Here is a 56162-nt window from a genome sequence, read left to right on the forward strand (position 1 = left end):
GTTCGCGTCGCCGGTATCGAAGGCCAGGTGCGTCAGGGAATTGTCCTTCGCAGCCCCGACGGCAAGACGCCCGCCGAGCAGCTCGACGATATCCTCAAGGAAATCGACAATCTTCAGATGGAGCAGCAGGCGTCGCTCGCCGTACTGCAGCAATATCTCGCGAAGGAAGACATCCTTATCGTCCGCCCCGCTTCGTTGTCCGCCCAGGATCGCAGCTGGCTCGCCAACGAATTCGACCAGTCGATCTTCCCCGTGCTCACGCCGCTGTCGATAGATCCTGCGCATCCCTTCCCGTTCATCCCCAATCTCGGCTTTTCGATCGGGCTCCAGCTCGTCAGCAAGACGGGCCGCGAGCCGATGACCGCCCTGTTGCGCCTTCCGGTGGCGCTCGACCGCTTTGTCCGACTGCCGGACGTGAAGAACGTCATCCGCTACATCACGCTCGAGGACGTGGTCAGCCAGTTTATCGACCGCCTGTTCCCGGGCTACGAGGTGCAGGGTTCGGGCACGTTCCGCATCATTCGTGACAGCGATATCGAAGTGGAGGAAGAAGCAGAAGACCTTGTTCGATTCTTCGAGACGGCGCTCAAGCGCCGGCGTCGTGGTTCTGTGATCCGCATCGAGACGGACTCCGAGATGCCCGCGTCGTTGCGCCAGTTCGTGGTGCAGGAACTCGGGGTCCCTGAAAACCGTATCGCGGTTCTGCCCGGACTCCTTGCGCTCAACACGCTCTCGGAAATCACCAAGGCGCCCCGCGAAGATCTGCGCTTCGAGCCCTACAATCCGCGCTTTCCGGAACGTGTGCGCGAACATGCGGGCGATTGCCTGGCAGCGATCCGGGAAAAGGACATGGTCGTCCATCACCCCTACGAATCGTTCGATGTCGTGGTGCAGTTCCTGCTGCAGGCAGCGCGCGATCCGGACGTGCTCGCAATCAAGCAGACCCTTTACCGCACATCGAACGACAGCCCGATCGTGCGTGCGTTGATCGACGCCGCGGAAGCCGGAAAGTCCGTGACGGCGCTTGTTGAGCTCAAGGCGCGATTCGATGAAGAGGCGAACATCCGCTGGGCGCGCGACCTGGAGCGTGCCGGCGTTCAGGTCGTCTTCGGTTTCATCGAACTGAAAACGCATGCCAAGATGTCGATGGTCGTGCGCCGTGAAGAGGGCAAGCTCAGGACCTATTGCCACCTCGGCACCGGCAACTACCACCCGGTCACCGCAAAGATCTACACCGACCTGTCGTTTTTCACCTGCAATCCCGTAATCGCCCACGACATGGCGAACATCTTCAATTTCATCACCGGCTATGGCGAGCCGGAAGCGGGTATGAAGCTGGCGGTCTCGCCGCACACGCTGCGCCCGCGCATCCTCAAGCATATCGAGGAAGAGATCGGGCATGCAAAGGCGGGCCGTCCTGCTGCGATCTGGATGAAGATGAATTCGCTTGTCGATCCGGAAATCATCGATTCGCTTTACGAGGCCAGTCGCGCCGGTGTCGAAATCGATCTCGTCGTGCGTGGCATCTGCTGCCTGCGTCCGCAGGTGCCCGGCCTGTCCGACAACATCCGTGTCAAGTCGATCGTCGGCCGCTTCCTTGAGCATTCGCGCATATTCTGCTTCGGCAATGGTCATGGCCTTCCGTCCGAAAATGCACTTGTCTATATCGGCTCGGCGGATATGATGCCGCGCAATCTGGACCGGCGGGTCGAGACGCTTGTGCCTCTCATCAACCGGACTGTGCATGAACAGGTTCTTTCGCAGATCATGCTGGGCAATCTCATCGACAACCAGCAGAGCTACGAGATCCTTCCGGACGGCACGTCGCGTCGCATGGAAGTCGGCAAGGATGCGGAGCCGTTCAATGCGCAGCATTATTTCATGACCAACCCCAGCCTCTCGGGTCGGGGTGAGGCTCTGAAATCCAGTGCACCAAAGCTGATTGCCGGCTGGAAAAGCGGTTGGCGCAAGTAAACTGGAATTGCATGGTAGAATCTGAAGCGCAGGGGCGTTTGCCCGGCATCCGCCCGGTCTCCGTTGTGGATATCGGTTCCAACTCTATTCGCCTTGTCATTTACGAGGGGCTAAGCCGCTCGCCCGCGGTTCTTTTCAACGAAAAGGTGATGTGCGGCCTCGGCAAGGGCATCGATGCGACCGGCCGGATGGCGGAGGAGAACGTCGAGCGGGCTCTAAGGGCGTTGCACCGTTTTCGCGCGCTGTCCGATCAGGCGCGCGCCACCACGATGTACGCGCTGGCGACGGCCGCCGCGCGCGAAGCCTCCAACGGCCCGTCTTTCATCGAAAAGGCCGAGGCCATCCTCGCATGCAAGGTTCGCATCCTCAGCGGCGAAGAGGAGGCCTATTTCTCTGCCATGGGCATCGTCAGCGGCTATCACGATCCCGACGGGATCGTCGGCGACCTCGGCGGCGGATCGCTCGAGCTCGTCGATGTGAATGGCAAGCGCATCGGCAAAGGCATCACCTTGCCGCTCGGCGGCATCCGTCTCTTTGAACACAGCAATGGTTCGCTGGCGAAGGCGCGGACATGGGTGCGCAAGTTCATGAAAGACGCGGCCGTACTGAAGGGCGGCGCGGGACGCACGTTCTATGCCGTTGGCGGTACATGGCGATCCATCGCCAAGCTTCATATGGAAGCGCGCGACTACCCGCTGCATATGATGCAGGGTTACGAGATTTCCTACGACGAGGCGATGTCTCTCCTTCTGGAGGTGATCGAGCCGAAGAACATCAAGCCTGCCGCCTACGCGACGATCTCGAAGAGCCGCCGCAGCCTGCTGCCCTTCGGCGCCGTGACGATGCACGAAGCGCTCTCGATCATGAAGCCGGAGCGAATCTCCTTCTCCGCGCTTGGCGTCCGCGAGGGTTATCTTTTCTCACTGCTTTCCGAAGCCGAGCGTACGCAGGATCCCTTGTTGACGGCCGCCGACGAGATCGCGATCCTGCGTGCCCGCTCGCCGGAACATGCGCGCGAACTTGCGGAATGGACCGGGCGCATGGTGCCGCATTTCGGTGTGGAGGAGACGGAAGAGGAAAGCCGATACCGCCAAGCCGCCTGCCTGCTCGCGGACATCAGTTGGCGGGCCCATCCGGACTATCGCGGCCTGCAGGCACTGAACATCATTGCGCATTCGTCCTTTTCCGGCATTACGCATGCCGGCCGGGCCTATATCGCCCTTGCGAACTATTACCGTTTCGAAGGCCTCAACGATGACGGCGCCACCGAGCCCCTCGCGGGAATCACGACGCCGCGGCTGCTGGAACTCGCCAAGCTGCTGGGCGGGCTCCTGCGCGTCGCCTATCTTTTCTCGGCATCGATGCCGGGCGTAACGCGCCATCTTGGCTTGCGGCGATCGCCGCGCCCGGATGCCGACCTCGAATTCGTCGTCCCGGCGGCCTATTCCGACTTCGAGGGCGAACGGCTGGATGGCCGTCTCCAGCAGCTCAGCAAGCTGACGGGAAAGAAGCTCGCCTTCCATTTCGATCACTGACCAGCCAAGGCAGCAGCCTGTGAAAAGGCGGCTGCGCTTGATCGCGCAGCCGCCTGCATATCATTCGGCTTTCAGGAACTCGCCGACTTCGAGCAGCACGAACTCGTTGTCGTCCGCCTTGTCGATGGCACGGCCGGCGGAGAAGGGCAGGTTGTTGTCGTTGCCGACGATGACATGCGCGTCATCAACGCGGTCGACATTCTCGATGGTGACGAAAGGCATGTCGTAGTAGCCGTCGCCGCCGCCCTGACGCTTCCGGTTTTCCGGATCGGCGATTTTGAGGAGATCGATGTAACCGATCTTGCGCACGGCCTTGCCGGCGTTTTCGTCGGTCATCTCGATCTTGTAGATGCGCTTGAGCTTGGAGCCGACCGCGAAGCAGTCGGGCTTCGGATCCTTCGGGTCTGCGCATGCCTTGTCGACAGTGCCGGCCCCGTTGTCACGCTCGATCACCAGTGCGGTCGTCTCGTCGAGCATGTTGAAGTCGCCGATCGCCTCGCCGCCCCCGGCGAGCGGATAGAGCCAGCTGCGCCCGGTCCAGGCCTTGCTCGCAACATCGAGTTCTATGATTCTGAGCGCCGGCCTGCCTTCTGCCTGCTTGACCGATTCATTGTCGGTCCAGATCGGCCCTTCGAGCAGGCCGTAAAGCTTGCTGCCGTCCTTGGACATCGCCAAGCCCTCATAGCCGCCGGAGCGCTTCAGGTTGAAGGCAGGCATTTTCTTGGAGGGGTCCGCCTGCAGCGTCAGTGTGGGATTGTCAGGAGACATGACCGACTTGCCATCGACAACGGCCGGGACGACATCGGTCAGTTTGCCGGCCGTGTCGAATTTCAGGATGTAGGGACCGAACTCTTCACCGACCCAGAAGCCGTCGGGGACCGGCTGGATCGATTCCACATCGAAATCGGCGCCGGTCAGATAGCGGTTGGCCGAGCCTTCCATGACGATCGGGAAGGGAGACTTGCGGTCGGGGTCGGACAGGAAGACGGTTTGCAGCGCTTCGACCTTGCCGGCGTCCCAGTCGATCTTCACTTGGTGAAGCATCAGCATGGCGTCGGTCGAGTTCAGCTTGTTGCCGAAACCATTATCGGAAAGGCTCCAGAAGGTACCGTCCGGCATCGTCTTTATGCCGGAAAAGCCCTGCATCGGCTGACCGTTGAAAGGCAGCGACAATCCGGTCGGGCGAACGCCGTCCTTGCCGGGCACGCTGCCGAGCTCCACGGCACGCTTGCGGTCGGCGGTGGTGAATTTCCCCGAGGTCTTGAGATAATCCGCCGCGCCAGCCGGCGCTGCAATGATCGTGTTGGCCGGAAGGACGGCATGCGCCTTCAGCGTCGCCGGAAAGGCTTTCTCCTCGGCGTGCGCCGTCGTTGCCATCACGAGAATCAGCGCCGCGGAGGCGAAAAGTACTTTCGTCATGAAGTTCACCATGGGTTGGAGGTCTGGGACCGGTCCCCGATAGGCGCCTTTGATGACGGCTGGTTGATGCTTGTCTGACAGCCCCATGAAGCTTTGATGACATTGGCATCCTGCTCGAACGTTCAAGACCGGCAGCCGCTTCGGGCATTAGCATTGTCGAAAAGAATCTAGAGATGAGTGGTCACAATGTTCGAGACGAAATTTGCAATCATCCTGCGGGAGGACCTCGCCCTGTGGCAGAAGCTGAACGTCACAGCCTTTCTCGCGACGGGCATTGTCGGGCAGAAGCCGGAAGTTATCGGCGAGGCATATCGCGATGCTGCCGGCAATGTCTACAACGCGCTCAGCATCCAACCGATCATCGTGCTGTCGGCAGACGGGGTCACGCTTGGCAATATTCAGCGACGCGCGTTGGAAAGGGAGGTTCGCACGTCGCTCTATGTCGACGAAATGTTCTCGACCGGGCACGACGCGGCCAACCGGGAAGTCTTTTCGAGATCAGCGCCCGATAACGCCAAGGTGGCGGGCATCGCGATCCACGCAGAGAAGAAGCTCGTCGACAAGGTCACGAAGGGGGCAAAGCTACACGGTTAGCTTCGGCGGAATACTTCACCCCGCCGTGGGTTAGGCCGCCAACGCGAAGAGCGAAAACGCCGAGTTTCTGGCCGCGGCCTTTGATCTCCTGTTCGCCGAGGTTTTCGCTGCGCACGAAGCCCGGCAGCCGCATCCGTCTGAGAAGGTCGGAAGAAATCAGAACCTGGCGATCGAAGGTCCGGCAAAAGCCTTCGAGGCGCGCAGTGGTGTTCACCGTGTCGCCGAAATAGGTGATCTTGTGCTTGTCGACGCCGATCTCGGCGGCAACGATCGTTCCGCCATGCAATGCGGCGCGAAGGCTTGGAACCTCGCCGTATTCCTTGCGCCACCGGTGAGCATCCGCGTCAATCTGGTCAAGAATGTCGAACACGCAACGAATACAGGCCGCGTCGGCAATGGCGCGGTCGAACGGCCAGGTGATCACCGCCGCATCGCCGATATAGTCGTCGATCGATCCGCCAAAGCGCAGTACCGGATCGGCCATGGTGGCAAAGAGCCTTCCCAGATATTCCTGCGTCTTGAGATCGCCGAACCGCTCCGCGAAGGACGTGGAGCCAGCGAGGTCGACGAAAAGGAACACGCGCTCTTCCTGAATCGGCTTGCGGTAGCGTCCGGTGAGCAGGTTCAGGAAGACGTCGCGGCCAAGCAGTTCCCGCACCCGCAAGACGAAGATGATCGGACCGGAGATTGCCAGTGCGACGAGGAGCACGTTCAGCGATGGGATCATATCCCCCGGATGGCCCGCCAGTCGCAGCAGCAAGCCTGCGGCCGCAAAGCCAACGTTGACGAGCGCGAAATAGACGGCAATGGAAGAGAGAAGAAAGCCCGGCGTCGCAAGGCCGTGGACCTTCCTGTAGAGGCGCCGGAAAATGATGCGCCGTTCGAAGGCGAGGATCGGCATGCAACTGAATAGCGCATAGGTTGCGCCGATCAGGCCGCCGTCGCCGTAAACGACCCAGGCATAGGCCACACCGCTGCTGGCGACGACAAGGAGCAGCAGGATCAACTCGAGCGTGGAGAACCGCCAGCGCATTTACGGAGGCCTCGGAATCGGAAAATACACAGGACAATCGCGGATCGGACGCCGCTCCGCAATGCATTGAGACACCTGATCTTGGGATCAGCCTGGCGTTTTGTCTTCGCCGGTGCCGGATTGAAGCGGAAAGCCTGCCCAGAGGCAGCATCCGTTTGCAGAGTCATTTCCACCCCTCATCCGCTGCCGCGACTTCTCCGCGTTTTGACGGGAGAAGGGGAATGTCGCGCTGCCCAAGTCCCCTCTCTCTGACGGCAGGAGAGGGCTAGGGTGAGGGGGCAACAACTGCGACGGGCGATCGGGCTCGCTCTCAGCCGCCGATTTCCATCGCTTCGATCTTCTTGTCGACGAAGCGGAGGGCCACCTCGCCATTGATGAGCTTCAGCGCCGTTTCGCCGAAGAGCTCGCGCCGCCAGCCCTTCAGCGCCGCGACGTCGGCCTTTTCGCCTTCGGCTGCGATCCGGTCGAGGTCCTCGCTGTTAGCGATGATCTTGGCGGCGACGCCTTCCCTTTCGGCGATGAGCTTCAACAGTACCTTCAGCATCTCGCCCGCTGCCGCAGCGCCCTCGGGCGCATGGTTCTGGCGCGGCAGCCGCGGCAGTTCCGCTTTCGGAATCGCAAGTGCCTCGTTCACGGCCTCGACGACGGCCGTGCCTGCGCTGGAGCGTTCCCATCCCTTGGGGACGGTTCTGAGCCGTCCCAGCGCCTCGGCGTCCTTGGGCTGCTGCTGCGCGATCTCATAGATCGCATCGTCCTTGAGTATCCGTCCTCGCGGGACGTTGCGCGTGCGTGCCTCGCGTTCTCGCCAGGCCGCCACCTTCTGCAGCACCGCCAGTTCGATCGGCTTCTTGACGCGCATCTTCAGCCGCTGCCACGCATTGTCCGGGTGGAGGTCATAGGTTTCCCGGCTCTCCAGGATCGCCATCTCCTCGGCCAGCCACGACGAGCGGCCCTCGCGCGCGAGCTCTGCTGTCAGATATTGGTAGATATCCCTCAGATGCGTGACGTCGGCGAGTGCGTAGTCGACCTGCTTGTCCGTGAGGGGTCGGCGGCTCCAATCGGTAAAGCGCGACGACTTGTCGATCTGCTCGTTCTTGATGCGGTTGACCAACTGGTCGTAGGAGACGCTGTCGCCGAAGCCGCAGACCATTGCCGCCACCTGGGTGTCGAAGAGCGGATGTGGAATAAGGTTGCCGAGATGATGAATGATCTCGATGTCCTGGCGGGCTGCGTGAAAGACCTTGACGACGTCCGAATTGCCCATGAGTTCGAAGAACGGCGAGAGGTCGATTCCAGGCGCCATCGGGTCCACGATGACGGCGAGGTCTGGGCTCGCCATCTGGATAAGGCAGAGCTCCGGCCAGAACGTTGTTTCGCGCAGGAATTCAGTGTCGATCGTAATATAGCTTGACTGGGCCAACTGTTTGCAGGCGGCCTCTAAATCTACTGTCGTTTGAATCATCGGGTTTTTAATCACTGTGGCGGAAATGCGGCTTACCCTCTCGTGTATCGTTTCGCGGCTGCTGTCACAATCGAAATTGTCAGACCACCTTGAAATATCCGGTCATGCCGGTCTTCTGATGTTCGATGATGTGGCAGTGGATCACCCAATCGCCGGGGTTGTCCGCAACCAGCGCCACTTCCGCCTGTTCGTCCGGAAGGAGCAGGATAGTGTCCGTCGGCGGCGGCAGGAAGCTCCGCTTGTTGGAGGCGAGAATGCGGAAGCTCAGGCCGTGCAGATGGATCGGATGCGCGTGCGGCGTGCGATTGGAAATCTGCAGCACGTAGCTCCTGCCGAGCTTCAGTTCCTCGATCGGTGCGATCGGATCCGGCGTGTCTCCCGGCCACGGAACCTTGTTGATTGCCCAGAAGGTATAGCCGAGCGAGCCGCAGATCGAGGCTGTCGCCTTGTGTTCGGCCGTCGCCGTCAGGTCGATCGGTATCCGTTTCGCCGTCGAAAGGTCGGCTTCCGCGATCGGATTGGCGGGCAGGGGAGCGATGTCGCGCAGGTCGCGCTTCAGCGAGGTTCCGGCCGCCCGGAACATTGCGATGGTCCAGGGCTGCGACCCGCGGAAATTGCCAAGCGTTGCTCCTTGGCCCTCGCCCTCCGGCATTCGGACGGCGAGATCGACGCGCTGCCCTGGTCCGATATCGATGCGATCGAGCGGGAAGGGATCTTCGACCGGATTGCCGTCTAGGGCGATTACCTTCGCCCCCGCGCCTTCGAGCGCCAGCGTGTAGATGCGCGTGACGTCGGTGGCGGCAATCCTCACCCGGACGAGACCGCCGGCGGGCGCCTCGACGACCGGTTCGCGGTGCCAGTTCGTCGTCCTCACCGTGCCATAGGTGCCACCCCGCGCCGCATCGCGGGGCTTGAACGGATCGATGAACTTGCCGCCCGCGCCGAGCCGCCAGTCACGGAGATTAAGGACAATTTCGGCGTCGAAGGCAGGGTCCTCGGGGTTCTCGACCACGACAACGCCCGCTAGCCCCCGTCCAATCTGTGTGAGCGTGTTGCAATGCGGGTGGTACCAGAACGTGCCCGCATCGGGCGGCGTGAAGACATAGTCGAAAGTGTCACCGGGATAGACGTAGGGCTGGGTTATCTCCGGCACGCCGTCCATCGCATTGGCGATCCTCAAGCCGTGCCAATGGACCGTGGTCGGTTCGTCGAGATGGTTCACCAGTCTCGCCGCGTAGGCTTCTCCCTTGCGCATTCTTAAGACTGGAGGCATGCCTCCGTGGGAGGTATCATCGAGGCCATAGGTCATGATTTTCGGCGTCACGCCATCGGCTGAGATCCTCACATCAGCGAATTGCGCCCTCAGGATTTGCGGATCGGGTGAGGCGACGGCGCGTGCGGCAACGCCGGCACCCAAGGCGAAAGCGCCTCCGAGCGCGGCCGAGCCCTGGAGAAACGTTCGGCGGCTGAACATCGGTATCATGACGTCCCGTGGTGCGGATAAGCGATCGGAGCGTTTCTAAACCTGATTTTCATAATCAGCAATTCGTCCAAAAGGTCATCTTGCCGCAGCTGTCGCTACGGCGCGTCCTCTCGCTGCTGACCGCCGGCAAGCTTGTTGAAGAAGGACGACGTGCGCAGGAGATTGCGAAACGGCAGCGCGCGCTCTTCTGCCGGGACCGGCCCGCGTGCCGTCATGCGCCGGAGCGTGTAGAGCATAAAAAGGGCGAGGATTGCGGCGGTATAGGTGAAGAGCGCCTGCGGTCCGAAGAGGTCGAGCATGAAGGAGGCGAAGAGTGGGCCGATGATCGCGCCGAGCGACCAGAAGAAGAGCATGCCTGCGGAGACCAGCGCATGCTGTCCCTCCGCCGCATGGTCGTTGGCATGCGCCGAACAGAGCGAGTAGAGCGGCATCGCGAAAGCGCCAAAGGCGAAGATGCCGGCAAAATTCAGCCACTCGTCGCTGCCCGCGCCGAAGGCGAGAAAAAGTCCGGCCAGAAGCGAGCCAAGCGTGGCGATCAGGATGATCAGGCGCCGGTCGACCTGGTCTGAATAGTGCCCGAGCGGATATTGCAGCACCACGCCGCCGATGATGCCCGCGCTCATGAAGGTCGCGATCGCGGTGACGGAGAGGCCGATGCCCTGGGCATAGATCGGCCCCAGCGAGCGGAAGGCCGCGTTCGTAAGGCCGACGACGATACAGCCGACCGTCGCGAGCGGCGAGATGTTCCACAGCGCCCTGACATCGAATCGGATCGCTTCGGGGGGCACGGGACTTGACCGGTCGGCAAAGGATATCGGCACGAGCGAGAGTGTCAGCGCCATCGAGATGATTGCGAAAAGCTCGAACCCGCCGATACCAACACCCGGAATCACATACTGTGCGGCGGTGACGGAGCCGAGGTCGACGAGCCGGTAAACGGAAAGCGTGCGTGCCCGGTTGGCGTTGGTGACGCTGGCGTTCAGCCAACTTTCAACGGTCGCAAAAAGGCTCGCGAAACAGATCCCGGCAAGAAGCCGCATCAGGAACCAGAACCACGGATCGATGAGCAGCACCATCGAGATCGCCGTCGCGGACGCGATTGCGGCCATCGCCGAGAACGTGCGGATATGGCCGATTGCTCGAAGGATGCGGCTGACATAGATGCAGCCGATGGCAAAGCCGATATTGTAGCCGGCGCCGACAAGGCCGATCAGCGAGGTCGAGAATCCCTCATGGAGCGCGCGCAGCGAAATGAAAGTCCCCTGCAAACCGTTACCGCCGATGAGAATGCCTGCGGTGACGAGAAGCGGGATGAGCGGGCGGATCTGGGACATTGGGGGCTGGAAGCATCCGGATGGCGGCCGCGACTTAAAGGGAAATACCGGCTTGCTCCTTGTTTAGCGGCGGTTTGCAGCCAGGGACAGTAGCAATTTGTGGCCTTTTGCCTTCTTTTTGCGCCACATGGCTCGCAAAGCTCACTACAACAGGGGAGCGGCCGTTCATGACTGTTGTCGCCGCAACACACGTCGCGGCCTTGACAAAACCGGCGCATCATGCGCTTTTCCGCCCGATTTTGACCATGCCGCGCGCCGTAAGCGAGCCTGCGTGGTTTTCTGCAATTCCAGGATTAGACGATGCACCGTTACCGCAGCCACACCTGTGCCGCTCTCCGCAAGTCGGATGTCGACTCCACCGTTCGCCTCTCCGGCTGGGTTCACCGCGTCCGCGATCATGGCGGCGTGCTGTTCATCGACCTGCGCGATCACTATGGCATGACCCAGGTCGTCGCCGACCCGGATTCTCCGGCCTTCAAGACGGCCGAAACCGTGCGTGGCGAATGGGTTATTCGCATCGACGGAACGGTGAAGGCCCGCACCGACGAAACCGTCAACAAGAACATGCCTACTGGCGAAATCGAGCTCTATGCCCGCGAGATCGAGGTTCTGTCTGCGGCCAAGGAACTGCCGCTGCCGGTCTTCGGCGAGCCGGATTATCCGGAAGATGTGCGCCTGAAATATCGCTTCCTGGACCTCCGCCGCGAGACGCTGCATCGCAACATCGTCAAGCGCACCGAGATCATTTCGGCCATGCGCCGGGGCATGAGCGAGATCGGCTTCACCGAGTATACGACGCCGATCCTGACGGCGTCGTCGCCGGAAGGCGCGCGTGACTTCCTGGTGCCGAGCCGCATTCATCCGGGGAACTTTTACGCGCTGCCGCAGGCGCCGCAGCAGTATAAGCAGCTTCTGATGGTCGCAGGCTTCGACCGTTATTTCCAGATCGCTCCCTGCTTCCGCGACGAGGATCCGCGCGCCGACCGGCTGCCGGGCGAGTTCTACCAGCTCGACATCGAAATGAGCTTCGTCGAGCAGGAAGACGTATGGGACACGATGGAGCCGATGATCCGAGCCATCTTCACGGATTTCGCCGGCGGTAAGCCTGTGACCGAAAAGTTCCCGCGCATTCCCTATGACACGGCGATCCGCAAGTATGGTTCCGACAAGCCGGACCTCAGGAACCCGATCGAGATGCAGAGCGTGACCGAGCACTTCGCCGGTTCGGGCTTCAAGGTTTTCGCCAACATGATCGCGTCCAACCCGCGGGTCGAGGTCTGGGCGATCCCCGCCAAGACCGGTGGTTCGAGGGCGTTCTGCGACCGCATGAACGCCTGGGCCCAGAGCCAGGGCCAGCCGGGCCTCGGATATATCTTCTGGCGCAAGGAGGGCGAAAGGCTCGAAGGCGCCGGTCCGCTTGCCAAGAACGTCGGCGAGGAACGCACCGAGGCGATCCGGACGCAGCTTGGTCTCGAGGACGGTGATGCCTGCTTCTTCGTCGCCGGCGAGCCCGCCAAGTTCTACAAGTTTGCCGGCGAAGCCCGGACGAAGGCCGGCGAGGAACTGAATCTCGTCGACCGCGACCGCTTCGAGCTGTGTTGGATTGTCGACTTCCCGTTCTACGAATGGTTGGAAGAAGAGAAGAAGATCGATTTCGCTCACAACCCCTTCTCGATGCCGCAGGGTGGTCTGGAGGCATTGAACGGCGACGATCCGCTCTCCATCAAGGCCTACCAGTACGACATGGTCTGCAACGGCTTCGAGATTGCGTCCGGATCGATCCGTAACCAATTGCCAGAACTGATGGTCAAGGCCTTCGAGTTGACGGGCAAATCCCAGCAGGAAGTCGAGGAGCAGTTCGGCGGTCTCTACCGTGCCTTCCAGTACGGTGCTCCGCCACACGGCGGTATGGCGTTCGGCATCGACCGCATCGTCATGCTCCTGGTCGGCGCCAAGAACCTGCGCGAGATCTCGCTCTTCCCGATGAACCAGCAGGCCGTCGACCTCCTGATGGGTGCGCCGTCGCCGGCGACAGCCGCGCAACTGCGTGAACTGGCGATCCGTCCGATCCCGCAGAAGAAAGATTGAGGTTTTCAAGGGATGAAAATAACCCGGCGGTCTCTATCGCCGGTTTTTTATGGTGGAGCAAACATCCATTGATGCTTGCACCAGCTTCCTGCAGTCAGCTGCACGGTCCCGTTGCCGCCTTGACAGGATTTCCTTCAAGGCGTTTCCTTTCTCCGCTGCCCTGTCGCAGCGTATTGGATGGAGGGGACGATGGCGAAGAACGTCAAGGACCTGCTCGCGGAAGCAAATAGCGCGGTCCAAAAATTATCTCCCACCGAGGCCGCCGAGAAGATGCGCTCTGGTGATGTGCTCATTGTGGACGTCCGCGATCCGACGGAAGTCCAGCAAACCGGCAAGATCAAGGGTGCGGTGAACGTGTCGCGGGGAATGCTGGAATTTCGCGCAGACCCGGAGAGCCAATACCACAACCCCGCCTTCCAAAAGGACAAGACGGTCCTTCTCCATTGTGCATCCGGCGGCCGTTCGGCCCTAGCGGGCAAAACGCTTCAGGACATGGGCTATACGGCCGTATTCAACATCGGCGGCTTCAAGGAACTGGTCGAGGCGGGTATCGACACGGAGCCCGCTTGAGGCGCGTCAACCGATAAACAGCACAGATTGAGGCTCCGTCGGGAGCGCTGCACCTCGGTACTGACGGCGCTGGGACGCGGCTGCGCCCCAGCGCTTCTGAGCGGCGGGGCGGCGTCTCAGAAATCCATGCCCGGGGCGCCGGGCATCGGTGCCGGTGCTTCCTTCTTCGGCTTCTCGGCAATCATCGCTTCCGTCGTCACCAACAGGCCGGCCACGGACGCCGCATCCTGCAGCGCCGCCCGTACGACCTTGGCGGGATCGATGACACCCATCTCGTAGAGGTCTCCGAATTCTCCGGTCTGGGCGTTCCAGCCGTAGGCGAAATCCGGTTTCTCGCGCAGTTTCCCGACGATGATCGACCCTTCGGCACCCGCGTTCTCGGCGATCTGACGCACGGGAGCCTCGATCGCCCGACGAACAATCTCGACGCCGACGCGCTGGTCGTCATTGGCGGTCGATATGTTGTCTAGCGTCTTTACGACACGCAGCAATGCGACGCCGCCGCCCGGAAGGGTGCCTTCCTCGACCGCCGCCCGCGTCGCATGCAGGGCGTCGTCGACGCGGTCCTTCTTTTCCTTGACCTCGACTTCGGTCGAACCGCCGACGCGGATGACCGCGACGCCGCCAGCAAGTTTGGCAAGTCGCTCCTGCAATTTTTCGCGGTCGTAGTCCGACGTGGTTTCCTCGATTTGCGCTTTGATCTGGCTGATGCGCCCGCCGATGTCGGTCTTCTCCCCGGCGCCGTCGACAATCGTTGTCGTCTCCTTTTCGACGATCACGCGTTTCGCCCGCCCGAGCGTATCCATCGTCACGTTCTCGAGCTTGATGCCGAGGTCCTCGGAAACCACGGTGCCGCCCGTAAGGATTGCTATGTCTTCGAGCATGGCCTTGCGGCGGTCGCCGAAGCCAGGCGCCTTGACCGCAACGATCTTCAGACCGCCGCGCAGCTTGTTGACGACGAGCGTCGCCAGTGCCTCACCCTCGACGTCTTCGGCGATGATCAAGAGCGGTTTTCCGGACTGGATCACCGATTCCAGGATCGGAATCATAGCCTGCAGATTGGAGAGCTTCTTTTCGTGGATCAGGATGTAGGCATCCTCGAACTCGACCCGCATCTTCTCCTGGTTGGTAATGAAATAGGGAGAGAGATAGCCCCTGTCGAACTGCATCCCTTCAACGACTTCGAGCTCGATCTCGGCGGTTTTAGCCTCCTCGACGGTGATCACGCCCTCGTTGCCGACCTTCTCCATCGCCTCGGCAAGATAGCGTCCGATCTCGGCATCGCCATTGGCTGAGATCGTGCCGACCTGGGCGATTTCGGCATTCTTGGAGACTTTTCGGGCGTGGGTCTTGAGCTCCTTGACGATCGCCTCGACCGCAAGGTCGATGCCGCGCTTCAGATCCATCGGATTCATTCCGGAGGCGACGGCCTTGGCGCCTTCCTTGACGATCGCCTGGGCAAGCACTGTCGCCGTGGTGGTGCCATCGCCGGCAACGTCGCTCGTGCGCGAAGCCACTTCGCGCAGCATTTGCGCGCCCATGTTCTCGAATTTGTCCTCGAGCTCGATTTCCTTGGCAACCGACACACCATCCTTGGTGATGCGCGGCGCTCCAAAGGATCGATCGATGACCACGTTCCTGCCCTTGGGGCCCAAGGTGACCCGAACGGCATTGGCCATGATGTCGACGCCGCGTAGCATGCGGTCGCGGGCATCGGTGTTGAATTTGACTTCCTTGGCAGCCATGTGCTCCTCCCTCTGTGAGGTGATCGCCGATCGCCTCCGCAACAGGCTACGGGATCACCGTTGTCATCAAATCTTCGACGTCCTTGCCTCTTTTCAGACGCCCAAAATGTCGTTGCAGCGCTTTCAGTTGCTGCATGTTTTTGTGCCTAAATCGGCTCCGATTCAGGGAAACATGCAGCAGGGAGCATGCCGCTCCCTGCAAGGGCCGGTCTGTCGTTTCACTCTTCTTCGTCTTCTTCAGGTGTCAGAATGTCGATCAAGGCTGCGACGCGGCCGGCCGGAAGATGACGGCCTTCGCCGATCAGAGCCTCATCATTGTTGACCCAAGCAATTGCCTCGGCGAGTTCGCTCGCTGTTGCGCCGGTGGCAAGAAGCTCGGCCATTAGCGTTTCGTCGACGGGGCCGAGGATGGCGGTGATATCCGAATGCTTCAGTCCCATAGCGTCCTCCTTCCGCTCATCGGTCGGGAATGCGCAATTGTCGGCAACCATTAGATAGGCGACCGGCTCCGAGCATCAAGCAGTGGATCATATCACTAATCAAACGGGATAGAAAAAGCCCGGAGGTGGACCGCCGGGCTCCATGCGATTTGAGGTTCCCGCTGGCGAACGTCCTGCCGCTCAGTCGTTCGCCGTCACTTTCACCCCTAGGACCGAAGGAATCGTGTTCGGCGCGCCCATGGCCGCTCCCATGATCATCGGGAAGGGAACGGGCTTTTCGGGCTGGGCGCTGATCGTCAGACTCTTCGGTCCGTCGAGATAGGCGTTGACGGCGGCGGAAACCTGATTCTGCAGCTCCGGCACGTTGAGCTGCGCCATCATGATCGGCACCAGGCCCTTGAGCGACTGTGCCAATTGATCGCCGCTGACGCCCTGCTGGCTGCCGGCGTAGTCGAGCGCCTTCTTGGTGATCGAAGCATCGTCGAAACGGATCGAGGCGCTGTTGAACGTGAGCTGCTGCATGAGGCCCATCATTGCGAGTCCCATCGCCTGGTTGGCCTCTTCCTTGTTCGGGTTGGCCTCCATGGCTTTTGTCGCTTCCTGCAGCGACCTCATGAACTGCAGCGTATACCCGGAAAAGTCCATGGCAATGTTCAGCCGGCCGACATTCTTGAAGTCAAAGGCGTATTCATCGAGGGCGACGTTGCCGCTCTGCAGTTCCCAACTGCCCTTCATGGTGACTTCGCCGTCGAGCGTGGTCAGCCCGAGCTTTTCGATCGCCTCTTTTGCCTTGGCGTCGTCGACGTCCGAGAGATCGGCTTTAAGCCCGGCCAGCGTTGCGTCGAAGTCGAAGCCGGCATCATTTTCCTGCCGCGTCAGATTGGCTTCCGTGCTTTCGGCCGTGAAGACGTCCTTGCCTTTGACATTGACCACGATCGGTCCTGTTCCCGCCGTTTCGTAAAGCAGAATGTCGTTGATCGTGTCGCCGGCCGGATTGCCGGGGATCGACAGACCGCCGATCGACAGGTCCTTGGCGGAGAAGCTTGAGCCCTCGGCGCTGACATCGATATCGGGGAAGGTGACGGTTTCGGAGTAATAGCCTCCATTCTCGTTTTCCTCGACGCCTTCGAAGGTGACATCGCCGATGACGACCGTTTCTCCGGGGTTTGCAGCCGTCTGCAGTTTGACACCGGTCACCGTCACCACGTCGCCGTTCACATCCGCCTTGTCGAAGAGGATCGAGGAGCCGTTGGTAGACAGAGCCGCATCAAGCTTCTTCATCATGTCGGCGCCGTCGAGCGCGAAGGCCGGGCCGGCGAGTGTGAGAAAGGCTGCGCCCGCCATCATCAGGCGGATCTTGCGCGTATGCGTCATCGTCGAGTTCCTTGTTTAAAAATGTTTGATTGCGAAGCTGTTTCTGGGATCGGTTATCGCTAATCTGAGTGATCTCTGCGGCATCCGTCAACTCGCTCGCCCCGGACGGAGGCTGACGACCCCGCGACGGTCGGCCTGCCGCTTGCGGTCAGCCTATGTCTCGAACGCGGACACCCTCACTCGAATCCTCAATTTCAAATCGGCCAAATCAGCACATCCCGAAGCTAATACGAAACAGGGCAAATTTATATTCGTTGGGCTGCTTGGCAGGTGTTCCCAGCGGATCATGCTTTCCGGAAACTTACCGGCATTTGTTCTCGTTTGCACGACTCGCCTCATAGGCGCGTTCTCCACAGCGCAATGCCCTGAAATTCTTGCCGTTGGCGGCTGGTTGCGGTAGCAAGAGGTCATGGGACAAAGCCTTTTGCCGCCGTCGGGCGGGGACGACAACATTCAGCCGGTTGATCTTAAAGCGGCGCTGGAAGAGCGTTATCTCGCCTATGCCCTTTCAACCATCATGCATCGCGCGCTACCGGATGTCCGCGACGGTCTGAAGCCCGTCCACCGCCGGATCATTCACGCGATGAGCGAGATGGGGCTGAGACCCAATTCCTCGTTCAAGAAATGCGCCCGCATCGTCGGAGATGTCATCGGTAAGTTCCATCCGCATGGCGACCAGTCCGTCTATGACGCGCTGGTGCGTCTGGCGCAGGACTTCTCGCAGCGTTACCCGGTCGTCGATGGGCAAGGCAATTTCGGCAACATCGACGGCGACAATGCCGCCGCCTACCGCTACACCGAAGCGAAGATGACGGAGGTTGCGGCCCTTCTTCTCGAAGGCATCGATCAGGACGCCGTCGATTTCCGCCCGACCTACAACGAGGAGGACCAGGAGCCGGTCGTCCTTCCGGGCGCATTTCCCAACCTTCTCGCCAACGGCGCTTCCGGTATCGCCGTCGGCATGGCCACCTCCATTCCGCCGCACAACGCACATGAACTTTGCGACGCGGCGCTCTATCTCATCCGCCATCCGGATGCGACGGTGGAGGACCTGCTGTACGATCCCGCCAATCCCCAGAAGGGGGGCATCGAGGGGCCGGACCTGCCCACAGGCGGCGTGATCGTCGAAAGCCGGGCAAGCATGATCGAATCCTACCGGACGGGCCGCGGCGGTTTCCGCGTCCGCGCGCGCTGGGTTTCGGAGGATCTTGGCCGCGGCGGCTATCAGATCGTCGTTACGGAAATACCCTATCAGGTACAGAAATCGCGCCTGATCGAGAAGATCGCCGAGCTGCTCCTCGCCCGCAAGCTGCCGCTGCTCGAGGATGTTCGCGACGAATCGGCGGAAGACGTGCGCATCGTGCTCGTGCCGAAGAGCCGCTCGGTCGACGCCGGCATCCTGATGGAATCACTGTTCAAGCTGACCGAGCTCGAAAGCCGCATCCCACTCAACATGAACGTGCTCTCCATGGGCCGCGTGCCGCGTGTCATGGCGCTGAACGAGGTCTTGAGCGAGTGGCTGGCCCATCGCCGCGATGTGCTGCAGCGCCGCTCACGCCACCGGCTCGCCACGATCGATCGCCGGCTGGAGATCCTGGGCGGCTATCTCGTTGCTTATCTCAACATCGACGAGGTGATCCGTATCATCCGCGAGGAGGACGAGCCGAAGGCGGTGATGATCGAGCGCTTCACGCTCACTGATCTGCAGGCCGAATCGATCCTCAATATGCGCCTGCGCTCCTTGCGCAAGCTCGAGGAGTTTGAGATCCGCACCGAATTCGATGCGCTGTCGAAGGAAAAGGCGGAGATCGAGGCGCTGCTCGCCTCGGATGAGAAGCAATGGCAGGCCGTTGCCTGGGAAATCGGCGAGGTCAAGAAGAAATTCGCCAAGGCGACCGAACTTGGCAAGCGCCGCAGCACTTTCGCCGATGCGCCGGAGGCCGATGTCGAGGCCATCCAGCAGGCGATGATCGAAAAGGAACCGATCACCGTAGTTATCTCGGAAAAAGGCTGGATCCGCGCCCTCAAGGGACACATCTCCGACACGTCGTCGCTCCAGTTCAAGGAGGGTGACGCGCTGAAAGTGGCGTTCCCGGCGCAGACGACGGACAAGATCCTGGTCTTCACGACCGGCGGCAAGGTCTACACGCTTGGCGGCGACAAGCTGCCGGGCGGGCGCGGCCATGGCGAGCCCCTGCGCATCATGGTCGATATGGAGAATGACCAGGACGTGCTGACGGCCCTCGTTCATGATCCGGCTCGTAAGCTCATCATGTCGTCCGCCGCAGGAAACGGCTTCGTCGTTACCGAAAGCGATATCGTCGCCAATACCCGCAAGGGAAAACAGGTGATGAATGTCGGCATGCCCGACGAGGCGAAGCTCGTTGTTCCCGTCAAGGGCGATCATGTTGCCGTCGTCGGCGAAAACCGCAAGATGCTTGTCTTCCCATTGGAGCAGATCCCCGAAATGGCGCGTGGCAAGGGCGTCCGGCTGCAGCGCTACAAGGACGGCGGCATTTCCGACATCAGGTGCTTTACAATGGCGGACGGCCTGACCTGGGAAGACAGCGCCGGTCGCGTCTTTACCAAAATGAAGGACGAACTGATCGAGTGGCTTGGCGACCGCGCTGCCGCAGGTCGGAACGTGCCGAAGGGCTTCCCGCGAAGCGGCAAGTTCAGCGGCTGATCTACAGCGTGTGCGCCCCCAGGCGTGGAAAGGTCGCTGTAGCAGTTTGAATTGCTGTATGTTTTGCCCTTAAATCGACTTCGATTTTAAGGAAACATGCAGTGGAAGGTATCGCTGGTGCGATTGCCCTCGTGGTTCAATGGTCCTCTCCAGAGGGGTGAATGTCATGGCCTCTGCTCTTGACGAGACCTTGCTGGCTATCGCCGATCCGATGCGTCGCCGCATATTCGAGGTCCTGTTTGCGGGCGCGACACGTGTCGGGGAGATCGCTGCTGCCCTCGGTGTCGACGGGGATGCGCTTTCAAAGCATCTTGCCGTCATGGAATGCGCCGGGCTGATCGTTCGGCAACGGGGGGAAGACGGGGAAATTGTCACCGCCAATCCGGCGCCTCTCGAGATTGCTGCAAAGTGGATCAATACCAACCGCGAACTCTGGACGATGCGCTCGCAGATGCAGGATTCTTCGCACGAACCCGGACCGGTCGAGAGGCCGTAACTGGACGGAAAGCCGTTCCGCACTTTTCCTGCAATTGCTCTGACCGGCGCCTATCCCAGCTCCGGACAAGGCGTCTGCGCCTCCATCGCCTTGTGACGCATCTGCCAGAACGAATGGCCGATCAACGCAAGGATGAGGATGGCTCCTCCAACGAGCGTCTGCGTCGTCGGCGTTTCCGAAAAGACGATCCATACCCAGATCGGGGCGAGGATCGTCTCCAGCAGATAGAACATGCCGACCTCCGGCGCGGAAAGATAGCGCGGGCCCGTCGCCAGACAGAAGAAGGCTAGGGGGATCATTATTAGGCCGTTGAAGAGAATGTAGCCGGGTTCCGCGATCGAGATGCCGCTCGTCGGTAAAAGCGCGAAGGCGGCGATGGCCGGGAAGATCGCGGTCGTCAGCGGCACCAGCGCCATGTCCCGACCGCTCTTGCGGCTGATGGTGATCGCGCTCGCCAGCAGGAAAGCCGAGCACCCGGCCATCGCGTCGCCGAAGAGATGTCCGCTTTCGAGCCCGTCCTGCACGATCACCCCAACCCCGAAAACCATGATCGCCATGGTCAACAGCGTGGCATTCGAGGGCCGTTCCTTCAGGAAGATCCAGGAGAGGATCGCCGCGAACATCGACGTGAAGGCCAGCACGAAGACGACGTTCGCCGTCGATGTGTTGAACACCGCGAGCAGGAAGGTGAAGGAGTTGATGCCGTAGAAAAGACCGGCGATCAGGCCGGCCTTCCCGGGGATCAAGGAAACGCGGCGACCGAGCACGCGATTGAGCACGAACCAGGCGGCAAGGGCGACGAGGAAGGTTGAAAGGCTGCGTACGGCGAGAATCGACCAGACCTCGCCGTTCGCCGAACGGATGAGCGGAATGTCGAATGAAAGGGCGAGGCCGCCGAGGCCGGTGATGGCAAGGCCGCGCCGGTGCCGGGCGGCGTCAGGGGAAGGGGTCAATTCTCAATCCGTTTCGGTGGATGCGTCGTCACCAGAATAGCGCTCCCACCCACGAGCCATAAGGTGCTCCTGCGGCAAAAACTTTGTTTTATACCCCATTTTGCGCGATCCCTTGACCCAGTAGCCCAGATAGACATGGGGCAGGCCCCGTTCCTTCGCCCGGCGAATATGATCGAGTATCATGAAGGTGCCGAGCGAGCGCTCGGAGAGGGCCGGATCGAAGAAGGAGTAGACCATCGACAGCCCGTCGCTCATTCGGTCGGTCAGAGCCGTGGCGATCAACGGTCCCTTGGCCTTTTCGTTGATGCCGTCGCCTTCAGTCCGCAAGCGGTATTCGATGATTTTCGTATGCACATGGGTGTCCTCGACCATCATGGCGTAGTCGAGCACCGACATGTCGGACATGCCGCCCTTCTGGTGTCGACGATCGAGATAGCGGCGAAAGAGGTTGTATTGTTCGCTCGAGGGTTCGGCGGGGTATTCGGTCGAAATAACGTCCCGATTGGCGGCGAGCACGCGCCGCATCGAGCGCGTCGGCGCGAACTCGTTCGCAAGGATGCGCACCGAGATGCAGGCGCGGCAGGTTTCGCAGGCCGGCCGGTAGGCGATGTTCTGGGAGCGTCGGAAGCCACCCTGCGTCAGCAGATCGTTCAGTTCAGGGGCCCGTTCGCCCACCATGTGGGTGAAGACCTTTCGCTCCATCTCGTTCGGCAGATACGGGCAGGGTGCCGGCGCAGTCAGGTAGAATTGTGGAGACGGTGCGGTCTGCGTGTTCATCGAATGTGGGGGCCACTCTTCGTGCAGTTACTCATCACAATAGCATGGCCTAAGAATGGAAAACGTCAACTCACTCGTTTAGGCATTCCTTACGGAATTGACGCTTGCCGCCCGCAGACGCGGAGATGGCCCGCAGGGATTAATACGCGTCGCTGCGAACCGTGACGGTACCGATCAGAAGGTCGTGCAAGAGCCGGCCGCGGTCGGTAAAGAGACCGATGAGGAGGATGAGCGGCGTCAACAGGGCGTTGGCGATCCAGAAGATCACGAGATGGACGATCGCTGTCAGAAAATCCATCGGCCGTCCGTCTGTGCGGGCGATCGCCACGCCCATGATTCTCATGCCTGGCGAGGCTTGATCGCGGCCGCCGACCGTCAGCCCGAAATAGAGCATAGCCACAAGCGCGAAGAGCACGGGATAGAGGAAGAATCCGAGGCCGAGCGTGATAATGCCAAGGAAAAACACGACAACCGCCGCCGGAATCCAGAGCAGTGCGATGATCACATAGTCGATGATGAAGGCAAAGACCCTGCGCGACAGCACGCCCTGATAGGCGCGCCAGTCATTGCTCGGGATTCTCAGTTGTTCGTTGTGCATGCTCATCAGCGTGCCTCACATTGTTGCCGATCAGATATGGGGAATGAATTTCGACAAAACAATGCGTGGCTGAACACGGTCTGCCACTCAGCCTTTTGCCAGGATGCGCGCCACGTCGACGGCGAAATAGCTCAGAATCCCGTCGCAGCCCGCCCGCTTGAAGGCAAGCAGCGTTTCGAGCATGACGCGTTCGCCGTCGATCCAGCCATTGGCCGCAGCCGCCTTCACTTGCGAATACTCCCCGGAAACCTGATAGGCGAAAACCGGCAGCCCGAAGGCCTCCTTTATGCGCCAGCAGATGTCGAGATAGGGAAGGCCGGGCTTGACCATGAGCATATCGGCACCTTCTTCGACGTCGAGCGCGGCGTCGCGGATTGCCTCGGTGCCGTTGGCGGGATCGATGTAGTAGGTCTTCTTGTCGCCCTTGAGCAGGCCGCCGGTGCCGATCGCCTCGCGGTAGGGGCCGTAGAAGGCTGAGGCGAATTTCGTCGCGTAGGACATGATGCCGACATTCTGGTGGCCGGCGGCGTCGAGCGCCTCCCGGATCGCGCCGATGCGCCCGTCCATCATTTCGGACGGCGCAATGATGTCCGAGCCGGCATCGGCCTGGATCACCGCTGCCCTCGCGACTGCCGCAACCGTCTCGTCGTTGACGATCTCGCCGTCGCGCAGGATGCCGTCATGGCCGTGGCTGGTAAAGGGGTCGAGCGCGACGTCGGTGATGACGCCGATGTTTGGCACCGCCCTCTTGATCGCCCGTGTCGCCTCGTTGATCAGGTTGTCGGCGGCCAGGCTGTTGGAGCCGGTCTCGTCGCGGAGCGCCATGTCGATGTTCGGAAATGTGGCGATCGCCGGGATACCGAGGTCGGCTGCTTCTTTCACCGCCTCGACCGCCTTGTCGACGCTCATGCGGTTCACGCCTGGCATTGCGTCGATCGGCTGGACGATGCCGCTTCCGGGCACGATGAAGATCGGCCAGATCAGGTCGTCGACGGTCAAGCGGTTCTCCTGCACTAGCCGCCGCGTCCAGTCCGCTTTGCGGTTGCGGCGCATGCGGCGGTGTCCGGTTATCCTGTCCACAAGATTCGTCTTGTCGTTCATCGCGCCGCTTCCTTCTTCCAAGCTTATCGGACAAGCGGTTTATCATGCGCCTCCATGGGTTGAAAACCGCGTTTCAGAGCACCCCGCTGCGGCATTTCTTCCCGTGCATCGTGGCGTTTCTCGGCTTTCCCGCCGTTCGTGCTGGTGGATTACCGGCACCCAGCCTATGTTGCCGCGCATGCTTCACGATTCTGCTCATGTGCCGAAGCCGTCGCTGACCGAAGTGCTCTTCGGCTGGTTCCTGCGCCTCGTTTCCGCGTCCTGCTTCTGGTTCGCGTTGAACTACTGGGCGATGCTCATCGGCTTCTCCCATGGCGGCGCCGGCCGCTTCGATCTCTTGCCGCCGGAGTGGCGCGCCGCGGCGACAGCGCTCGCCGTCGTCTATCCCGTCGCCGCGATCGGTCTCTGGCTTCTGGTCTCCTGGGGGCCCGTCGTCTGGGTCGTCGCCGCGGCGATCGAGATCGCCGTGTACGAGTTCTACCCCGGCATCTTCGGCGCGCGGCCGCTGCTTTTCGTGCTGCATGGGGCTATCGCCGTGACCTTCGTTCTCTTCCGTGCCGCGCTCTTCTATCAGCGGCTGCGCCAGGCAAGGAAGGTAAGGGTTCATTCACCCTGAGACAGGCTCGCTGGGTGGTAAGTTCATGTTAAGGCTGCGGTTTAAGTAGAATTTTATACGTATTCGATAGGGTCTCACTCAAGGCGGGAAGACAAACAGACACCGCCAAACAAAACAGTGAGGCAGTCAAATGAACACGAAAATGAAGCCCCAGGCAGTTGCGCCCCGAGACCCGCAGGAAGAAACCATCCGTGGTCTCTACATGGAATCCCTTCACCTCGTCGAGCGTCTGCATCGCCGTCTGCTCGATGTCATCAAGGACGAGTTCGACCGTCAGGGTCGCAGCGACGTCAACGCAGTCCAGGCGCTGTTGCTCTTCAACATCGGCAACTCCGAACTGACCGCCGGCGAGCTCCGCTCGCGTGGCTATTATCTCGGCTCGAACGTTTCCTACAACGTCAAGAAGCTGGTGGATCTCGGTCTCATCAACCACCAGCGCTCCCGCGTCGATCGCCGCTCGGTCCGCATCAGCCTGACCGAAGAAGGCCAGGAAATCGCCGAAACCGTCGCCAAGCTCTACGAGCGTCACATCGGCTCGATCCAGAAGGTCGGCGGCATTGGCTCCGACGAATTCACTCAGATGAACAAGCTCCTGCAGCGTCTCGATCGCTTCTGGAACGATCAGATTCTCTATCGCCTCTGATCGGATAGCAAGCTCCAGTTCAAGGGTCGGGCGCAATTCCTGCGTGTCCGACCTTTGCTGCATTCGGTCTTCCTGGTTGCCACCGAAAACACTGCCACCAGACGCGAGCTGGCCGCGGTCGACGATCGTCTGAAAAATCGCGAGACACGAATTGGCCATATTGCTGTGGGAGCGACGCTTTGTTGTTGCAGGTGTGCTCTCGCATTTACGACGGGGATTCGTTTCGCGTTCCGCCTGCCGGCTAGATGCTTCGCTCGTACTGCTGCGTGATTCCTTAATCGGAATCGATTTAAGGACCAAATTATGCAGCAGTTCAAAGTGCTACGGCGATTTTCGCGTCCGATTGGACGCGCGGCGCTGTAATGTGCGGGGTGGCACGGGGGTTAACCTTTGTTAACCACGTTTGTGCTACTGCATGTTTCCTTGGATCCTAGCCGATTTAAGGATGAAAACATGCAGCAGTTCAAAGTGCTACAGCGTCCTTAAAGCGTCTGATGAGACGCTCGGCGCTGTAGGGCTCGGGCAGCGCGCCTATCGGCGCATTGAGATGGTAGGGACTATGTCGAAAAAGAACGGAATTGATGCTTTCTCGCGCCGTGCATTTCTGCGTTCGGCCGCAACGCTCAGTGCTGCCGCATGGGCGGGTGCCGCGAGGGCCCAAGATGCTCTGAACGAGATCATCAATTCACCGCGCCGTGGCTCCTGGGACGACCAGTTCGACGCCAAGGCATCGCGTACGGCGACTGCGGTTCTTTCCAACACGCCGGTCTTCGGGCCCGAAACGATCAGCCATCTCCAGCAGGCGATCTACGACTATCAACAGATCGTAGCCTCCGGCGGTTGGCCGATAGTCACGACCTCGGTGAAGCTGGAGCTGGGTGTCACCGATCCCTCCGTTCAGCAATTGCGCCAGCGCCTGATGGTTTCCGGCGACCTGCCGCAGTCGGCCGGCATTTCCTCTTCCTTCGACTCCTATGTCGACGGTGCGGTGAAGCGCTTCCAGGCGCGTCACGGCCTGCCGGCCGATGGCGTCATCGGCGAATATACGCTGAAGGCGCTGAACGTCGACGCCACGACACGCCTCGGCCAACTTGAAACCAATCTTGTCCGCCTCCAGTCGATGTCCGGCGATCTCGGCCGCCGCTACGTGATGGTTAACATTCCGGCCGCCTACATCGAGGCGGTTGAGAACGGCCGCGTCGTGCTGCGCCATACGGCAATCGTCGGCAAGATCGACCGCCAGTCGCCGATCCTCAATTCGAAGATCTACGAGGTCATCCTCAATCCGTACTGGACCGCACCGCGCTCGATCGTCCAGAAGGACATTATGCCGCTGATGCGCAAGGATCCGACCTATCTCGAGCGCAATGCGATCCGTCTCTTCGACGGCAGCGGCAATGAGGTTTCGCCAGAGACAGTGGACTGGAACGCCGAGAAGGCGCCGAACCTGATGTTCCGGCAGGATCCGGGCAAGATCAACGCGATGTCCTCGACGAAGATCAACTTCCACAACGAGCACGCGGTCTACATGCACGACACGCCGCAGCAGGGCCTGTTCAACAAGCTGATGCGTTTCGAGTCATCGGGCTGCGTGCGCGTCCAGAACGTGCGCGACCTCTCGACCTGGCTGCTGAAGGAAACGCCGGGCTGGTCCCGTCAGCAGATGGAGGCGACGATCAAGTCGGGCGTCAATACGCCGATCACGCTTGCGGAAGAGGTCCCCGTTTACTTCACCTATGTCACCGCCTGGTCGGCAAAGGACCGTGTCGTTCAATTCCGCGACGACATTTATCAGCGCGACGGTGCTGCCGAGCTCGCGCTGCAGACCACGACGGGAATCGAACAGCCGGCAGGCTCCATCGAACAGGACGCCTTGCCGCAATAAGCAAACTCCCGATTTCATAGATCAAGGCCGCGCATCCGAACGGAGTGCGGCCTTTTTCTTGGCATCCGCGCTTGGTTCTTCGGCGCGGCGGATCGTGGAAATGGCGCAAACCGCACAGCGGATATTGCTCTCCGCGTGCGAGGAAGTTAAAGAACGACCACCTTTGAGAGGAGCCTCGAGCCGATGCTTGCACAAACCAATGATGCCTTCTTCACCCGTTCTCTCGCGGAAAGCGATCCGGAGATCTTCGGTGCGATCGAGAAGGAGCTGGGGCGCCAGCGCCACGAGATCGAGCTGATCGCGTCCGAGAACATCGTTTCGCGGGCAGTGCTCGAAGCCCAAGGCTCGATCATGACGAACAAATATGCCGAGGGCTATCCGGGCAAGCGCTACTACGGCGGCTGCCAGTTCGTCGACATCGCCGAAGAACTGGCAATCGAACGTGCAAAGAAGCTCTTCGGCGTCAACTTTGCCAACGTCCAGCCGAACTCCGGCTCGCAGATGAACCAGGCGGTTTTCCTGGCGCTGCTGCAGCCGGGCGACACCTTCATGGGCCTTGACCTCAATTCCGGTGGTCACCTGACCCACGGCTCGCCGGTGAACATGTCCGGCAAGTGGTTCAACGTCATTTCCTACGGGGTGCGGGCGGACGATCACCTGCTTGATATGGATGACGTCGCCGAGAAGGCCCGCAAGCACAAGCCGAAGCTCATCATCGCCGGCGGCACCGCCTATTCGCGCATCTGGGACTGGAAGCGCTTCCGCGAGATCGCCGATGAAGTCGGCGCCTGGCTGATGGTCGACATGGCCCATATCGCCGGCCTCGTTGCCGGTGGCCAGCATCCCTCTCCGTTCCCGCATTGCCATGTAGCGACGACGACGACGCACAAGTCGCTGCGCGGTCCACGCGGCGGCATGGTGCTGACGAACGACGAGGAGATCGCGAAGAAGATCAACTCCGCCGTCTTCCCGGGGCTCCAGGGCGGCCCGTTGATGCACGTGATCGCGGCCAAGGCCGTTGCTCTCGGCGAAGCGCTGCAGCCCTCCTTCAAGGAATATACGGCCCAGATCGTCAAGAATGCCCGCACTCTCGCCGAAACGCTGAAGGCCAACGGCCTCGATATCGTTTCGGGCGGTACGGACAATCACCTGATGCTTGTCGACCTGCGCAAGAAGAACGCCACCGGCAAACGAGCCGAGGCCGCTCTTGGCCGCGCCTATATCACCTGCAACAAGAACGGCATTCCCTTCGATCCAGAAAAGCCTTTCGTCACCTCGGGCGTCCGCCTCGGTGCACCGGCTGGCACGACTCGCGGCTTCAAGGAGGCGGAATTCAAGGAGATCGGCGAATTGATCGTCGAGGTGCTTGACGGCCTCAAGGTCGCCAACTCCGACGAAGGCAACGCTGCCGTCGAAGCGGGCGTCCGCGAGAAGGTGATGAAGCTCACGGATCGGTTCCCGATGTATGGCTACATGTGATCGGACGGCTGCATGCGCTGCCCCTATTGTGGTTCCGAAGACAGCCAGGTGAAGGATTCCCGTCCGGCAGAGGACGGGAATGCCATTCGCCGTCGCCGCATCTGCCCGGATTGTGGCGGCCGCTTCACGACCTTCGAGCGGGTGCAGCTGCGTGAGCTGATGATCATCAAGAAAACCGGTCGGAAGGTGCCTTTCGACCGGGACAAGCTGCTGCGTTCGTTCGAGATCGCGCTGCGTAAGCGTCCGGTCGACCGCGATCGCATCGAGCGGGCGGTGTCGGGCATCGTCCGCCGGCTCGAGAGCTCGGGCGAAACGGAAATCCCTTCGGAAGAAATCGGCCTCCAGGTACTCGAGGCCCTGAAGAGCCTCGACGATGTCGCCTTCGTTCGCTACGCATCGGTCTATCGCGATTTCTCGCACGCCGAAGATTTCGAGAAAGTCATCGCGGAGATCAGCGCCAAGATCGCGCGCGATCCCGGCGAATAGGCTCAAGCGGAGCGAAGCATGACGGCGCCGACGCGCGAGGACGAAAGGTTCATGGCGGCGGGGCTGCGCCTCGCCCGGCACAATCTCGGCCAGACATCGACGAATCCGTCGGTCGCCTGCATCGTCGTCAAGGACGGAACGATCGTAGGGCGCGCCGTAACGGCGCCTGGGGGACGCCCGCATGCCGAGACGCAGGCGCTTGCCGAAGCCGGAGAAAGGGCGAGGGGAGCAACCGCCTATGTCACGCTCGAGCCCTGTTCGCATCACGGCAAGACGCCCCCCTGCGCCGATGCCTTGATCGCCTCCGGTGTTGCCCGCGTCGTCATTTCGATTCTCGACCCGGACGAGCGTGTCGCCGGACGCGGCGTTGTCATGCTGCGCGACGCCGGCATCGCCGTCGACATCGGTACGCTCCATCGCGATGGCGAGCGGGCGCTTGACGCCTATCTGATGCGTCAGCGCAGCAAACGGCCGTATGTTACTCTGAAGCTTGCGGTTTCCCAGGATGGAATGATCGGCCGCGCGGGAGAGGGCCAGGTTCGAATTACCGGGCCGATTTCTCGTGCGCAGGTACAGGTGCTTCGCGCAGAGACGGACGCGATATTGGTCGGCATCGGCACGGCGACAGCCGATGATCCGGAATTGACCGTGCGCTTGCGGGGACTGGAGGACCGGTCTCCGGTTCGCATCGTTCTCGATCGCCGTCTCGATCTGCCGGTCGGCTCGAAACTCGTCCGTTCGGCGCAAGAGGTTCCAGTGATCGCTGTGGCAGACGCAAGGCTCGATTCGGCCGCCAACAGCCGCCGCGCGGCGCTCGAAGCCGCTGGCGTCGAAGTGCTGAACACCGACAATATCCCCGATCTTTTAACGGCGCTTGCCTCGCGTGGCATCTCCTCGCTGCTGGTGGAGGGTGGTGCGCGCACGGCTCGGGCGTTTCTTGAGGCCAACTTTATCGATCGGATCATGCTTTTCACTGGTCCGATCAGCATTGGCAAAGGCGGCATCCGATCCCCATTTGATCGGGAGTCCATTCCGACCGGATTCACGCTTCGACGGACGGCGCGCTACGGCGACGATATTTTCGAGGATTACGAGAGAGACATCTGATGTTCACAGGGATTGTTACCGATATCGGCACCGTTGAAGCGGTCACGCCACTGAAGGAAGGCATCAAGCTCCGCGTTGCCACCAACTATGATCCGAAGACGATCGATTTAGGCGCCTCCATCGCCCATTCGGGCGTATGCCTCACGGTTACCGCGTTGCCAGAGGCAGGCAGCAACGAGCGCTGGTTCGAGGTCGAGGCATGGGAAGAGGCGCTTCGGCTGACGACGATCGCCGGATGGCAAGAGGGCACGCGCATCAATTTGGAGCGCTCCTTAAAGATCGGCGACGAACTCGGTGGTCATCTTGTGTCCGGCCATGTGGACGACAAGGCCGAAATCCTCTCCGTGGAGCCGGAAGGCGATGCGGTGCGCTTCCGGCTCCGCGCGCCGGAACATCTTGCCAGGTTCGTGGCGCCCAAGGGTTCGGTTGCCCTCGACGGAACCTCGCTCACGGTCAACAAGGTGGATGGCGCCGAGTTCGACGTGCTCCTGATCCGCCATTCGCTCGAAGTCACCACCTGGGGCGAGCGGCGCGCGGGCGATCTCGTCAACTTTGAGGTCGATACGATGGCGCGTTATGCCGCGCGGCTCGCAGAGTCTCCCGCGCCCAAGGCGGAATAACGGCAGCAGAAATGGATCCGCCCCCAAGCGGGGGCGGACGCAGTTGTTAGGGTAAGGTTTCAACGCACATAGAGCGTGAGACTACCGTCGGTTGCCTGCGCTGCGCCTGCGATGTTGTTCATCTCGACATCGCGTGCCTTCAGCTTAGCGGCGAGCGCCCTGTTGGCACTGACGGCGGCATGGAGGGCTTGCAATTGCTGCGGCGTTTCCGCGTCGATCCGGGCGCGGATCGCGTTCATACGGTTCAGCGTGTCGACGTCGACGATGCTGAAATTATCGCCCTTGAAGTTTCGTACTGTCTGGTCGATCTCGCTCGGCCAGTTCATTTCAACGCCGGCCGCGTGGGAGATGCCGCCGAAACTCAAGGCGGAGAGGGTGGCGATGACGGAAATTTTCGCAAAGCGATTCATTGTCATGCTCCTTTGGTGCCCGTGGGGCTGCGGCGCGCGTTCGACGAGCCGAGGTGCCCCGGGGATGGCCAGCACCGATCCTTTGCGGGTGAGGCCACCCGCAGCGAAAAGGCACTGAATTGTTTCGACTAGTTGAGGCGGCGCTCCCGTCGCGCGACCGGGCCGTGCGTCGTTTCAACAGTGAAAAATTGGGCCGGAATCTGGTCCTTTCAAAGGCGTAACAGACTGAAAAATAATTAAAATTTGTTCATGTTCCCGGGGCAGCGTAAACGCCCCCTATGCCGCTGACTTCTGGTGCCGTTCGAACAGGATGACATGATTGCCGTGATAGGTGGTGCGCCAGAATTCAGTAAAGCCGTGCTTGGCCGCTACGCGGATTGATGCCTGGTTGCCGATGTCGATGATGCAGGTCTTCTTCAATGCCGGAAATTGTCGGTCGGCCCAGGCAAGGGCGGCGGTCACGGCTTCCGTCGCCAGGCCCCGGCCATGGGTTCTGGGGGAAAGCGCCCAGCCCATTTCCATTGTGCCTTCGAGCGAGGGCGTGATCGTCCGATGCGCGTCGTGGAAGCCGGCTTCGCCGATGAAAGCCCGGGTTTCCTTGTCCTGGATCGCAAAGAAGCCGAAGCCGAAATAGTGCCACATGCCGACCTGGCGCAGGAAGCGCGTCCAGGACTGCTCGCGCGAGTAGGGGACGCCGCCGATGAAGCGCGTAACCTCTTCGTCAGCGAACAGAGCGGTGTAGGCGGAAAAGTCGTCGCGCCGGTAGGGGCGCAGCAGAAGTCGTTCGGTTTCGATGGTGGGAACGCTGTGCATTTCGATCCAGATTGTCCTTGTTGGGGAGTGAAAATCAGGCGCCCGGTTCGCCATCCCAGTAGTCGGTTGCGGATGCGGGGCGACCGATGAACCGGAATGAAGCCTTTGGCGAGCCCGGTCGCCGCGTCTTTGCCAGGAACTTGCCGGAATCGGGATATTCGCAGATCTCCGTGGCGGCCATCGTCGAGATGGAGAGATATTTGAGCGTCGTCGTCCCGGTATTGATCAGATGATGCGCCGTCTCAGGCCCACCGGCGGGCGCGCCGAGCACGTCGCCCGGACCGACTTCGTGTCGTTCGTTGCCGAAGCGGTATGTTCCCTCACCCTCCAGGATGATGAACAGCTCCTCCTCGACATGATGGTTGTGAAACGGGCAGCCGGATTTGCCGGGCGGAACTTCGCCATAGCCGATGCCGAGATCCGTGAGCCCGAGAAGAGCGCCGAAGGAAACGTCGCTCGACTCGAAGAACGAGCCCTGCTGCCAGTGCTCGAGTTCGAGCTTCTTAAGGTTGACGATCGGCTTTTGCGCTTCCGTCATCGCGTTCCTCCCAATCTTCGCGACGCTCCTGGCGTCACCATCACCGTCGGATAAAGCGGGGACAGCTCCGCCTTGCAGAACCGACGCTACTGCACCTAAGGTTTAGGCGCAATGAGAGCTGTTGCAAGCAAATACAGCCTGCGGACCTGTGTTTGTAGCAGGTCCGCACCCGGCTACAACGGCGTCGGGTTCGACAGCCTCCTTGTTGCATCCGGGCAGGGAAGGGCCGACGCGTCCCGCGCCGGAAGGGAGCGTCGGCGCGGCAAATGGCCTCCGGCTGGCGGAATTTGCTTGCCAATCCGCGTCCGGCATGATTTGACCGCCGCCTGCGCCGGTCAGTCCGGCCCCAAGTTTTCAAGACAGGTGATCCATGGCGAAGACCAAGTCCGCCCACATTCTGATTGTGGAAGCGCGCTTCTATGATGATATGGCCGACGCATTGCTTGACGGTGCGAAGCACGCGCTCGATGCAGCCGGCGCGACTTATGATATTGTGACGGTCCCGGGGGCTTTGGAAATTCCCGCAGCGATCGCGATGGCGCTCGACGGCGCCGATGAGGGCGGCACCGAATATGACGGCTTCGTCGCGCTCGGCATGGTTATCCGCGGCGAGACCTACCATTTCGACATCGTCGCGAACGAATCCTCGCGCGCCCTTATGGACCTCGCCGTCAGCGAAAGCCTTGCGCTCGGCAACGGCATTCTGACCGTCGAGAACGATGACCAGGCATGGGCGCGCGCCCGCCGGTCGGAAGGTGACAAGGGTGGCTTCGCCGCGCGCGCGGCGCTGACCATGATCGAACTGAAGAAGAAACTGGGCGTAGAAAAGTGACGAAGACTCCCTCGGATCAGCCGCTGAAGCAGGTCAACCAGCGGGGTGCCGCGCGCCTCGCAGCCGTCCAGGCGCTTTATCAGATGGATATCGGCGGCACCGGTGTGCTGGAGATCGTCGCCGAGTACGAAGCGCATCGGCTGGGGCAGGAACTGGACGGCGAGACCTACCTGAAGGCGGATGCCTCGTGGTTTCGTTCGATCGTTTCGGGCGTCGTGCGCGACCAGCGCATGCTTGACCCGCTGATCGGCGCCGCCCTTCAGGACGACTGGGCACTGTCCAGGCTCGATTCCACGGTGCGCGCGATCCTGCGCGCCGGCACCTTCGAGATGCTCGAGCGCAAGGACGTTCCGGTTCCGGTGATCGTCACCGAGTATGTCGAGATCGCCAAGGCGTTCTTCGAGGACGAGGAGCCCAAGCTCGTCAACGCGGTTCTCGACCGGATCGCCAAGCAGGTCCGCGGACAGCGGAAATAGCAAAAATGGTGGCAGCGACTGCGGACGACATAGGAGCGGTTCTCCGTGAGGCACGTCGCAACGTCTTCTTGCTGACCCTTGCGCAAGCGCTGCTCGGTGTTGTCGGACCGATCAGCTTCGCGGTCGGCGGCGTCGCTGGTCACCAACTTCTTGGCGAAGACAAGTCGCTCGCGACCGCGCCGCTTACCGGCTTCAACGTGGGCTTGGCGCTTGGCGTCGTCCTCGCAGCGACGCTGTCTCGGCTGATCGGCAGACGCTTCGCCTTCATCGCCGGCGCCGCCATCGCCGCGCTCGGCGGGTTGATTGCAGCGGCGGCGCTTTTTCGCGACAGCTTCTGGCTGTTCACGTTCGCTTTGGCCGTTCTCGGCTCCTCCAGCGGCTTCACGCAAAAACTCCGCTTTGCTGCAGCCGATGCGTCACCCACCTTCTACAAGCCCAAAGCGATTTCCTGGATATTGGGTGGGGGCGTCATCTCCGCGGTACTCGGTCCGCAGATCGTCATCTTCGCGGGCGACTACTTCGCGCCCGTATGGTTTGCCGGCGCCTTCGTCGCATTGCTGCCGGTTTGCCTTGCGGCCATTGTTTTTTTTGTGCCCCTTCGCCTGCCGGATCTCAGGGGCGTTTCGGATGCGCACGCCGCCTTGCCGGTTCGGCCGCTTCGCGAGATCGTCGGCAGTCAGCGATTCCTGACCGGTATGATCTGCGGCATTTCCGCCTATACCCTGATGACTTTCATGATGACGGGCGCCCCGGTCGCCATGGTTGTCGGTTGCGGCTTCTCGACCGATCTTGCGACCCTCGGAATACAATGGCATGTGCTGGCGATGTTCGGTCCGAGCTTTGCGACGGGTTGGCTCATCAGCCGCTTCGGCGCCGAGCGTATCGTGGCCTGCGGCTTCCTGCTGCTTCTGGCTTGCGCGGCAGTCGCGCATCTTGGAGTGGCGCTCTGGAACTTCTGGGGCGCGCTGGTCCTTCTCGGATTCGGCTGGAATTTCGGGTTCATCGGCTCGACAGCGATCATTGCGCAGAGCTATCGGCCGCAAGAGGCGGACAAGGTTCAGGGCTTCCACGACATCGTGCTGTTTTCGACCGTCGCCGGCGCGTCCTTCGCCTCCGGCAAAGTGCTTTCCGTCTATGGATGGGACATGCTCAACGCCGTTGTCTGGCCGGTCGCTGGCACCTGCCTGTTCCTCCTTCTCCTGCTGATGCGCACGACTACAGCGTCGCGCGTCTCATCAGACGCGCAAAAGACGCTGTAGGACTTTCAATGGCCGCATGTCTTTATCCTCAAATCGGCGACGATTTAAGGAAAACATGCGTCAGGCGCGTTGCCGCCTGACGTCCTGCTCCGGCGGCTTTGCGAAATCAGCCAACTCCTTCCAGACGCCATCACGCCGGTAATTTCAGGGGCTTGACGATCCCTATCCGCGCCCGCACTCTGGCCGCGCCGTGAGGGGTGCTGCTTGAGGAGGCGGTGCGCGATTCGCGGTTTTGAGGGGCCTGCGGGAGGGAGTGAGCCTGCGGGTGAAACGGAGGATAGTGCGAAATGACCTTGCTTTTAGGTGTTATCGCATGCGGGTTGCTCGCGGTGGCCTATGCCATCTGGGCGACGCAGTCGGTGCTTGCCGCCGACCAGGGGAATGCCCGCATGCAGGAGATCGCAGGCTTTATCAGAGAGGGGGCGCAGGCCTACCTCACACGTCAATATAGGACCATTGCCATCGTCGGTGTCGTTGTCTTCATCGCCGCGTGGTTTCTTCTCTCCGGTGCAGCCGCGATCGGCTTCCTGATCGGTGCGGTGTTGTCGGGCGCGGCCGGGTTCATCGGCATGCATGTTTCTGTCAGGGCCAACGTCCGAACGGCCCAGGCCGCATCGGTCAGCCTTGCCTCCGGTCTCGATATCGCCTTCAAATCGGGCGCGATCACCGGCCTGCTCGTAGCCGGCTTGGCCCTGCTCGGCGTCTCCGTATACTACCTCATCCTGACCGCGGGCTTCGGACATGACGCCGCCTCGCGCGAGGTTATCGATGCGCTCGTGGCGCTCGGCTTCGGGGCGTCGCTGATTTCGATCTTCGCCCGTCTCGGCGGTGGCATCTTCACGAAGGGGGCCGATGTCGGCGGCGACCTCGTCGGCAAAGTGGAGGCCGGCATTCCCGAGGACGATCCGCGCAACCCCGCGACCATTGCGGACAATGTCGGCGACAATGTCGGCGACTGCGCAGGGATGGCGGCGGACCTGTTCGAGACCTACGCCGTTTCAGTCGTCGCGACCATGGTGCTTGCATCGATCTTCTTCGCGGGTACGCCGCTGCTCGCCACCGTGATGGTCTATCCGCTGGCGATCTGCGCCGCCTGTATCATCACCTCGATCATCGGCACCTTCTTCGTCAAGCTCGGCACCAACGGCTCTATCATGGGCGCGCTTTATCGCGGCCTGATCGTCACCGGTGCGCTGTCGATCATCGGCCTTGGCGCCGCGACGTCGCTGACGATCGGCTGGGGTTCGATCGGGGCCGTCGCGGGCAAGGATGTCACCGGCTGGGGCCTGTTCATCTGCGGTATCCTGGGCCTTGTGGTCACGGCGCTGATCGTCGTCATCACGGAATACTATACCGGCACCAACAAGCGGCCGGTGAACTCGATTGCTCAGGCCTCCGTCACCGGCCACGGCACCAACGTGATCCAGGGGCTCGCCGTCTCGCTCGAGTCGACGGCGCTGCCGGCGATCGTCATCGTCGGCGGCATCATCGCCACCTACCAGCTTGCCGGCCTCTTCGGTACCGCCATCGCGGTTACCGCCATGCTCGGCCTCGCCGGCATGATCGTGGCGCTCGACGCCTTCGGCCCGGTCACGGACAATGCCGGCGGTATTGCCGAGATGTCGCATCTGCCGCCGGAAGTGCGCAAATCGACCGACGCACTCGATGCTGTCGGAAACACGACCAAGGCCGTAACCAAGGGCTATGCGATCGGCTCTGCGGGTCTTGGTGCCCTTGTGCTCTTCGCGGCCTATTCGAATGACCTCACCTACTTCGCCGCCAATGGCGACAAGCATCCCTATTTCGCCGATGTGGGCGTGATCTCGTTTGATCTGTCCAACCCTTATGTCGTCGCCGGCCTGATCTTCGGTGGCCTCATCCCCTATCTTTTCGGCGGGATTGCCATGACGGCCGTCGGCCGCGCCGGCGGCGCTGTCGTCGAGGAGGTGCGCCGGCAGTTCAAGGAAAAGCCGGGTATCATGGAAGGCAAGGACAGGCCCGACTATGGTCGCGCCGTCGACATGCTGACCAAGGCGGCGATCCGCGAGATGATTATTCCGTCGCTGCTGCCGGTGCTGGCACCGATCGTCGTCTATTTCGGTGTACTGCTGCTTTCCGGATCGAAGGCCTCGGCCTTCGCGGCACTCGGAGCGTCGCTCCTCGGCGTCATCGTCAACGGCCTTTTCGTAGCCATATCGATGACCTCCGGGGGCGGGGCATGGGACAATGCGAAGAAGAGCTTCGAGGACGGTTTCGTCGATAAGAACGGCACTCGCCACATGAAGGGTTCCGAGGCTCACAAGGCATCGGTCACCGGCGATACGGTTGGCGATCCCTACAAGGATACGGCCGGTCCGGCGGTCAATCCGGCGATCAAGATCACCAATATCGTGGCGCTGCTCTTGCTGGCTGTTCTAGCCTGATCGCGTCTCTTTGAAAACGAAGGCCCGCGAACCTGGTTCGCGGGCCTTTTTGCGTGTTACGGCTGACTAAGATCATTTCCTGGAATTGCTTTAGTTCTTGCCGAAGTCCCTGAAAAGGTTTCGCGCCGCAGCCTGTCCAGCGCCGGGGCCGGACAGGAGTTGGCCAAGGAAGCTCGTTTCCTTGCCGCCGGTCGGCGTGGTGCGCGACAGCATGTCGACGACCTTGCCGTCCTGAAGCGTGTAGTGTGCGAGTTGGCTGACGACGCCTTCCTTGTCGAAATAGACGGCGAGGATCGACTGGTCGATGATCTTCGGCTTCATGAAGGCGACGGGCCGCTTGCGCGTCTGCGAGATGTAATAGAAGACCTCGTTGTCGAAAGTCGCGGTCGTCGACGGCGTGCCCAGAGAGAGCAGCACCTGCTCGCGGCTCGATCCGACTGGAACGAGGTTCAGCGTTTCCTGGTCAACGACGTAGCCCTGATGCAGGACCTCGCCGACATTCGCCGTCGTGCAGGCGGCAAGCGTGGTTGCGCAAAGGGAAGCCACGAGCACGGCACGGCCCAGAACATTCAGGTTTGATATTATATACCGCTTCGTCAAGGACTGTTCCCCTGGAGTAACGATGGCAGATCCGCCATTGCAATTCGTGCCTGCTTCGGTAAACCAGCTTCGGCTATCATGCAATAACGTCGTGGGCGCCGCCCACATTTCGAGAAAGCCAGAGCTGGGCTTTGTGATGATTTTGGGACTGTTCAAGAGAAAAAGCGGCAATATTGCGATTGTGGAGCGTCAGTATGCGTTGCTGACCGCAGCCGCGCGCCAGCCGTTTCTGTACACCGACCTCGCTGTGCCCGACACGGTCATGGGCCGCTTCGAGATGTTGTCGGCTATCCTGATTCTGTATTTTCGGCGGACACGTGCCTCCGCGCGGACGGGTCAGGAGATCGCTCAGGAAATCGTCGATGCCTTTTTCGAAGACGTCGATCACTCGATCCGCGAACTCGGTGTCGGTGATGCGGGTGTCCCGAAGAAGATGAAGAAGCTCGCTGGCATGTTCTATGGCCGGCTCGAGTCCTATGCCGCCGCGCTTGAGCAGGGGGATGGCCGCGCCTTGGCCGACGCGCTTCTGCGCAACTTCCACCCCGATGCCGGGGAAACGCCATCGATGGACGGACTGGCGGCTTACCTTCTGGCGGTCGAAGCGGCTTTGTCCGCTACGCCGGAGGAGGTGGTCGAAACGGGCCAGTTGCGCATACCGCCGGCTGGGGCGTAATAGACCGGTATTGATGCCGCCCGACGCTGGGCGGCTGCATCCGCGGCTTGGGCGTTCCGATGCCCGCGAGGAAGGATCCTGTCATGAGAGACGATAGCAAACCGGCGTTCTCCTACCCGGTGAAGGTAGGGCATATCTCGGCAAATGCGGTCAGCGTCCATCTTTCGGCCAACGAGGCCGAGCGCCGTGCGCTCGCCAACCTCTGGAATGTCGACGAGGTACTTTCGCTCGATGCCGACCTCCAGATCGCGCGCTGGAAGAAGGACGGAGTGAAGATCAAGGGTGACGTCGCTGCTCGCATTGTCCAGTCCTGCGTCGTGACGCTCGAACCCGTCGAGGCGGACATAAACGAGCCGGTCGAGGCGATTTTTGTACCGGAAGGATCGCGGCTTGCGCGCCAGGCACAAAATGATGGTGGCGAGATGGTGCTCAATCCGGACGGTCCGGACATTCCCGAAACCTTTTCCGGTGACACGATCGATGCCGGCGTCGTCGTCAGCGAACATGTCGCCCTCGCAATAGACCCCTATCCGCGCAAGGAAGGCGTCGTCTTCGGCGAGCGTATCGAAAGCTCTGCAGCGGATGACAAGCGACCGAACCCGTTTGCAGCGCTGAGGGACTGGAAAAAGGATTGAAACGGCGAAAGCCGGGTCTACAATTCGGTTGTCACGCAGACGAAAAGCAGTATTTTGGCCCCGACTCCAGCCGATGGGGCCGATGCGCCGAGACGTCGCATGTTGGCTCAAGCGTCAGAAGGAACAGGAATCGCCCCGCGTGAAACGGATACGCAGGGGCGAGGCGCGTTGTGTGGCAGGAAAAAAGGATAAGACACGCGTGGTCAGAATTTCACTTGACGTGATGGGGGGCGACTATGGTCCTGAAGTCGTTATCCCGGGCGCAGCAAGGGCGCTCGAACGTCACCCGGACATTCGATTCGTCTTGTTCGGCCAGGAAGCGCAATGCGTCGAGCTTCTGGCCAAATATCCCAAGCTGAAGGCAGCGAGCACGTTCAACGATTGCGAAATCGCCGTTGGCATGGACGAGAAGCCCAGCCAGGCGCTCCGGCGCGGACGCGGCAAGTCGAGCATGTGGAAGGCGATCGACGCGATCAACGCCGGCGAGGCGGACGTGGTCGTTTCCGCAGGCAATACCGGCGCGCTGATGGCGATGTCCGTCTTCTGTCTCAGAACCATGCAGGGGATCCAGCGCCCTGCGATCGCCGCGATCTGGCCGACGCTCAAGGGGGAAAGCATCGTCCTCGACGTGGGCGCGACGATTGGCGCGGACGCGCAGCAGCTCATGGATTTCGCCTTGATGGGCGGCGCGATGGCGCGTGCGTTGTTCGAAGTCGAACATCCTTCGGTCGGCCTCCTCAACGTCGGCGTTGAAGAAATCAAGGGCCAGGAAGAGGTCAAGGAGGCCGGGCGGCTCATCCGCGAGGCCAATATCGAGGGCATTGATTACTACGGTTTTGTCGAAGGCGACGATATCGGCCGGGGAACCGTCGATGTCGTCGTCACCGAGGGCTTCTCGGGCAACATCGCCCTGAAGGCGGCCGAAGGAACGGCTCGCCAGATTGCCGAATATCTGCGCGCGGCCATGTCGCGCACACTGCTCGCGAAGATTGGTTACGTATTCGCCAAGGGCGCTTTCGACCGGCTGCGTGAAAAGATGGACCCGCGGAAGGTCAACGGCGGCGTGTTTCTCGGCCTCAATGGCGTTGTCATCAAGAGCCATGGTGGCACGGACGCCGAGGGCTTCGCGGCCGCAATCGATGTCGGCTACGACATGGTAAAGAACGGCCTCAAGGCCAAAATTGAGAGCGACCTGGCGAAATATCACGGCGCGCAGCCGTCCGAAGCCTTCCCGCCGGCATGAATGATGAGGTTTGAGTAAATGATCCGTTCCGTCGTTCGCGGCTTCGGGGCAGCGCTGCCGAAGCGAGTGATGACCAACAAGGAAATGGAAACGAAGGTCGACACATCCGACGAATGGATCGTGCAGCGGACCGGGATTCACCAGCGTTATATCGCGGGCGAGGGGGAAACGACGGCATCGCTCGGAGAAAGCGCTGCGCGTGCCGCGCTTGCGAGGGCCGATCTGACGCCCGACGATCTGGACCTGATCATCGTCGCGACGTCGACGCCGGACAACACGTTTCCGGCAACGGCGGTGAACATCCAGAATCGCCTTGGCATGCGGCATGGCGCGGCGTTCGACATGCAGGCGGTCTGTTCCGGCTTCGTCTATGCGGTCGCGACGGCGGATGCCTATATCCGCGGCGGCCTCGCCAAGCGTGCGCTGGTAATCGGGGCCGAGACGTTCTCGCGCATCCTCGACTGGTCCGATCGAACGACCTGCGTGCTCTTCGGCGACGGTGCCGGCGCGATCATCCTCGAAGCGCAGGAAGGCTCAGGCACGAATGCTGACCGCGGCGTGCTGACGGCGCAATTGCGCTCCGACGGCATTCACGGCGACAAGCTCTACGTCGACGGCGGCCCGTCGACAACGGGCACGGTGGGCCATCTCAGGATGGAAGGGCGCGAGGTGTTCAAGCATGCCGTCGGCATGATTACGGATGTGATCGAGGCGGCATTCAAGGCAACCGGGACGACGGCGGACGACGTCGACTGGCTGGTTCCGCACCAGGCAAATCGCCGTATCATTGACGGCTCGGCAAAGAAGCTGGGTATCCCGCTCGACAAGGTTGTGGTGACCGTCGACGTGCATGGCAATACCTCGGCCGCCTCTATTCCGCTCGCGCTTGATACCGCGGCCGCCGACGGGCGGATTAAAAAAGGCGACCTCGTGATGCTCGAGGCGATGGGCGGTGGCTTCACCTGGGGTTCCGTTCTCATCCGGTGGTAAAGAAAATAATGAAGCACCGCAGGCGCTTGACCGCAAAAGGCAAGGGCAATAGTCTTCGAGCGCTGATCGGCATGCCAGACATCGGTGGGGGAAGATGAGCGGAAAAACAGTAACTCGGGCGGACTTGGCTGAGTCGGTCTTTCGCAAGGTGGGCCTGTCTCGCACAGAGTCGGCCGAACTCGTGGAAACAGTCATTGACGAGATATGCAACGCAATCGTGCGTGGCGAGAGCGTGAAACTGTCTTCCTTTGCAACGTTTCAGGTGCGCGACAAGAACGAGCGCATCGGTCGCAATCCGAAAACCGGCGAGGAAGTTCCGATTTCACCGCGCCGGGTGATGACCTTCAAGGCGTCGAACGTGTTGAAGCAGCGCGTGCTGAAGGCGCATTTGACCCGCAAGGCCAAGCAGAAGCCGGCCTCTCCGGCATCCTGACCTCTTGCTCGAAACCACAAATGTGGTTGAAAACCTGTCCATAACCCATTGAAATGGGCGCGACTCGTGCGATCATCGAGCGGTGACCCGTCCATTGCGGCGCTGACATGCCGCGTGATCTGTAAATGGGGATGATATGGACAAAAGCCCGGACGCCTTCCGCACAATCAGCGAGGTCGCAGACGAGCTCGATCTGCCTCAGCATGTCCTGCGGTTCTGGGAGACGCGGTTCCAGCAGATCAAGCCGATGAAGCGCGGCGGCGGACGGCGGTACTATCGCCCGGAGGATGTCGATCTCCTCAAGGGCATTCGCCACCTCCTTTATGATCATGGCTACACGATCAAGGGCGTGCAAAAGCTGCTCAAGGCCAACGGCAACAAGTTCGTCGCGGCGATTGCAAGCGGCGATCTCGCGACCGTCGAGGCACTTGCCGCTTCCAGCAATGAAGAGCCGCAGCCGCCGAAGGTCGGCGTCGCGGACGAAGACCAGATCGTTGGCCGCGCGAAGGCGCCGGCAGGCCGGCGGTTCTTCGCCTTCGGCGGCGGTGGCGACGACGCCGCGGAGATATCGATCGGCAAGACTTCCGTAAGCAAGGAAGACCGCGCGCTTTTGCAGGAAGCGCTTTACGATCTTTTGGAATGCAAGCGGTTGCTCGATCAGGTTCGATAATATTTGACCCGGCGAGGCTCAATGAGCCTGGGGGCCGCCGGCCGCAGGGGTTAGCCTATTTTGGTTCGTGCCGCTTGGAGGCGCCATTAACTTGCTGGTCCGGAACGGACACGAAGGTGGGGAAATGAATATGTTCGAGGATCGCAAGACCCTTTTCCCCGCCCCCAGTCTTTGCTGCCGGCGCGATTTGCATTGTGGCGGAGAGATCCTCAAGATATTCCAGCGCCTCATGGATCGCCAGTAACGTTGACATCCTGCCATCGGCCTCGCCTGCCTGCTGCAGGTCGTGCCTTGTATTCTCCACCATCTCTCTGACGAAGCCTCGCGGGTCATCACTCTGGGAAGCGGCCCACTGGAGGAGACGGCGCATCATGGATTCATTTACACGCAAGGCGGCCACGGTTTGGCCCAGGAGGAGCGTCAGTTTCTGAAGCTTGTCTGCGTCTATTTTCCGGGACATCTGGATATCTTTCCGCCCTTTGGTTTCCTCTTCCGGAGCTTAGCCCAAGGTCGGTGAAATGCTCGGCGGCTCTGCACCGACAGAGGCCGAACGGCCCGGTGCAGGTTTTGTTCCCGGTGTGCTTGGTCGCGTGCTGTGATCCATTTCCAGGCAGTCGTTTCCTTTTTCCTGTCGATACCCAAATTCGGGCTTGCGCTCCAAGCGTTGAGAATATAGGGGTTTCCTCGGTTCGGAGCGTAGCGCAGCCCGGTAGCGCACTTGACTGGGGGTCAAGGGGTCGTGGGTTCGAATCCCGCCGCTCCGACCATTTTACACATTCGGCAAAACGCACTTCATGATCTCTGTTCGCTTGCGTCGCCGCCGAAGAAATCCCCACCACCCGATAAGTTAAATCCGAAGCATTGTGCCATTGGCCACGCGTCGTGGCGCCGCGTGGGAATTCTGGCGCGTCCGGCGGTCAAGTGAACAGGTTTGTGATTTGGACGAGGCCACTGCGGCGGATAGACTACGCGTGCAACAACAAGGAGAAGCCGTATGAAGAGCATCCTCGTATTTGCAGCCGCCTTCGCTTTGTCGGCACCGGTGGCTTACGCAGAGTGCATCGGGCACTCGAAAACCACTGCCTCTGTAGATGAAGAGATGACCACGGCGAGCGTCACCAAGACTGAACAGTCGACGCCGGCCGATGAGATCCTCCTGCAGCAAAAACGGCAGCAGGAAGAACGAGAGGCGGACGAATAGGTCCAACAACGTCGGATGCCGGGCTTGCCCCGGTTATTGGGCATGGCATCCAGCATCCGACGCCTCTCACGAAGAACAGCTCTCAACTCCCGTATCGCACGACGTTTTGCGCAGCGATGGCCTGTCTTGCAGGCAGGTGGTCGCTCACGGTTCGGCGCGCCGCTGAACGGCGGTAAAGTTCCTCCGTCCGGTCAAGCATTACGTCGAGGGTGAAGCGCTCCTTGCGCGCTTCGGCCGCTTTGAGGAGTGAAGGGGAGCTTCCGAGGTTGCGGCGGCGACCATCGTTTTCGCAAGCTGCGAAACGTCGTCGCTATTGGGAATGATGAAACCGTTCTCGCCGTTGTTGATGACGGTTTTCGCGCCGCCGACATCGGAGATGATGATCGGTCTTCCGGCGGCGGCGGCTTCCAGCATGACATAGGACATCGCTTCGTAGCGGCTCGGCATGACCACGAGATCAAAGGCGGCCACAGTCTTAGGGCCGGTAAAGGCCGAGGTCAGGTGAATACGGCCTTGCAACCCGCTTGCCGCTATCGCGCGGCGAAGCTCGTCTTCCATTTCGCCGGACCCGACCATCACGACCGACGCCGACGCGTTCCTGAAGGCATCTACGAGCCGCTCCGGCGCCTTCTGGCTGGAAAGGCGACCGATGAAGCCGAAGACAAAGGCGTCGGCGGGAATCCCGAAGCTCGCGCGAACGGTCTGCGCCATGTCGGGCGCAGGCGCCGAAACCCCGTTGACGATCACGGATATCCGCGCCTCGGGCATGCCAAGCGACAATGCATGCGCGTTCGTCATCGGAAACGACGATGAGGTGATCGGTGAAAAACCATGCAAGGGCCCACTCGATGGCGCCATAGATCAGCCGGCCGCCGCCACCAAGCGCGGGATCCATCGTCCGGAAGGCATGGGGCGTGTAGACGCGCGGAACATGGCGTCCGGGCAGTCGCAGAGGGGTGAGGGCACTCGCCTTGGAGCTGTGGCCGTGCACGATGTCGAACGGTCCGCTGCTGCAGCCGATGCGGCGAATGGCGCGAAAGGCCGAGAGGTCCGACGGCCCCGGCGCGCGCTCCATGTCGACTGCATGAACCGCGGCCAAGCCGATTGCCTTGACCTCACGGACGAAGCCGTCTCACGCTCGCACCGGCGAGTAGATCGCCTCGACATGATGGCCGCGCGCATGCATGCCGCGGCAAAGATCGAGAAAATGGCGGCCGGAGCCGCCGCCGCTTGGCTCCAGCACTTCGAGGAGGCGCAGCGCAAGGGCTGTCGATCCGGCCGCTGCCGGTTCGCTCATGGTCATGCGTGCCTTCCGGCGCGGACCTGCCTTTGAAAGCGATATTCGAGCGCAGCGCATCCCCAGACGATGCCGAGCAGCATGTAGAAATGGCGCCAATGGTCTGTATCGATGACGTTGCCGACGCCGACATGGCCGATCAGCGTGACCCACGCAATCATCAGGTACGGCTGCCAGGGCCGATCGAGCAGAAGGAAGCGGAAGCCCAGCGAAAGCGTCCAGGCGATCAGCGCCACGTAGGCGACGAAGCCGATCCAGCCGTAGGACGTCAGGCATTTCAGCCAGATGTTGTGTTCGTCCTCGGGGAAAATGGTACTGAAGACCAGCGGGCCGATGCCGAGCGGTCTTTCCATCGACATGAGAAAACCGATCCTGTGCCGGTCGAACCTGCCGAGATGCCCGCCGTCATACTCCTGGACAAGCTGGGAGCGGCTCGAGAAGAGCGTCGCGACCTGCTCGGACTGCAGGGCGGCCGCCAATGCGGCGACGATGAACAGGGCGCCGCACAGGGCCATGACGAGGATACGCAGGCGAAAGAGGCCGCTCCGCTCCTTCAGCAGCATGACGAAGACGAAGGCGACCACGCAAAAGAGATTGAGCGCCCAGGCCGCTCGCGAGAACGAGAGGAAGACGCCGAGCGCCAGGACGAGAAGGCCGACGATCTTCGGCGGAGCTCGGCTGATCGGTTGGGTAAGCAGACCGCGGAGGAGATAGAGCACGGGCGCGGCGAGGAATGGTCCGAAAACGTTCGGGTCCTGGAACGCTCCCTTCGCACGGTCATAGAGCGTGAAGTTGGCGCTGCCCGGTATTGCGCCGAAATAACCGAGAATACCGAGAAGCGCTGTAATGACTGCGGCAGCAACCCAGGCATTGAAGATCAGGCCCAGTCTTTGATGCCGATCTTCGATGATCGCCGCGAAGAAGACAGCGGAGAGTGCGAGGAAGCCGGAGACGGCCATATACATCGGCCCGGTGCCGAGGTCCGCCATCACGGTCAGCGACAGGATTCCGCCAATCATGAACACGACAAGGAGCGAGAGCAACGGCGCCACATAGCGGGAAATCTTCAGCCCGAAGAGTGTCCACAGGCCGATGAGGCACGCCATGAAAATCTCGTAGGGTGCCGGCTCCGCGATGACGAAACCGGAGAGAAACACCGCGACCCCCACCAGGCCCGAAGCGAGGAGCGAAATCGCGGCAAGCTGGGGACGAAGGACGATTGGCTGGGTTGCGCTCGCGGAGATCAATATGCGTTTTCCGTATTGAACAAACGGAACGGTGTCAGGAAAAGGATCTTCAGATCGAAGAGCAGTGACCAGTTTTCGATGTAGTGGAGATCGAAAGCAGTGCGGAAGCGGATTTTCTCGTCATTGTCGATCTCGCCGCGCCAACCGTTGATTTGTGCCCAGCCGGTCACCCCCGGTTTGACGCGATGGCGAGCGAAATAACCTTCCACGACATCGGAAAAGGTTCGGTCCCGGGTCTGCGCCAGAACGGCGTGTGGGCGCGGGCCGACCAGAGAGAGCTCGCCCTTCAAGACGTTGAAGATCTGTGGCAGCTCGTCGATTGAAGACTTGCGCAGGAAGCGGCCGACGGGGGTCACGCGCGGGTCTCCCTTGGACACGGCGCTGCGAGCGGTTGGGTCGCTCATATGCGTGTACATCGAGCGGAACTTGTAGACCTCGATCGTCTCGTTGTTGAAGCCGTGCCGGGCCTGCTTGAAGATGATCGAACCGGGTGACGTGACCTTGACTGCGACTGCGGCGGTAAGCATCACCGGCCAGAGCAGAAGGAGTGCCACGACGCTGAAAAAGATATCGAAGCAGCGCTTCGCCACGGAGTCCCAATCGGCGATCGGCTTGTCGAAGATGTCGAGCATCGGAACCTGTCCGACATGGGAATAGCTGCGCGGTCGGAAGCGCAGGTTGTTGGCGTGCGCCGCCAGCCGGATGTCGACCGGCAGAATCCACAGCTTCCTCAACAGTTCGAGTATGCGTTTTTCCGCAGTCAGCGGCAGCGAGATGATCAGCATGTCGATCCTCGCAAGTCGGGCGAACTCGACGAGTTCGTCGACCGTCCCCAGTTTGGGATAGCCGGCGAGCATGTTCGGTGATCGCCGCTCGTCGCGGTCATCGAAGATGCCGCAGATGCGGATATCATTGTCCGGCTGATGTTCGATCGTGCGGATCAGATCCTTCGCCGGCGGACCACCACCGACAATGACGGCGCGACGTTCCATCGTCCCGTTTCGCGACCAGTGCCTGATCGAATAGGCGATGAACGCCCGTTGGGCGACGAGGAAGAGCGCGCCGCCCATGAACCATCCGGCGATCCAGACGCGGGAATACTGATGGCCGGATTTCAGGAAGAAAAGCGCAAGCGCGATGGCGCCAAAGGCGGCAACCCAGGCACCAAGAATGCGCGGGGTCATTCGCAGCCAGGCTCGCAGCGCCGGCACCTGATAGCCATCGGCGATCTGGATGGCCGCAACGGCAAGTGCCGAGCCGCCGGCGAGAATTGCAAGATAGACCGGAAGTTGTTCGAGATCCGGCTGAACATAGTAGGCGTTGATGCCATAGCCGATGGCAAAGAGAACTGAGAAATCGAGCAGCCGGATCAGACCGGTGATCATCGCAGGTGAATAGGTGTCGGCGCGAAACTGGAGCGCGATCTGTCGGGCAAGCGGATTGAGCTCCGTCGCGCCTTTTTCCTCAATTGTCTCTCTGGGGGCAACGGTCCTGATCTCGGAGATCTTCTTGCGAAGCGCTTCCGGATCGAATGTTTCAGGCCTCTCGTAGTGGTTCATGGTCTTTTCCCGGCGCTGGAGTCCCTCCGTCCGGATAGCAGAAAGCCACTAAGAAACGCTTACGTTGTAAGGAGCCGTCCCCCCTTCACCAGTCGCATTGCCCACCAGTTCGCGATATAGCCGCATTACACCTTTCGTCATGACCGATGACGCGAAGCGGGACTTGAACGCTTCGGGATCCGGCATCATCCTTGCGGCCCAGTCCTGCTCGACAATCGCGGCAGCCATGATCGTGGCGAGCGACTCCACGCTGGGTTCGGCAAGTGCGCCGCTATCGGCGCCGAGGACCTCCGGGATCCCGCCAACCCGCGTTGCGATGAGCGGTTTGCCGGCGGCGAGTGCCTCGAGGACGATGTAAGGCATCGATTCCGCCCGCGACGGGATGACGACCGTGCGTGCGAGTGCGAAGGCTTCCCTCGCCTTCATCGCCGGAAGCATATTGATGCGCCGCCCCAGCCCCTTGCGCAGTCTCATCTCTGCGTATTGCTGCTGTTGCGGCCCGTCGCCGATCATCAAGGCGGAGAGGGGGCGGCCGGCGATCCGCTCGGCCGCCGCAAAACTCTCCACAAAAAGATCGGGACCCTTGAGGTCCCGCATCATGCCGATATAGAGGAAATCCACCGCGCCGGGCGTGACCGCTACGGGCTCGAATTCGCGGTCGTCGATGCCGTTATAAATCAGTTCGTTGTGACCGGGCGGCCGGCCGACCTTCGTGAAATAGGTCTGGCGCTCGTAATCGCAGACGAAGACGAGCGCGTCGGTGAGGCGCTCCTGCAGCCGTTCGAGCCGGAAAATCGCTCGACCTTTCAACGATCTTGAATCGTAATGGAGGCTGCCGCCATGGGGCGAGTAGAGGCGGGCTACGCGATACTTGTTGACCCGCAAGGCTGAACCGATGGTGCGCGCAAGGACGCCGCCCTTGGCGCCGTGCCCGTGCAGCACATCCGGTTGCAAACTTCTGATTTCCTTGTAGCTGCGCCAGAGCGCGACAATATCGGACGGTCCGATGGCGCGATGAATGGGCAGGCGAACGACGCCGAGCGCCAGGTAGGGGCGGATCGCATCGAACAGGGCGTCCTCGTAGGCGCCGCCCGTCGTGCTGTCGCACAGAATCCCGACCTCGTGTCCGGCATTCGCGTGGGCTTCGGCAAGATCGCGCACGTGGCGGAAGATGCCGCCGACCGGCGACCTGAAGCAATGAAGGATGCGCAGTGGACGTTCGCTGTGCATGGATGTCAGAACAGCCGTTCGCGGACGTAGATCGTGTCGCCGGCCAGGACCGGATCGGAAATCGGCACGCGGCCGGTAACGATGCGGCCGTTGATCTTGCGGGTGATGTCGGCGTTCGACTGATTCGCGCGCGGCGAGAAGCCGCCGGCGACCGCGATCGCATTCTGGACCGTCATGCCGGGGACGTAGCTATATTGGCCCGCCTGGCCCACTTCACCCATGATGAACACCGAACGATAGCGGTCCACCTCAATGGTGACGTCCGGATCCCGGAGATAGCCTTCGCGCAGCTTTGCGGCGATCATGCCTTCCAGTTCCGGCAGTGTATGGCCGCGCGACGGCACAGCACCGATCAGCGGGAAGGCGACATAGCCGGCCTGGTCGACGGTATAGGTGCCGCTGAGGCCGGCCTGTTCGAACACGTTGATGCGAAGGCGGTCGCCGCTGTCCAGCCGGTAGGGCTGGATGGTGGCCTCGCTGAAAGCTTTGGGAGCCGGCTGGTAGCTCGTGCAACCGCCGACCAGTGCCGACAATATCGCCAACGCGATAGCGCGTGCTGTCTTTTTGCCTGCGGTCGACATGCGGGTCTCGGGCTCCGGAAACGATCACCTCTGGCGACGTTATCGATCCGTTAGGGTTAATAGCCGGTAAACTCGCCCGAGAATTTTGAAGGGACGTTCGGCAAGGCGCACCACCTTATGGTTGCGCCGGGAATTAACTCTTGCGTTACCATGTTCCTTTACTTTCCGGCCGGATGAGGAACCTTCGGAGTTGAGGCATGTCGGGCATCGGCGGCGGGCAGCAGGATGTGGATATCGATCTCGGTGGGCTCTTCCGCGCCGTTTGGGAACGGCGTACGCGGCTGTTGCTCGCGACGGTTTGTGTCGCGGCCGCCGCTTTCGTAACCGCGAAGATGATCGCTCCGCAGTACCAGAGCGAGACGCGACTGCTGATCGAGTCGCGTGAACCGGAGTTCAGCGGCTCGAACCAGCTTGCGCAGACGGGATCCGACCGGGTTTTCGATGAATCCGGCATTTCAAGCCAGGTCCAGGTGCTGCGTTCCGCCGATTTGATCAAACAGGTCGCGCGCAACATGAAGCTGCATGAACGCAGGGAGTTCGATCCTTCTGCCGAACCTTCGGCCCTTTCCGATCTTCTGGTAATGCTCGGCGTGAGGAAAAATCCACTCGACTTGCCGCCCGAGGAACGGGTGCTGAAGGAGTTCGACTCCAAGCTGCAGGTCTATCAGGTTGAGAAGTCACGCGTGATTGCCATTGCTTTCACTTCGGAGGATCCCAAGCTTGCGGCCGCCATCCCCGATGAGATGGCGAAGGTCTATTTTTCCCTGCAGAGTGGCGCCAAACTCGATTCCAATTCGGAGGCGAGCCGTTGGCTGGAACCGGAAATTGCGAATCTTCGCGAGAAGGTGCGCGAGGCCGAGGCGAAAGTTGCAGCCTACCGTTCCTCCTCCGGCCTGTTGCCGACCGGCCAGACGGAAAACTTTGCCACGCGCGAGCTCACCGATATTTCGAGCGAGCTCGCCCGCGTGCGCGGAGAGCGGGCAAATGCCGAAGCGCGTGCGAAGGGTGTGCGCACGGCGCTTGCCGACGGCCGCGCGCCGGACACGCTGACCGAGGTCGCCGGCTCGCAGATGATCCAGCGGTTGAAGGAAAGCGAAGCCGCTGTCCGGGCGCAGATTGCGGACCTGTCGACGACATTGCTCGACGGCCACCCGCGTCTCAAGGGCTTGAAATCCCAGCTTGAAGGCATCAACCAGCAAATCCGCGCCGAGACCCGCAAGGTCCTCGTCAGCCTGGAGAATGAAGCCAGGGTTGGGCAGCTGCGCGAAGAGCAGTTGCTGCAGCGGCTCAACACGCTCAAGGCGCAATCCGCGCAGGCGGGGGAGGAAGAGGTTGGCTTGCGGGCACTGGAGCGCGAAGCGACCGCGCAACGGCAGCTTCTCGAAACTTATCTCGCCCGCTACAGGGAGGCGACCTCGCGTACGGTTGCGAATGCAACGCCGGCGGATGCGCGCGTGATTTCGAATGCGGTCGTTCCGAGCAACCCGGACTTCCCGAAAGCAGTGCCGATCACGGTAGTCGCGGCGCTTGCCACCTTCCTCGTCGGTTGCGTCGTCATCATGCTCGGCGAACTGTTCAGCGGACGGGCGCTGAAGCCGGTTTCCAGCGCGGAACCGGAAGATTTCGGACAATTGACACCCGTCTTGGCGGAACCCGAGCCGGCGGAGCCGATGCTGGTGCTCGCCGACGCGGCGGAACAGGACCTTGAACCAGAGAAGGATACACAACCAGCGGAAAGCGACTTCACGATCGAGTTCGTTGCCGCTCACCTCCTCGATCGGAACGTCCGGATCGCCGTTTCCGTTTCGCCCGGCGGCGACGAGGGATCGACGGCGACCGTCATGCTGGCGCGGCTCCTGGCGGAGGAAGGGCAGAAGGTCGTTCTCGTTGATCTTACCGGCTCGGCTTGTCCGACGCGGCTCATGGCGCAGTCGTCCTCGCTGCCCGGTATAACCAACCTGCTTGCCGGCGAAGTCGCATTCACCGAATCGATACATGCGGACCGGTTCTCCGAAGCGCACATCATTCCCCATGGAAGTGCCGACGCGCGGACAGCAATGCGCGGGATCGAACGGTTGCAGATGATTGTCGATGCGCTCACCAATGCCTATGATCTGGTTCTGGTCGAGTGCGGCCCGGCCGACGCCACCGCCGTGTCCAGGGTTGCCCGGCGGGAGGTAACCGAGATCATATTGTCAGCCTCGTCCGTCAGCGATGAACGGATTGTGGAACTCTTGACCGACCTTGGCGAGGCCGGCTTCCGCAACATCGTGCTGATGACCCGACAGCGCGAGAGCGACCCGGACTTTCCCAATCGCCGCGCGGCATGAACACAGAGAATACGTCCTCGGGGTATCCCCGCGCGGTTCGGATGCTCAGTCCTCGTCCATTGCATCCGCAGGCTTCAGCGTTGATTGACGCCGCTGGCGCAACCGCTGCACGAACGCGTAGGATGCCTTGTTGGCTTTGATCACGCGCTTGGCAAGAATCGCGCCGCGATGGATGTAGGCCGCGAGATATCCGCGGAGCGTCACGGGCAAGACGATGTCCCGCAAGGGCGTTTCAATCGTGCACCACGACCGTTTGTAGGGCTGATCGCCGATCCCAAAATCGAAAAGCGTGACGTCTTCCGAACACAGCCGTTCGATGATCCGGTAAAACAACAATTCTCCCGGACTGCTGTCGGCGGCGATCCCTTCGTCAATCGAGCCGAACTGGCAGATGACATGGTCGCCTTTGCGCGAAAGGCCGGCGATCGCAATGATCCGACCCTCGTGCTCGCCCTTGAGGCGAATGGCGTTGAGCTCGAGCAATTGCCCATCCGCCGCTTGACCAGGTTCAGCGAGCGCATGGAAGAATGCGCGGGTATCGGCATCACGAAACACATCCGGCAGGCCGTGCGCCTCGAAACGCGCCGCCTTCTGCTGGAAGAAGGTTTCCAGCAGAAGGCGCGCTTCCGATGCCTCCAGGGCAACCACGTAGTCGTAGCCGCCGAGGGCGGCGAGACGCCGCTCCGATATGCGCATCTTCTTGCGCCGCCGCTTTGCGTTGAGCTGCGCCAGCGTCCGTTCGATATTCCCCAGCAGCGGCAGTTGGAATGAGGCGTCGGCGTTCTGTAAGGCGGGCAGGTCGGCGAGCGGATGAGCTTTCCCGCGCCACCTCGCTGGTGTCTTGTCGAGCGTGACGATATCCGCGAACACTCGCAGTTGGCGTTTGATCGCGACGGTCAGCGCGCGCATCAGTTCTGGAGGTGGCGTTGCATCCTCTTCGGCAAACAGGCCGGTGTTCAGATTGCTGTGATCGGATCCGATCAACCGGGCCGTGCGGAAGAAGCGTCCGCTGTCGATCTCGAGCGGCAGGAGAAACAGCAATTGTCGGCCGCGCGCAACGCGAACGAACAACGTTCGGCTCGCATGCGTTTTCCGCCATGCGGCGCACCAGTCGAAACTCTGGTGCAGCGAATTCTGGCTGTTCTCGTCCAAAACGCGCCATTCCGTCTCGAGCGCGGCCATGTCCTCGTGGAGGGAGACGGTGATAGTCCCGGTGTCTTGCGTTTCCGAACAATGGGTCGAGGCGCGATCGCTCGGCTGCGGATCGTTCAACGAGGTTAAAGTGAAACAGGCATTCGTCATCTCATCCACCGTTCGGAAGCCGGATCGTGCGTCCATTGAAACGCAGACGTCGCTACATTCAGCTTAATTTCGAGCGAGGTCGCGGGCTCCTTTTCGGGCGACAGCAGAATGCAGTTAGCAAAGCATGAAGGGCACCGAGCGAAGTCGTATTCCGCACGCGGTTGGAAACTCTCGCCTGCTGCGCTAACTTCACGCCGAACGATGGAGGGATTGATGCGCCACTAAAGAAGGTCCGGACATCAGCGGAGTGCCGTGCGGCCGGACCGCAGCGAATCCACACGCTTTGACGACCTTTCTTTCGAGGAGCATCTCTTGCCAGTCACGCCGTCCGCGCCGAACCCCGGCGACAAATTTCCCGTCGCGGAGTTTCGACGCATTGGTTTTCTCAAGGATATCGTGCGTTCATCCCTCATTGATGTCGGGGATTACAGTTACTACGACGATCCCGACGGACCTGAGCGCTTCGAAGAAAAGTGTGTTCTTTACCACTACGACTTCATCGGCGACCGCTTGGTGATCGGGCGATATTGCGCAATCGCCACCGGTGCGCAGTTCATCATGAACGGAGCCAATCACGCTCTCGGAGGCTTCTCGACCTTTCCCTTCGGCATCTTTCCCGGCGGTTGGCGGGACGGCTCTGATCCTGCCGCCTTTGCCAGCGGCTATCGCTGCAACACGGTCGTCGGCAATGACGTCTGGATCGGCATGGATGCGACGGTCCTGCCAGGGATCACGGTTGGCAACGGCGCCATCGTCGGCATGAAGTCGGTGGCTTCGAAGGACGTACCGCCCTATGCGGTGGTGGCGGGCAATCCTGTACGCGTCGTCAGGATGCGATTTCCGGCGGACACGATCGACGGATTGCAGGCGATTGCCTGGTGGGACTGGCCAGTCGACACGGTGACGCGAAACATTGCCGCAATCACCGGCGCAGACCTCCACGCGCTCGAACGCGCGCAATAGAGGTCAATCGAGAAAACCAGTTGCGAGAGCCTTTGCCCATTCGGGGCGATTGCGACGCGCGGCAAGGCGCGACATCGCCATGTGGTCATAGCGCACGCAACGGAACGTGACATTCCAGTCGCCGGCAATGTGCTCCACGATGGCATAGCGCGCATCCGGCGAACCGGTTTCGACCTTGTGGAGAACAGGCTCATCATCGTCGTAAGCGGGGCAGCCGACGCTGCCGGGATTGACGACGAGTCGGCCGTCCGCGAGCCGCACGGTCCGCGGAATGTGCGTATGGCCGCAGAGGATCACAGGATAGCGGATGCCGGCGGCGAAGCTCTCGATCATGTCGCGCCCCGCCATGTGAACCACGCCATCGGCCGTCAGCTTTTCCAGCCAGTAAGTCTCGTCGCTCCGCGGCGTGCCGTGACAAAGAAAGAGCGCATCGCGGTAGACCAGGGTTTCAGGCAAGGCGGCAAGCCACGCAAGGTGATGCGGTTCAAGCTCGTCGTGCGCGGTACGGTCAGAAGGTCCCATGCGCGCGGGATCGAGCGTCAGGAGATAGCGATCGTGGTTGCCGCGGATCGCGGGCATATTGTGTTTCGTCAAGATGTCCGCGGTAAGTGCGGCGTTGAGCGGGCCGCTCAGATGATCGCCGAGATTGACGATCTCGCCGATACCCTGTGCTGCGACGTCGGCAAGCACCGCCTCGAGCGCGAGGTCGTTGCCGTGAACATCGGAAATCACCGCGATTCTCATCTTATGCCTCGGCAATCAGCGGTTCCTGGCGGGCTTTTCCATCCACTTGATGATCAGCATCGCGGGAAGGATCCACAGCAGGCCCGTGAGGAAGAAGTAGAGCAGATGCACCCACCAGGGCGATGCGCCGAGCAGCAGCGAAGCGAAGGTAACCGCCGCCAGCGCGTAAACGACGACAAGGATGATGATGAGGATCGTGCCGATCAGTTTTCTGAGGCGTACGGGCATTTCATTTCTTTCGGATGGCTGCGCTTCACTACAGCGTCCGCGCGTCTCTGGAAACACGCAAGGGATGCTGTAGCACTTTGAATTGCTGCATGTTTTTGTCCTTAAATCGACTACGATCTGAGGAAACATGCAGTAGCCGCGACGGCATGCCGCAAAGGCTTTGGCCTTGTTTTGCACGGCGCTCTGGTGCAAATCAACGGCTTTCCGGGGCGGCCGAGCGAGAACCTTGCCGCAGGCATGGCCGCGTCCCGGCAGGAAGTGAGGAAAAGCCATGGCCCACGCCGAGTTGGCAACAGAACAGACGCTCCTGAAGGAGATGGGCAGGACAGAGCGTAACCGCCGGCAGATTCGCGGTTGGCTCGCGGTCGTTCTCTTCGCCCTGTTTGCCTTGGTGCTCGTCGGCGGTGCGACACGGCTCACCGAGTCCGGTCTTTCCATCACCGAGTGGAAACCCATTCACGGGGTCATACCGCCCCTTACCGCCGAGGAATGGGAAGAGGAGTTCCGGCTCTACCAGCGCATTCCGCAGTATGAACAGCTGAACAAGGGCATGACCGTCGAGGAGTTCAAGACGATCTTCTGGTGGGAGTGGGCACACCGGCTGCTGGCACGCACCATCGGCGTGATCTTCGCCTTGCCACTGTTCTTCTTCTGGGTAACGGGTCGCATCGAGCGACGCCTTAGATGGCCTCTTCTAGGCATTCTGGCGCTCGGCGGGTTCCAGGGCTTCATCGGCTGGTGGATGGTTTCCTCCGGCCTCGTCGAACGCACCGAGGTCAGCCAGTACCGGCTTGCCACGCACCTCGTCATCGCATGCCTGATCTTTGCCGGCTGCATGTGGATCCTGCGCGGCCTTTGTCCGCACTCCGGCGATGCGGCGCCGACGAAGAAATCGCGATCTATGGCGGCCTTGCTCGCTGTCATGAGCCTGTTCCAGATCTATCTGGGCGCGCTGGTGGCGGGTCTGGATGCGGGTTTCACCTACAA

The 56162-nt window shown here is 61.2% G+C and carries 52 protein-coding genes, 1 tRNA gene and 1 pseudogene (2 of these 54 running past the window's edge); 29 read left to right on the forward strand and 25 right to left on the reverse strand.

From position 1 onward, the window contains the following. On the forward strand, window positions 1-1974 hold the 3' portion of the coding sequence (locus tag QN219_RS03340) for an RNA degradosome polyphosphate kinase (protein ID WP_283997946.1). 213 nt of this gene lie to the left of the window's left edge; the window shows 1974 of its 2187 coding nt (coding positions 214-2187); its start codon lies off the left edge, out of view; the stop codon is at window positions 1972-1974. An 11-nt stretch (window positions 1975-1985) separates the two neighbouring features. After that, complete coding sequence (gene ppx / locus QN219_RS03345) at window positions 1986-3509, forward strand: exopolyphosphatase (RefSeq protein ID WP_283997947.1); 1524 nt, start codon at window positions 1986-1988, stop codon at window positions 3507-3509. Between the two features lie 60 nt (window positions 3510-3569). Here ppx and QN219_RS03350 read toward each other — a convergent pair whose 3' ends face one another. Then, on the reverse strand, window positions 3570-4928 hold the full coding sequence (locus QN219_RS03350; protein WP_283997949.1) for an esterase-like activity of phytase family protein: 1359 nt from the start codon (window positions 4926-4928) through the stop codon (window positions 3570-3572). A 186-nt stretch (window positions 4929-5114) separates the two neighbouring features. On the opposite strand from QN219_RS03350, the gene QN219_RS03355 reads away from it, so the two are divergent. Then, window positions 5115-5522: a DUF2000 family protein gene (locus QN219_RS03355; protein ID WP_283997951.1), complete on the forward strand. Its 408-nt coding sequence runs from the start codon at window positions 5115-5117 to the stop codon at window positions 5520-5522. On the opposite strand, the gene QN219_RS03360 is transcribed toward QN219_RS03355, so the two are convergent. The 4 genes from QN219_RS03360 to QN219_RS03375 form a co-directional block, all read right to left on the reverse strand. Continuing rightward, window positions 5494-6555 carry an adenylate/guanylate cyclase domain-containing protein gene (locus QN219_RS03360; RefSeq protein WP_283997952.1) on the reverse strand — a complete coding sequence of 354 codons (1062 nt, stop codon included), beginning with the start codon at window positions 6553-6555 and terminating at the stop codon, window positions 5494-5496. The genes QN219_RS03355 and QN219_RS03360 overlap by 29 nt on opposite strands. 310 nt (window positions 6556-6865) lie before the next feature. Beyond that, window positions 6866-8017 carry a ribonuclease D gene (rnd, locus tag QN219_RS03365; RefSeq protein WP_283997954.1) on the reverse strand — a complete coding sequence of 384 codons (1152 nt, stop codon included), beginning with the start codon at window positions 8015-8017 and terminating at the stop codon, window positions 6866-6868. A 79-nt stretch (window positions 8018-8096) separates the two neighbouring features. Further along, complete coding sequence (locus QN219_RS03370; protein WP_283997955.1) at window positions 8097-9500, reverse strand: multicopper oxidase family protein; 1404 nt, start codon at window positions 9498-9500, stop codon at window positions 8097-8099. 95 nt (window positions 9501-9595) lie between these two features. Then, window positions 9596-10834 carry an MFS transporter gene (locus QN219_RS03375; RefSeq protein WP_283997956.1) on the reverse strand — a complete coding sequence of 413 codons (1239 nt, stop codon included), beginning with the start codon at window positions 10832-10834 and terminating at the stop codon, window positions 9596-9598. A 300-nt stretch (window positions 10835-11134) separates the two neighbouring features. Between QN219_RS03375 and aspS the strand changes: the two genes are divergently transcribed. Beyond that, window positions 11135-12922, forward strand: a complete 1788-nt coding sequence (gene aspS / locus QN219_RS03380) for an aspartate--tRNA ligase (RefSeq protein ID WP_283997957.1) — start codon at window positions 11135-11137, stop codon at window positions 12920-12922. 189 nt (window positions 12923-13111) lie between these two features. Continuing rightward, a complete protein-coding gene (locus QN219_RS03385) occupies window positions 13112-13492 on the forward strand; it encodes a rhodanese-like domain-containing protein (RefSeq protein WP_173510334.1) in 381 nt (126 codons plus the stop codon). A gap of 116 nt (window positions 13493-13608) precedes the next feature. Here the strand turns inward: QN219_RS03385 and groL are convergent, their stop codons facing one another. The 3 genes from groL to QN219_RS03400 all read right to left on the reverse strand — a co-directional run bounded on the left by groL (window position 13609) and on the right by QN219_RS03400 (window position 17051). After that, entirely contained in the window at window positions 13609-15237 is a 1629-nt protein-coding gene (gene groL, locus QN219_RS03390; protein ID WP_283997959.1) for a chaperonin GroEL, read from the reverse strand. Window positions 15238-15455: 218 nt separating this feature from the next. After that, entirely contained in the window at window positions 15456-15677 is a 222-nt protein-coding gene (locus QN219_RS03395; RefSeq protein ID WP_173510332.1) for a hypothetical protein, read from the reverse strand. A gap of 180 nt (window positions 15678-15857) precedes the next feature. Further along, window positions 15858-17051: a hypothetical protein gene (locus QN219_RS03400; RefSeq protein ID WP_283997961.1), complete on the reverse strand. Its 1194-nt coding sequence runs from the start codon at window positions 17049-17051 to the stop codon at window positions 15858-15860. 409 nt (window positions 17052-17460) lie between these two features. On the opposite strand from QN219_RS03400, the gene parC reads away from it, so the two are divergent. Then, a complete protein-coding gene (gene parC / locus QN219_RS03405) occupies window positions 17461-19737 on the forward strand; it encodes a DNA topoisomerase IV subunit A (protein WP_283997963.1) in 2277 nt (758 codons plus the stop codon). A 166-nt stretch (window positions 19738-19903) separates the two neighbouring features. Beyond that, entirely contained in the window at window positions 19904-20233 is a 330-nt protein-coding gene (locus QN219_RS03410; protein ID WP_283997964.1) for a metalloregulator ArsR/SmtB family transcription factor, read from the forward strand. 50 nt (window positions 20234-20283) lie between these two features. Here the strand turns inward: QN219_RS03410 and QN219_RS03415 are convergent, their stop codons facing one another. The 4 genes from QN219_RS03415 to hemB form a co-directional block, all read right to left on the reverse strand. Then, complete coding sequence (locus tag QN219_RS03415; protein WP_283997966.1) at window positions 20284-21186, reverse strand: DMT family transporter; 903 nt, start codon at window positions 21184-21186, stop codon at window positions 20284-20286. A 3-nt stretch (window positions 21187-21189) separates the two neighbouring features. Further along, the gene (locus QN219_RS03420; protein ID WP_283997968.1) at window positions 21190-21963 is read right to left on the reverse strand and encodes an arginyltransferase; all 774 of its coding nucleotides are present in this window, start codon (window positions 21961-21963) and stop codon (window positions 21190-21192) included. A 139-nt stretch (window positions 21964-22102) separates the two neighbouring features. Beyond that, window positions 22103-22567 carry an RDD family protein gene (locus tag QN219_RS03425; RefSeq protein ID WP_283997969.1) on the reverse strand — a complete coding sequence of 155 codons (465 nt, stop codon included), beginning with the start codon at window positions 22565-22567 and terminating at the stop codon, window positions 22103-22105. Between the two features lie 81 nt (window positions 22568-22648). Then, window positions 22649-23662, reverse strand: a complete 1014-nt coding sequence (gene hemB / locus QN219_RS03430; RefSeq protein WP_283997970.1) for a porphobilinogen synthase — start codon at window positions 23660-23662, stop codon at window positions 22649-22651. A gap of 178 nt (window positions 23663-23840) precedes the next feature. Between hemB and QN219_RS03435 the strand changes: the two genes are divergently transcribed. The 7 genes from QN219_RS03435 (at window position 23841) to QN219_RS03465 (ending at window position 30498) form a co-directional block, all read left to right on the forward strand. Then, window positions 23841-24278, forward strand: a complete 438-nt coding sequence (locus QN219_RS03435) for a DUF6163 family protein (protein WP_283997972.1) — start codon at window positions 23841-23843, stop codon at window positions 24276-24278. A 130-nt stretch (window positions 24279-24408) separates the two neighbouring features. Further along, window positions 24409-24921: a transcriptional regulator LdtR gene (gene ldtR, locus QN219_RS03440; RefSeq protein WP_136504221.1), complete on the forward strand. Its 513-nt coding sequence runs from the start codon at window positions 24409-24411 to the stop codon at window positions 24919-24921. 559 nt (window positions 24922-25480) lie between these two features. Continuing rightward, window positions 25481-26806, forward strand: a complete 1326-nt coding sequence (locus QN219_RS03445; RefSeq protein WP_283997974.1) for a murein L,D-transpeptidase — start codon at window positions 25481-25483, stop codon at window positions 26804-26806. A 183-nt stretch (window positions 26807-26989) separates the two neighbouring features. Then, a complete protein-coding gene (gene glyA / locus QN219_RS03450) occupies window positions 26990-28285 on the forward strand; it encodes a serine hydroxymethyltransferase (RefSeq protein ID WP_283997976.1) in 1296 nt (431 codons plus the stop codon). 12 nt (window positions 28286-28297) lie between these two features. After that, a complete protein-coding gene (gene nrdR, locus QN219_RS03455; protein ID WP_003529310.1) occupies window positions 28298-28771 on the forward strand; it encodes a transcriptional regulator NrdR in 474 nt (157 codons plus the stop codon). A gap of 18 nt (window positions 28772-28789) precedes the next feature. Then, window positions 28790-29878 (forward strand): bifunctional diaminohydroxyphosphoribosylaminopyrimidine deaminase/5-amino-6-(5-phosphoribosylamino)uracil reductase RibD, encoded by a 1089-nt coding sequence (ribD, locus tag QN219_RS03460; RefSeq protein WP_283997977.1) that lies wholly within the window; start codon window positions 28790-28792, stop codon window positions 29876-29878. Beyond that, window positions 29878-30498 carry a riboflavin synthase gene (locus QN219_RS03465; RefSeq protein ID WP_283997979.1) on the forward strand — a complete coding sequence of 207 codons (621 nt, stop codon included), beginning with the start codon at window positions 29878-29880 and terminating at the stop codon, window positions 30496-30498. The genes ribD and QN219_RS03465 overlap by 1 nt, the downstream gene beginning before the upstream one ends. Window positions 30499-30557: 59 nt before the next feature. Here the strand turns inward: QN219_RS03465 and QN219_RS03470 are convergent, their stop codons facing one another. From QN219_RS03470 to QN219_RS03480, 3 genes are all read right to left on the reverse strand, one after another. After that, window positions 30558-30908 carry a hypothetical protein gene (locus QN219_RS03470; RefSeq protein ID WP_283997981.1) on the reverse strand — a complete coding sequence of 117 codons (351 nt, stop codon included), beginning with the start codon at window positions 30906-30908 and terminating at the stop codon, window positions 30558-30560. Between the two features lie 276 nt (window positions 30909-31184). Then, window positions 31185-31721, reverse strand: a complete 537-nt coding sequence (locus QN219_RS03475; protein ID WP_283997982.1) for a GNAT family N-acetyltransferase — start codon at window positions 31719-31721, stop codon at window positions 31185-31187. Between the two features lie 34 nt (window positions 31722-31755). Beyond that, the gene (locus QN219_RS03480; protein WP_283997984.1) at window positions 31756-32259 is read right to left on the reverse strand and encodes a cupin domain-containing protein; all 504 of its coding nucleotides are present in this window, start codon (window positions 32257-32259) and stop codon (window positions 31756-31758) included. A gap of 370 nt (window positions 32260-32629) precedes the next feature. On the opposite strand from QN219_RS03480, the gene ribH reads away from it, so the two are divergent. From ribH to QN219_RS03500, 4 genes are all read left to right on the forward strand, one after another. Then, window positions 32630-33091, forward strand: coding sequence for a 6,7-dimethyl-8-ribityllumazine synthase (gene ribH / locus QN219_RS03485; protein WP_173510316.1), 462 nt, complete (start codon window positions 32630-32632; stop codon window positions 33089-33091). Then, the gene (nusB, locus tag QN219_RS03490) at window positions 33088-33567 is read left to right on the forward strand and encodes a transcription antitermination factor NusB (RefSeq protein ID WP_173510315.1); all 480 of its coding nucleotides are present in this window, start codon (window positions 33088-33090) and stop codon (window positions 33565-33567) included. The genes ribH and nusB overlap by 4 nt, the downstream gene beginning before the upstream one ends. Before the next feature lie 5 nt (window positions 33568-33572). Further along, window positions 33573-34826 (forward strand): MFS transporter, encoded by a 1254-nt coding sequence (locus tag QN219_RS03495; protein WP_283997985.1) that lies wholly within the window; start codon window positions 33573-33575, stop codon window positions 34824-34826. Window positions 34827-35113: 287 nt separating this feature from the next. After that, window positions 35114-37249 carry a sodium-translocating pyrophosphatase gene (locus tag QN219_RS03500; RefSeq protein WP_283997987.1) on the forward strand — a complete coding sequence of 712 codons (2136 nt, stop codon included), beginning with the start codon at window positions 35114-35116 and terminating at the stop codon, window positions 37247-37249. Between the two features lie 90 nt (window positions 37250-37339). Here QN219_RS03500 and QN219_RS03505 read toward each other — a convergent pair whose 3' ends face one another. Then, window positions 37340-37849: an outer membrane protein assembly factor BamE gene (locus tag QN219_RS03505; RefSeq protein WP_283997989.1), complete on the reverse strand. Its 510-nt coding sequence runs from the start codon at window positions 37847-37849 to the stop codon at window positions 37340-37342. A gap of 136 nt (window positions 37850-37985) precedes the next feature. Between QN219_RS03505 and QN219_RS03510 the strand changes: the two genes are divergently transcribed. The 6 genes from QN219_RS03510 (at window position 37986) to QN219_RS03535 (ending at window position 42493) form a co-directional block, all read left to right on the forward strand. Further along, window positions 37986-38522, forward strand: a complete 537-nt coding sequence (locus QN219_RS03510; protein ID WP_283998265.1) for a ubiquinol-cytochrome C chaperone family protein — start codon at window positions 37986-37988, stop codon at window positions 38520-38522. An 83-nt stretch (window positions 38523-38605) separates the two neighbouring features. After that, the gene (locus QN219_RS03515) at window positions 38606-39157 is read left to right on the forward strand and encodes a DUF177 domain-containing protein (protein ID WP_283997990.1); all 552 of its coding nucleotides are present in this window, start codon (window positions 38606-38608) and stop codon (window positions 39155-39157) included. 199 nt (window positions 39158-39356) lie between these two features. Further along, window positions 39357-40400: a phosphate acyltransferase PlsX gene (gene plsX, locus QN219_RS03520; RefSeq protein ID WP_283997991.1), complete on the forward strand. Its 1044-nt coding sequence runs from the start codon at window positions 39357-39359 to the stop codon at window positions 40398-40400. An 18-nt stretch (window positions 40401-40418) separates the two neighbouring features. Beyond that, on the forward strand, window positions 40419-41390 hold the full coding sequence (locus QN219_RS03525; protein WP_283997993.1) for a beta-ketoacyl-ACP synthase III: 972 nt from the start codon (window positions 40419-40421) through the stop codon (window positions 41388-41390). Window positions 41391-41484: 94 nt separating this feature from the next. Next, window positions 41485-41823 (forward strand): integration host factor subunit alpha, encoded by a 339-nt coding sequence (locus QN219_RS03530; RefSeq protein ID WP_283997994.1) that lies wholly within the window; start codon window positions 41485-41487, stop codon window positions 41821-41823. A gap of 136 nt (window positions 41824-41959) precedes the next feature. Next, a complete protein-coding gene (locus QN219_RS03535) occupies window positions 41960-42493 on the forward strand; it encodes a MerR family transcriptional regulator (protein WP_283975940.1) in 534 nt (177 codons plus the stop codon). Between the two features lie 55 nt (window positions 42494-42548). Here QN219_RS03535 and QN219_RS03540 read toward each other — a convergent pair whose 3' ends face one another. Beyond that, window positions 42549-42953: a hypothetical protein gene (locus tag QN219_RS03540; protein WP_283997996.1), complete on the reverse strand. Its 405-nt coding sequence runs from the start codon at window positions 42951-42953 to the stop codon at window positions 42549-42551. Window positions 42954-43183: 230 nt separating this feature from the next. Here QN219_RS03540 and QN219_RS03545 point away from each other — a divergent pair. After that, window positions 43184-43260: transfer RNA gene (locus QN219_RS03545), tRNA-Pro, on the forward strand. Window positions 43261-43487: 227 nt separating this feature from the next. Continuing rightward, window positions 43488-43694, forward strand: coding sequence for a hypothetical protein (locus QN219_RS03550; protein WP_283997998.1), 207 nt, complete (start codon window positions 43488-43490; stop codon window positions 43692-43694). A gap of 82 nt (window positions 43695-43776) precedes the next feature. On the opposite strand, the pseudogene QN219_RS33930 reads toward QN219_RS03550, so the two are convergent. From QN219_RS33930 to QN219_RS03585, 5 genes and pseudogenes are all read right to left on the reverse strand, one after another. Next, a pseudogene (locus QN219_RS33930) lies at window positions 43777-44991 on the reverse strand (glycosyltransferase family 4 protein). Window positions 44992-44993: 2 nt separating this feature from the next. Next, a complete protein-coding gene (locus tag QN219_RS03570; protein WP_283998000.1) occupies window positions 44994-46238 on the reverse strand; it encodes an O-antigen ligase family protein in 1245 nt (414 codons plus the stop codon). Continuing rightward, window positions 46235-47797, reverse strand: a complete 1563-nt coding sequence (locus tag QN219_RS03575) for an undecaprenyl-phosphate glucose phosphotransferase (protein ID WP_283998002.1) — start codon at window positions 47795-47797, stop codon at window positions 46235-46237. Before QN219_RS03575 ends, QN219_RS03570 begins: the two co-directional genes overlap by 4 nt. Before the next feature lie 48 nt (window positions 47798-47845). Further along, window positions 47846-49027: a glycosyltransferase family 4 protein gene (locus QN219_RS03580; RefSeq protein ID WP_283998004.1), complete on the reverse strand. Its 1182-nt coding sequence runs from the start codon at window positions 49025-49027 to the stop codon at window positions 47846-47848. Window positions 49028-49032: 5 nt separating this feature from the next. Beyond that, window positions 49033-49608, reverse strand: a complete 576-nt coding sequence (locus QN219_RS03585) for a polysaccharide biosynthesis/export family protein (protein ID WP_173510302.1) — start codon at window positions 49606-49608, stop codon at window positions 49033-49035. A gap of 197 nt (window positions 49609-49805) precedes the next feature. Between QN219_RS03585 and QN219_RS03590 the strand changes: the two genes are divergently transcribed. Next, on the forward strand, window positions 49806-51938 hold the full coding sequence (locus QN219_RS03590; RefSeq protein ID WP_283998006.1) for an exopolysaccharide transport family protein: 2133 nt from the start codon (window positions 49806-49808) through the stop codon (window positions 51936-51938). A 45-nt stretch (window positions 51939-51983) separates the two neighbouring features. Here the strand turns inward: QN219_RS03590 and QN219_RS03595 are convergent, their stop codons facing one another. Beyond that, window positions 51984-53120, reverse strand: a complete 1137-nt coding sequence (locus QN219_RS03595) for a GNAT family N-acetyltransferase (protein ID WP_283998269.1) — start codon at window positions 53118-53120, stop codon at window positions 51984-51986. A gap of 432 nt (window positions 53121-53552) precedes the next feature. On the opposite strand from QN219_RS03595, the gene QN219_RS03600 reads away from it, so the two are divergent. Continuing rightward, window positions 53553-54203 carry a CatB-related O-acetyltransferase gene (locus QN219_RS03600; protein ID WP_283998008.1) on the forward strand — a complete coding sequence of 217 codons (651 nt, stop codon included), beginning with the start codon at window positions 53553-53555 and terminating at the stop codon, window positions 54201-54203. A gap of 3 nt (window positions 54204-54206) precedes the next feature. Here the strand turns inward: QN219_RS03600 and QN219_RS03605 are convergent, their stop codons facing one another. Then, on the reverse strand, window positions 54207-54947 hold the full coding sequence (locus QN219_RS03605) for a metallophosphoesterase family protein (RefSeq protein ID WP_283998010.1): 741 nt from the start codon (window positions 54945-54947) through the stop codon (window positions 54207-54209). A gap of 15 nt (window positions 54948-54962) precedes the next feature. Then, a complete protein-coding gene (locus QN219_RS03610) occupies window positions 54963-55175 on the reverse strand; it encodes a DUF2842 domain-containing protein (protein ID WP_283998011.1) in 213 nt (70 codons plus the stop codon). Window positions 55176-55446: 271 nt separating this feature from the next. Here QN219_RS03610 and QN219_RS03615 point away from each other — a divergent pair, with 271 nt between their 5' ends. After that, window positions 55447-56162 carry the 5' portion of a COX15/CtaA family protein gene (locus QN219_RS03615; protein ID WP_283998013.1) on the forward strand. 388 nt of this gene lie beyond the right edge of the window, so the window shows 716 of its 1104 coding nt (coding positions 1-716); the start codon lies at window positions 55447-55449; its stop codon lies off the right edge, out of view.

The organism is Sinorhizobium sp. 8-89 (genome assembly GCF_030124325.1).
Lineage (GTDB): Bacteria > Pseudomonadota > Alphaproteobacteria > Rhizobiales > Rhizobiaceae > Sinorhizobium.

What these genes read in the sequence shown, in the direction of transcription:
- QN219_RS03550 (WP_283997998.1), top strand. Translation starts at nt 43,488, where the DNA reads ATGAAGAGCATCCTCGTATTTGCAGCCGCCTTCGCTTTGTCGGCACCG.
- glyA (WP_283997976.1), top strand. Translation starts at nt 26,990, where the DNA reads ATGCTTGCACAAACCAATGATGCCTTCTTCACCCGTTCTCTCGCGGAA.
- rnd (WP_283997954.1), bottom strand. Translation starts at nt 8,017, where the DNA reads ATGATTCAAACGACAGTAGATTTAGAGGCCGCCTGCAAACAGTTGGCC.
- QN219_RS03575 (WP_283998002.1), bottom strand. Translation starts at nt 47,797, where the DNA reads ATGAACCACTACGAGAGGCCTGAAACATTCGATCCGGAAGCGCTTCGC.
- aspS (WP_283997957.1), top strand. Translation starts at nt 11,135, where the DNA reads ATGCACCGTTACCGCAGCCACACCTGTGCCGCTCTCCGCAAGTCGGAT.
- QN219_RS03400 (WP_283997961.1), bottom strand. Translation starts at nt 17,051, where the DNA reads ATGACGCATACGCGCAAGATCCGCCTGATGATGGCGGGCGCAGCCTTT.
- ribD (WP_283997977.1), top strand. Translation starts at nt 28,790, where the DNA reads ATGACGGCGCCGACGCGCGAGGACGAAAGGTTCATGGCGGCGGGGCTG.
- QN219_RS03360 (WP_283997952.1), bottom strand. Translation starts at nt 6,555, where the DNA reads ATGCGCTGGCGGTTCTCCACGCTCGAGTTGATCCTGCTGCTCCTTGTC.
- QN219_RS03355 (WP_283997951.1), top strand. Translation starts at nt 5,115, where the DNA reads ATGTTCGAGACGAAATTTGCAATCATCCTGCGGGAGGACCTCGCCCTG.
- QN219_RS03585 (WP_173510302.1), bottom strand. Translation starts at nt 49,608, where the DNA reads ATGTCGACCGCAGGCAAAAAGACAGCACGCGCTATCGCGTTGGCGATA.
- QN219_RS03515 (WP_283997990.1), top strand. Translation starts at nt 38,606, where the DNA reads ATGAGAGACGATAGCAAACCGGCGTTCTCCTACCCGGTGAAGGTAGGG.
- parC (WP_283997963.1), top strand. Translation starts at nt 17,461, where the DNA reads ATGGGACAAAGCCTTTTGCCGCCGTCGGGCGGGGACGACAACATTCAG.
- QN219_RS03425 (WP_283997969.1), bottom strand. Translation starts at nt 22,567, where the DNA reads ATGAGCATGCACAACGAACAACTGAGAATCCCGAGCAATGACTGGCGC.
- QN219_RS03385 (WP_173510334.1), top strand. Translation starts at nt 13,112, where the DNA reads ATGGCGAAGAACGTCAAGGACCTGCTCGCGGAAGCAAATAGCGCGGTC.
- QN219_RS03420 (WP_283997968.1), bottom strand. Translation starts at nt 21,963, where the DNA reads ATGAACACGCAGACCGCACCGTCTCCACAATTCTACCTGACTGCGCCG.
- QN219_RS03500 (WP_283997987.1), top strand. Translation starts at nt 35,114, where the DNA reads ATGACCTTGCTTTTAGGTGTTATCGCATGCGGGTTGCTCGCGGTGGCC.
- ldtR (WP_136504221.1), top strand. Translation starts at nt 24,409, where the DNA reads ATGAACACGAAAATGAAGCCCCAGGCAGTTGCGCCCCGAGACCCGCAG.
- QN219_RS03445 (WP_283997974.1), top strand. Translation starts at nt 25,481, where the DNA reads ATGTCGAAAAAGAACGGAATTGATGCTTTCTCGCGCCGTGCATTTCTG.
- ribH (WP_173510316.1), top strand. Translation starts at nt 32,630, where the DNA reads ATGGCGAAGACCAAGTCCGCCCACATTCTGATTGTGGAAGCGCGCTTC.
- QN219_RS03525 (WP_283997993.1), top strand. Translation starts at nt 40,419, where the DNA reads ATGATCCGTTCCGTCGTTCGCGGCTTCGGGGCAGCGCTGCCGAAGCGA.
- QN219_RS03435 (WP_283997972.1), top strand. Translation starts at nt 23,841, where the DNA reads ATGCTTCACGATTCTGCTCATGTGCCGAAGCCGTCGCTGACCGAAGTG.
- QN219_RS03350 (WP_283997949.1), bottom strand. Translation starts at nt 4,928, where the DNA reads ATGACGAAAGTACTTTTCGCCTCCGCGGCGCTGATTCTCGTGATGGCA.
- QN219_RS03370 (WP_283997955.1), bottom strand. Translation starts at nt 9,500, where the DNA reads ATGATACCGATGTTCAGCCGCCGAACGTTTCTCCAGGGCTCGGCCGCG.
- QN219_RS03375 (WP_283997956.1), bottom strand. Translation starts at nt 10,834, where the DNA reads ATGTCCCAGATCCGCCCGCTCATCCCGCTTCTCGTCACCGCAGGCATT.
- QN219_RS03595 (WP_283998269.1), bottom strand. Translation starts at nt 53,120, where the DNA reads ATGGCCGCGCTCGAGACGGAATGGCGCGTTTTGGACGAGAACAGCCAG.
- QN219_RS03410 (WP_283997964.1), top strand. Translation starts at nt 19,904, where the DNA reads ATGGCCTCTGCTCTTGACGAGACCTTGCTGGCTATCGCCGATCCGATG.
- nrdR (WP_003529310.1), top strand. Translation starts at nt 28,298, where the DNA reads ATGCGCTGCCCCTATTGTGGTTCCGAAGACAGCCAGGTGAAGGATTCC.
- QN219_RS03540 (WP_283997996.1), bottom strand. Translation starts at nt 42,953, where the DNA reads ATGTCCCGGAAAATAGACGCAGACAAGCTTCAGAAACTGACGCTCCTC.
- groL (WP_283997959.1), bottom strand. Translation starts at nt 15,237, where the DNA reads ATGGCTGCCAAGGAAGTCAAATTCAACACCGATGCCCGCGACCGCATG.
- QN219_RS03470 (WP_283997981.1), bottom strand. Translation starts at nt 30,908, where the DNA reads ATGAATCGCTTTGCGAAAATTTCCGTCATCGCCACCCTCTCCGCCTTG.
- QN219_RS03480 (WP_283997984.1), bottom strand. Translation starts at nt 32,259, where the DNA reads ATGACGGAAGCGCAAAAGCCGATCGTCAACCTTAAGAAGCTCGAACTC.
- QN219_RS03465 (WP_283997979.1), top strand. Translation starts at nt 29,878, where the DNA reads ATGTTCACAGGGATTGTTACCGATATCGGCACCGTTGAAGCGGTCACG.
- QN219_RS03510 (WP_283998265.1), top strand. Translation starts at nt 37,986, where the DNA reads ATGATTTTGGGACTGTTCAAGAGAAAAAGCGGCAATATTGCGATTGTG.
- ppx (WP_283997947.1), top strand. Translation starts at nt 1,986, where the DNA reads ATGGTAGAATCTGAAGCGCAGGGGCGTTTGCCCGGCATCCGCCCGGTC.
- QN219_RS03580 (WP_283998004.1), bottom strand. Translation starts at nt 49,027, where the DNA reads ATGCACAGCGAACGTCCACTGCGCATCCTTCATTGCTTCAGGTCGCCG.
- QN219_RS03605 (WP_283998010.1), bottom strand. Translation starts at nt 54,947, where the DNA reads ATGAGAATCGCGGTGATTTCCGATGTTCACGGCAACGACCTCGCGCTC.
- QN219_RS03475 (WP_283997982.1), bottom strand. Translation starts at nt 31,721, where the DNA reads ATGCACAGCGTTCCCACCATCGAAACCGAACGACTTCTGCTGCGCCCC.
- QN219_RS03530 (WP_283997994.1), top strand. Translation starts at nt 41,485, where the DNA reads ATGAGCGGAAAAACAGTAACTCGGGCGGACTTGGCTGAGTCGGTCTTT.
- QN219_RS03535 (WP_283975940.1), top strand. Translation starts at nt 41,960, where the DNA reads ATGGACAAAAGCCCGGACGCCTTCCGCACAATCAGCGAGGTCGCAGAC.
- QN219_RS03395 (WP_173510332.1), bottom strand. Translation starts at nt 15,677, where the DNA reads ATGGGACTGAAGCATTCGGATATCACCGCCATCCTCGGCCCCGTCGAC.
- hemB (WP_283997970.1), bottom strand. Translation starts at nt 23,662, where the DNA reads ATGAACGACAAGACGAATCTTGTGGACAGGATAACCGGACACCGCCGC.
- QN219_RS03495 (WP_283997985.1), top strand. Translation starts at nt 33,573, where the DNA reads ATGGTGGCAGCGACTGCGGACGACATAGGAGCGGTTCTCCGTGAGGCA.
- QN219_RS03610 (WP_283998011.1), bottom strand. Translation starts at nt 55,175, where the DNA reads ATGCCCGTACGCCTCAGAAAACTGATCGGCACGATCCTCATCATCATC.
- QN219_RS03590 (WP_283998006.1), top strand. Translation starts at nt 49,806, where the DNA reads ATGTCGGGCATCGGCGGCGGGCAGCAGGATGTGGATATCGATCTCGGT.